The organism is Acidovorax sp. (assembly GCF_046339755.1).
In the GTDB taxonomy this organism is placed as follows: domain Bacteria; phylum Pseudomonadota; class Gammaproteobacteria; order Burkholderiales; family Burkholderiaceae_C; genus Acidovorax.
The window spans coordinates 1-41,637 of the sequence record NZ_JBKDTZ010000247.1 but is presented as its reverse complement, the minus strand read 5'-3'; the positions used below and the strand labels follow the sequence as shown (position 1 = coordinate 41,637).

The following is a 41,637-nucleotide window of genomic DNA, read 5'->3' as shown; positions in this document are numbered from 1 at the left end:
GTGCCGGTGGCCTGCACGCCCTGCTCCCAGGTCCAGAGTTCGTAGTCGAAGCCATGCGGGTTGCTCAGGCCATGCGGCGCGCGCGGGCGGATGGTCATTTCCCAGCGCTCGCCCGCATGCAGGGCCGGGGGCCGGCGCTGCGGCTCCAGCGGCCTCACGGTGGTGGTCGCGCTGGTGGCGCCGAAGAAGAAGCCGCCGTACCAGGAAACATCCATGCGTTCGGGCAACTGCACGGCCTGGCTCGGCTGGCCCGGTTCTGCGGCGGGCAACCAGGCCGACTCGACCTGCAGGCGCAGGCGCACGCCCGCCTCGTTGACCTGGGGCATGGCGGCAATGGTGCCGATGACGCGGATGTTCTGCCCCTCCAGCGCCGGGTCCAGTGCGCCCTGCAGGTAGACCGTGGCGCGCAGGCCGGTGGTGGCAAACAGCAGCCCGGCACCGGCGCAGGCCGTGAGCAGGCGGCAGGCCCAGCGGCCCGGCAAGGCCGCCGAATGCAGCGCCAGACCCGAAAGCCCCCAGGCCACCACGGCGCACGCCAACACCACTGCATAACCATGCCAGTGCCAGAGCGCCGCCTGCTGCAGTTGCAGGGCCGCGCCGCAGAGGCTGCCGACCAGCAGCGCCGGCACGCGCCACAGGGGAGCAGCATGGCGGCCGCGCAGGCCCGCCGCGGGAGCAGCATCAGCGGAGCTGGCTAGGGTGGCTGCGGCAAGTGGCTCGGGCATCCCCGCATGCTAAACCGCGGGTGCATCAGGCCTTCAAGGTCTGCCCGGGCGCGCGGGTGTGTAACACTCATGGGCACATCGGCTTTGGCCCGACCGGAGCCAGTTTCTCCCTTCACCACCCAACCCGAGGACAACGACCATGAGCGTTTACGACAAGCTTTCCGAACTGAACATCACCCTGCCCCCCGTGTCGGTGCCCGCCGCCGCCTATGTTCCCTACGTGCAGACCGGCAACCTGGTGTTCCTCTCCGGCCACATCGCGCGCAAGGATGGCAAGCCCTGGGCGGCCCAGTTCGGCCACAACATCAGCACCGAAGAAGGCAAGACCGCCGCGCGCGCCGTGGCCGTGGACCTGCTGGGCACTCTGCATGCGGCCACCGGCGGCGACCTGAACCGCGTCAAGCGCATCGTCAAGGTCATGAGCCTGGTGAACTCGACCGGCGACTTCACCGAGCAGCACTTGGTGACCAATGGCGCCAGCGAGCTGTTCGGCCAGGTGTTCGGCGACAAGGGCGTGCATGCGCGCAGCGCCTTCGGCGTGGCGCAGATCCCCATGGGTGCCTGCGTGGAAATCGAGCTCATCGCAGAACTCGCGTAACCCCCTGAGCCGCTTCGCGTCATCTCCCTGAAGGGGGACGCTCAGCGCAAGCGCTGGTTACGCCGCCTTCGCGGCGGGGCGGCCCTTGCGCGGGAGCGCTGGCTTGCGGCGCGCCAGTTTCAAAGGCCGCCTGACCGTCAGAACGACTCCCAGTCCTCCTCGGCGCCCTGGGCCAGGGCCGGGGAACGCGCTGGTGCAGCCTTGGCGGGCGCAGCATGTTTCGCGGCCGGCTTGCTGGAGGCCTGCGTGATGCGGGGCGCGGCGGTCTTGGTGGCTGCCGCTGCCGGTCTGGCTGCGGGCGTGTGCGCCGCGCGCATCGGTGGCGCCGTGCCGCCATAGGCGGCGCCATTGACCTTGAACACCGAGACCACCTGCGCCAGGTGTTCGGCCTGCTCGCGCAGGCTTTGCGCGGCGGCGGCACTCTCTTCCCCCAGCGCGGCGTTCTGCTGGGTCATCTGGTCGAGGTTGCCCACGGCCTGGTTGACCTGGGAGATGCCGGCGCTCTGCTCGGACGAGGCCGAAGTGATCTCGCCGATCATGTCGGTCACGCTCTGCACCGAACGCACGATGTCGGTCATGGTGCTGCCTGCGTCGGCCACCAGGCGGCTGCCGGCCTCGACCTTTTCCACCGAGGCACTGATCAGCGCCTTGATCTCCTTGGCGGCCTCGGCGCTGCGCTGGGCCAGGCTGCGCACCTCGCTGGCCACCACGGCAAAGCCGCGGCCCTGCTCGCCGGCACGCGCGGCTTCCACCGCCGCGTTGAGGGCCAGGATGTTGGTCTGGAAGGCGATGCCATCGATGGTGCCGATGATGTCCGAGATCTTCTTGCTGCTGTGGTTGATGTCTTCCATGGTGGAGACCACCTGGGTCACCACCGAGCCGCCGCGCTCGGCCACGCCCGTCGCGCTGGCCGCCAGCGTGCTGGCCTGGCGGGCACTGCTGGCGCTCTGGGCAATGGTGCTGGTGAACTGCTCCATGGCGGCCGCCGTCTGCTGCAGGTTGCTCGAGGTCTGCTCGGTGCGGGCCGAGAGGTCGTGGTTGCCGGTGGCGATCTCGGCGCTGGCGATGGCGATGCTGTCGGTGCTCTGGCGCACCTGGTGCACCATGCGCCCGAGCGAATCGCTCATCGCATACTGCGAGCGCAGCAGGTCGCCGAACTCGTCGCCACGGGTGACCGAGCCCTGCTCGCTGAGATCCCCTGCGGCGATCTTGGCCGCAAGATCGTTGGCCTGCGCCAAGGGGCGCTGGATGTGGCCGATCAGGTAGTAGGCGCCGGCGATGATGGCCGCCAGCAGCACCGCCACCGCCACGGCGGCGATCTTCACGGTGAGCATGCGCGATTCGCCCATCTCGGCCAGGCGGGTTTGCGCGGTCTTTTGCTGCAGCTCCACGAAGTCACGCAGGGTCGTGAGGTAGGCCGCCACTGCCGGGTTGTAGGTCTGCTTGACCAGGGCCACGGCCTCGTCGGCCTTGCCATCGGCCTTGAGCTGACGCGCCTTGCCGCGCAGCTCGATCATGGTCTTGCGCGCGTCGGCGATCTTGGCCATCTGGGCCTTGTCCACATCGGACAGCGCCATGCCTTCGAGCGATTTCTGCACCTCGGTGATCTGGGCCGAGGTGGCGGCGATCACGTCCTTGAATTCGGCCTCGACCGCCGCATCGCTGCTCACGATAAGGGCCTGCGTACGGGCGGCATTGGTCTCGGTCAGGCCCGCCCAGCGGATGGCGGTGTTCACGCGGGTCTGCATTTCGCGCGACACCGCATCGGCCTCGGCCTGCACCTTGGCCGAGCGGTAGGCCGAAAAGCCCACCACGCCGGCCAACATGACCACGATGAAGATGACAGCAAGCCAGAGTTTCTGGGCAATCCGAATGCGCTGGAACATCAGGGTCTCCTGGCGGGTTGGTGATTCCTGGTGCCGATTGACAGGATGCGTGGGCCGGCCGATGCGCCAGAAAACCATGACATCCGCGTGAAATGCCACCATGGGTTTACACATGGTGCTCTCTTTTTTGCCGGTTATCCAATCCGTAGCAACCCGCGTAGTCCCGCGCCAAAAACAAAAAAACCGCCTCGAAAGGCGGTTTGGAGGGAAATGTGGCCGGATCGGGCGATACCGGACTATTCCACCCGCGTCACCGCCGAAGGCTTGAAGCCCAGGTCCGCCGCCTTGCCCTTGCGCCCGCGCGCCGCCCGGGCGTTGTTGAGCGAGCGGATCTCCAGCGTTTCCTCCCGCTCCTTGCCGCCGCGGCCGATGCCGTCGATGCGGATGCTGCGCGTGTAGGCCGCGGCGCCGGCCAGCGTGTCCTTGGGCTCCAGGTCGATCAGCATCAGGCCGCGCCCGCCATTGGCCATGGTCTTGAGTTCGGTGATCTCGAAGGTCAGGATGCGCCCGCCCACCGAGGCGCAGGCCACGTGTGTGGCCGGGGCCAACGGCTGGCCGCCGCTGCTGCCGGCGGCGTGCGAAGGCGGACAGACGGTCTCGCCCTCGCCCAGCGACAGGAAGGCCTTGCCGCCCTTCTGGCGCGAGACCATGTTCTCGACCGAGGCGATGAAGCCATAGCCGCCCGAGTTGGACAGCAGCAGGCTGGCACTGGCCGGCCCGGCGAAGTAGTGCAGCAGCTGCGTGCCCGATTCGAGCTCGATCAGCGTGGTCACGGGCTGGCCGTCGCCGCGCGCACCGGGCAGCACCGACACCGGCACCGAGTACACGCGGCCATTGCTGCCAAAGGCCAGCAAGGTATCGACCGTGCGGCACTCGAAGGTGCGGTACAGCCCGTCGCCGGCCTTGAAGGCGAAGCTTGCGGCCTCATGGCCATGGCCGGTGCGCGCACGCACCCAGCCCTTTTGCGAGACCACCACGGTCACGGGCTCGTCCACCACCTTGACCTCGGCCACGGCCTTCTTTTCGGCCTGGATCAGCGTGCGGCGCGCATCGGCGAAGGTCTTGGCGTCGGCCTCGATCTCCTTGACCATCAGGCGGCGCAGCGAGCCGGGGTTGTTCAGGATGTCTTCGAGCTTGCCCTGGCTGTCGCGCAGGTCCTTGAGATCCTGCTCGATCTTGAGGGCTTCGAGCCGCGCCAGCTGGCGCAGGCGGATTTCCAGGATGTCCTCGGCCTGGCGGTCGCTCAATGCAAAGCGCGCGATCAGCGCCGCCTTGGGGTCCTCGGCCTGGCGGATGATCGCGATCACCTCGTCGATGTTGAGCAGCACCAGCTGCCGCCCTTCGAGGATGTGGATGCGGTCCAGCACCTTGCCCAGGCGGTGCTGGGAGCGGCGGGTGATGGTGGTCTGGCGGAAGGAGATCCACTCCTCCAGCATCTGGCGCAGCGACTTCTGCACCGGCCGGCCGTCCAGGCCCACCATGGTCAGGTTGATGGGCGCCGAGGTCTCCAGGCTGGTGTGGGCCAGCAGTGCGGTGATCAGCTCCTGCTGCGGCGTCTTGCCGGTCTTGGGCTCGAACACCAGGCGCACCGGCGCGTCCTTGCTGGATTCGTCGCGCACCACGTCCAGCACAGCCAGCATGCTGGCCTTGAGCTGGGTCTGGTCCTGGCTCAGCGCCTTCTTGCCGGCCTTGACCTTGGGGTTGGTGATTTCCTCGATCTCTTCGAGCACCTTCTGCGAGCTCACGCCCGGTGGCAGCTCGTTGACCACCAATTGCCACTGGCCGCGCGCGAGTTCCTCGATCTGCCAGCGCGCGCGCACCTTGAGGCTGCCGCGGCCGGTGCGGTAGGCGTCGGCGATGTCGCCGGCACTGCTGATGATCTGCCCGCCGCCAGGGTAGTCGGGGCCGGGCACCAGGGCCAGCAGGTCGTCCTGCGACAGCGCGGGCGTCTTGATCAGCGCCACGCAGGCATCGGCGATCTCGCGCAGGTTGTGGCTCGGGATCTCGGTGGCCAGGCCCACGGCAATGCCACTGGCACCGTTGAGCAGCGCAAACGGCAGGCGCGCAGGCAGCTGGCGCGGCTCTTCGGTGCTGCCGTCGTAGTTGGGCATGAAATCGACCGTGCCCTCGTCGATCTCGTCGAGCAGCAGGCTGGTGATGCGCGACAGGCGCGCCTCGGTGTAGCGCATGGCCGCGGCGCCGTCGCCATCGCGGCTGCCGAAGTTGCCCTGGCCATCGATGAGCGGGTAGCGCTGGGCAAAATCCTGTGCCATGCGCACCAGCGCGTCGTAGGCCGACTGGTCGCCGTGCGGGTGGAAGCGGCCCAGCACATCGCCCACCACGCGGGCGCTCTTGACCGGCTTGGCCGCCGTGTTGCGCGTGGGGCCGCTGTAGCCCAGGCCCATGCGGTCCATGGAGTACAGGATGCGGCGCTGCACGGGCTTGAGGCCATCGCACACGTCGGGCAGGGCTCGGCCCTTGACGACCGAAAGCGCGTACTCCAGGTAGGCGCGCTGGGCGTAGCCGGCCAGGCCCAGGGAATCATCGCCGCCGTCGTCGGAGGCCGGGAAATCGAGAGTGGGTTGGTCGCTCATTCGTTCTTGCGGGATTCAGGTTCAGTCATTGCGGGCGCCTGCACCACCCCGGTGGGTGGCAGGTTGCCCCGGTTCAGGGCGCCGCCCTGCAGTTCCATGCGCACGCGGCCGGACACCGCGCGCTGGCTTTTCACGGGTGCGGGCGGCTTGAGCTGTGCATACAGGCCCAGCACAGTGCGCACGTAGTTCTGCGTTTCCTTGTACGCCGGGATCTGGTTGCCGGCGCGCTGCACCGCGCCCTCGCCCGCGTTGTAGGCGGCCAGGGCCAGGTCCAGGCGCTCGGGAAACAGGTTGAGCAGGTGGCGCAGGTAGCGCGTGCCGGTGGGCACGTTCACGGCCGGATCGGTGAGCTTCTTCTCCACCGAGCGTTTCGCATCAGCGCTCACACCAAAGCGCGTGGCCGTGGCAGGCATCACCTGCATCAGCCCCACGGCGCCCTTGGGCGACACGGCATCGGCATCGAAGCCTGACTCCGTGGCGATCAGCGCCTGCAGCAGCTCGTAGTCCACATCGTGCTTGGCGGCGGCGGCACGCAGATGGTGCTTGACGCGTTTGTAGTCCGGCGCAATGTCGAAGAACGCCAGCAGCCTGGCCCCCGCCGGCGGCAGGGCATGGGGCAGGGCCTGCGCATCGGAGGGACCATCGCGCGTGGAATCGAACTCGTTGCCCTTGAAGAACAGCTGGTAGTTGGCGTCCACCTGCTCGGGCGCGAAGTGCGTCACGCCGCGCGGGTCGACATAGGCCCAGAGGTCGGCGTGGGCGGCTACGTGCGCCAGGCCCAGCAGCAGGCCCACGCACAGCAGTCGCAGGCGCTCAGATGTCGATCTCGACCGCATCGCCATGCAGTTCCATCAGCTCGCGCCGCGAGGCTGCCTCGCCCTTGCCCATGAGCTTGGTGATCAGGCCCTCGGTCGCGGCGAAGTCCATGCCGCCCAGTTGCACGGGCAGCAGGCGGCGCGTGTCGGGGTTGAGCGTGGTCTCCCACAGTTGCTCGGCGTTCATCTCGCCCAGGCCCTTGAAGCGGCTGATCTGGCACTTCTCGCGCGCCACGCCGTCCTTGGCGCATTTGTCGAGAATGGCGGTGAGTTCGCCGTCATCGAGCGCATACATCTTGGCGGCAGGCTTCTTGCCGCGCGCCGGCACGTCCACACGGAACAGCGGCGGGCGGGCCACATAGATGTGGCCGGCCTCGATGAGCTTGGGGAAATGGCGAAAAAACAGCGTGAGCAGCAACACCTGGATGTGCGAGCCGTCGACATCGGCGTCCGACAGGATGCAGACCTTGCCGTAGCGCAGGCCCGAGAGGTCGGGCGTGTCGTTCGGGCCGTGCGGATCCACGCCGATCGCGACCGAAATGTCGTGGATCTCGTTGTTGGCGAACAGGCGGTCGCGCTCCACCTCCCAGGTGTTGAGCACCTTGCCGCGCAGCGGCAGGATGGCCTGGCTTTCCTTGTCGCGGCCCATCTTGGCGCTGCCGCCGGCCGAGTCGCCCTCGACCAGGAAGACTTCGTTGTGGGCGATGTCGCGGCTCTCGCAGTCGGTGAGCTTGCCGGGCAGCACGGCCACGCCCGAGCCCTTGCGCTTTTCGACCTTCTGGCCGGCCTTCTGGCGCGTCTGCGCGGCCTTGATGGCCAGCTCGGCGAGCTTCTTGCCGTAGTCCACGTGCTGGTTGAGCCACAGTTCGAGCGCCGGGCGCACGAAGCCCGACACCAGGCGCACGGCGTCGCGCGAGTTCAGGCGCTCCTTGATCTGGCCCTGGAACTGCGGGTCCAGCACCTTGGCCGAGAGCACGTAGCTGGCGCGGGCGAACACGTCCTCGGGCAGCAGCTTGACGCCCTTGGGCAGCAGGCTGTGCAGCTCGATGAAGCTCTTGACGGCGTTGAACAGGCCGTCGCGCAGGCCGCTTTCATGCGTGCCGCCGGCGCTGGTGGGGATCAGGTTGACGTAGCTCTCGCGCATGGGCTGGCCGTCTTCGGTGAAAGCCACGCACCACGATGCCCCCTCGCCCTCGGCAAAGCTCTCGTTGTTGCGGTCGGCATAGCCCTCGCCCTCAAAGAGCGGGATCACCGGGTCGCCGCTGAGCGTCTGCATCAGGTAGTCGCGCAGGCCGCCCTTGTACTGCCAGGTCTGGGTGTCGCGCGTCTTCTCGTTGGTGAGCGTCACGGTGACGCCGGGCATGAGCACGGCCTTGCTGCGCAGGAGGTGGGTGAGCTCGCCCATGGGCAGCGCGCTCGACTCGAAGTACTTGGCATCGGGCCAGGCGCGCACGGTCGTGCCCTGCTTGCGCTCGCCGGCTTCCAGGGCCCGCGTCACCAGGGGTTCGACCACGTCGCCGGCCGAGAATGCCAGGCGCGCCACCTTGCCCTCGCGGTGGCTGCTCACCTCCAGCCGGGTGGACAGGGCGTTGGTGACGCTCACGCCCACGCCGTGCAGGCCGCCCGAGAAGCTGTAGGCGCCGCCCGAGCCCTTGTCGAACTTGCCGCCGGCATGCAGGCGGGTGTAGACGAGCTCGATCACCGGGGCCTTTTCCTCGGGGTGCATGCCGAAGGGGAGGCCGCGCCCGTCGTCCTCCACGCTCACCGAGCCGTCGGCGTGCAGCGTGACCTTGATCTTCTTGCCATGGCCGGCGAGCGCCTCGTCGGCGGCGTTGTCCAGCACCTCCTGGATGATGTGCAGGGGGTTGTCGGTGCGGGTGTACATGCCCGGGCGCTGCTTGACGGGCTCCAGGCCCTTGAGCACACGGATCGAGCCCTCGGAATATTCACTGGCGGAAACGGACGACGGTTTGGCAGACATGCGGCGGATTGTAGTGCGGCGGCGCAGCAAAAGCTGGATGAAAATACAGGTCCATTGCTGGCAACTGTACTGTTCGGTAGTGTGCGGGCAGATTGTGGCCAATCTGGCTACATTCTGCGCATGTCCTTGAATCCTCCGAAACTGTCCATGTTCCAGGTGCTCGCGTGCGGCGCGGCCATCGTCACCCTGTCCATGGGCACCCGCCACGGCTTCGGCCTGTGGCTGCAGCCCATCACCCAGGAAATGGGCTGGACACGCCAGACATTCGCCCTGGCCATCGCCATCCAGAACCTTTCCTGGGGCCTGATCGGCATCTTCGCGGGCATGGCGGCCGACCGATTCGGCGCCTTCCGCGTGCTGCTGGCCGGCGCCGCCCTGTATGCGGCAGGCCTGGCCGGCATGGCCTTGTCACCCACGCCGCTGCTGTTCGCGCTGACTACCGGCGTGTTGATCGGCGCTGCCCAGGCGGGCACCACCTATGCGGTGATCTATGGTGTGCTGGGCCGCCAGATCGCGCCCGAGAAGCGCTCCTGGGCCATGGGGGTGGCCGCAGCGGCCGGCTCCTTCGGCCAGTTCCTCATGGTACCCCTGGAGGGCTGGCTGATCGCCAGCTTCGGCTGGCAGCAGGCGCTTTTGACGCTGTCGCTGGCAGTGCTGCTCATCGTGCCCCTGGCCTTCGGCCTGCGCGAGCCGGGCTTCAAAGGCACGGCCCCGGTCAAGCGCGACCAGACCATCGCCCAGGCGCTGCTGGAGGCCTTCCGCTATCCCAGCTTCACGCTGCTCATGGCGGGCTACTTCGTCTGCGGATTCCAGGTGGTGTTCATCGGCGTGCACATGCCCAGCTACCTCAAGGACCACGGCCTCTCGCCCCAGGTGGCCAGCTACGCGCTGGCGCTGATCGGCCTGTTCAACGTGTTCGGCACCTATATTGCGGGCACCCTGGGCCAGCGCCTGCAAAAGCGCTACATCCTGGCCTTCATCTACTTTGCGCGGGCGATTGCCATTGCGGTGTTCCTGGTGGTACCGCTGTCGCCGGCCTCGGTGTACATCTTCTCGGCCGTCATGGGCACGCTGTGGCTGTCCACCATTCCGCCCACCAATGCCACCATTGCCCAGATCTTCGGCGTGCAGCACCTGTCCATGCTCGGCGGCTTCGTGTTCTTCAGCCACCAGATCGGCAGCTTCCTGGGCGTGTGGCTGGGCGGCTACCTGTACGACGCCACGGGCAGCTACGACATCGTCTGGTACATCTCCATCGCCCTTGGGGTGTTCGCGGCCCTGGTGAACCTGCCGGTCAAGGAAAGCCCTATCCAGCGCAGGGCCCCGGTGCCGGCATGATGGCGGGCTGAACCACCGCCTTCTGCCATGCCCACCGCCCCCGAGCCCCAGCCCCCCAGCCCGCCGGCCCTGCCGCTGGCGTGGCGGCTGCTGGCGTGGGCGGTCTCCATCGTGGCCTGCCTGGCCGTTTTCGGCCTGTACACGGCCCCCGAATTCATGGTGCTGCTGGCCGACAAGGTGTGGAGCTGCTTTTGAGCCGAACGCCGTCCCAGGGCGCCGGGTGCTCCTTTTTCAATAGCAAACGATGCACGGATCTGACAACCCATCGGACTGGGTGCGCCGCTGGTCCCACCTGATCGCGCCCGGCAGCACGGTGCTCGATGTGGCCTGTGGTGCGGGGCGCCACCTGCGCTGGCTGCACGGCCTGGGCCATGCCGTGGTGGGGGTGGACCGATCCGCCGAGGCGGTGGCGGCCGCCGCACCGCTCGGCGAGATGGTTTGCGCCGATATCGAGAACGGCCCCTGGCCTTTCGCCGGGCGGCAGTTCGGCGCGGTAGTGGTGACCAACTACCTGTGGCGCCCGCTGTTTCCCACCCTGCTGGCGAGCCTGGCGCCGGGTGGTGTACTGCTCTACGAGACCTTTGCACACGGTAACGAAACGGTGGGCCGCCCCGCACGGTCCGAGTTCCTGCTGCAGCCGGGTGAACTGCTGGCAGCCTGCAATGGCCTGCGCACCGTGGCCTACGAGGACGGCTTTGTCGAAGAACCCGCACGTTTCGTGCAGCGCATCACGGCCGTGAGGGAACTTGCGGACGCCGGGGCACCCTCAAGACATCTGCTGGCCAGCCGGCCTAGTTAGAATGCTCTTTTATCCCGTTCACCACTGCGGACATGACATCTTCCTTAGTGCCACTCACCGGCAGCATCGTCGCCCTCGTCACCCCCCTGCATGAGGACGGCAGCGTCGACTACCCTGCGCTGCGCAAACTGATCGACTGGCACATTGCCGAAGGCACCGACTGCATCGGCGTCGTGGGCACTACGGGCGAATCGCCCACGGTGAACGTCGAGGAACACTGCGAGATCATCCGCGTGGCCGTGGAGCAGGCCGCCAAGCGCGTGCCCATCATGGCCGGCTGCGGCGCCAATTCGACGGCCGAGGCCATCGAGCTGGCCCGTTTTGCCAAGAAGGTGGGCGCCGACTCGCAGCTGCAGGTCGTGCCCTACTACAACAAGCCCACGCAAGAGGGCCAGTACCAGCATTTCAAAGCCATCGCCGAGGCCGTGGGCGACCTGCCCACCATCCTGTACAACGTGCCCGGACGCTCGGTTGCGGACATGCAGCACGACACCGTGCTGCGCCTGGCCCAGGTGCCCGGCATCATCGGCATCAAGGAGGCCACGGGCAACATCGAGCGCGCGCAGTGGCTGATCCGCGAAGCCCCCAAGGGCTTCGGCATCTACTCGGGCGACGATCCGACCGCCGTGGCCCTGATGCTGTGCGGCGGCCATGGCAATGTGAGCGTGACGGCCAACGTGGCGCCGCGCCTGATGCACGAGCTGTGCGTGGCGGCGATTGCCGGCAACGTGCGGCGCGCCATGGAAATCCAGTTCCAGCTGATGCCCGTGCACAAGCAGCTCTTCGTCGAAGCCAACCCCATCCCCGTGAAGTGGGCCGTGGCCCGCATGGGCCTGTGCGGTGGCACACTGCGCCTGCCCATGACCCCTCTGAGCCCGGCCAATGAAGCCGTGGTCGAGGCGGCCCTGCGCTCCGCCAGCCTGATCTAACAACCCGGGCTGCGCCCGAACCCTGACACTCCAAGGATATTCGCGTGAACGCTGTTACTACCCGAGTGGGCCTGCTGGCCCTCGCCCTGGCACTGTCCGCCTGCTCCGCCCTCGAAGGCGACAAGATCGATTACAAGAGCGCCGCCAAGGGCTCCACGCTGGAGGTGCCTCCGGACCTGACCCAGCTCTCGCGCGACTCCCGCTACAACGTGCCGGGCGGCGCCGTGTCGGCCGCAGCCCTGCAGGCCAGCCAGGCCGCCCAGCCCTCGGGCACGGCCAACGCGGCCGCCGCGCAACTGGGCGACGTGCGCATCATGCGCGAAGGCAACAAGCGCAGGCTGGTGATCGACCGCCCGGCGGACAAGCTGTGGGAGCCCGTGCGCGACTTCTGGCTGGAGAACGGCTTCACGCTGGACCTGGACCAGGCCAACCTGGGCATCATGGAGACCGACTGGGCCGAGAACCGCGCCAAGTTGCCGCAGGACCTGATCCGCTCCACGCTGGGCAAGGTCATCGACTCGCTGTACTCCACCGGCGAGCGTGACCGCTTCCGCACCCGCCTGGAGCGCAACGCCGCTGGCGGCACCGAGGTCTACATCACGCACCGCGGCATGATCGAGGTCTACAGCAACACCACCAAGGACCAGACCGTCTGGCAGCCCCGTGCAGCCGACCCCGAGCTGGAAACCGAATTCCTGCGCCGCCTGATGGTCCGGCTGGGCGTGAGCCAGGAGCAGTCCAAGGCCGTCGTGGCAGCCTCCGCCGCACCGGTGGCGCAATCGGCCACGGTGGCCAATGTGAACAATGTGCCCGTGGTGCAGATCAACGAGGGCTTCGACCGCGCCTGGCGCCGTGTCGGCGTGGCGCTGGACCGCACCGGCTTCACCGTGGAAGACCGCAACCGCAATGAAGGCGTGTACTTCGTGCGCTACGTCGCACCCAACGCGGACAAGAAGGAGCAGGGCTTCTTCGGCAAGCTGTTCAGCCGCTCGCCAGCCGCCGTGCCGCCGCTCAAGTACCGCATCGTGGTGCGCAGCCAGGCGGAGTCGACCACCGTGTCGGTGCTCAACGAGGGCGGCTCGCCCGAATCCTCGGCCAACGCCGAGCGCATCCTGCGCGTGATTGCAGACGAGCTGAAGTAAACGGACACCCCACCCTGCGGCGCCTGGACGCCATCCCTCGGGGTGGTGCCCAGGCGCTCTTCATTTCTCCATGCTGCGTTTGAAGAACCTCGCCAGCGGCAGCGCTGGCAACGCCACCGTGGTGGAAGCCTGCGACGGCCTGCACACCCGGCGCCTGCTGGTCGATTGCGGCATCGGCCCGCGCCAGCTCGAAACCCGCCTGGCGGCGGCCGGACTGCAGATCGGCCAGATCGACGGCCTGTTCATCACCCACGAACACTCTGACCACATCGGCTGCGCGCACGCGCTCGCGCTGCGCCACCGCATCCCTGTGTGGATGAGCCAGGGCACGCACATGGCCATCGGCGCGCCCGATTTCGATGGGCTGCTGCACCTGGCGCAGGACATGCAAGCCATCGAGCTGGGCCCGCTGTCGTTTCGCCCCTTCACGGTGCCCCACGATGCGCGCGAGCCCCTGCAGCTGCGCTGCACCGATGGCGCCCACGACCTGGCGCTGCTCACCGACCTGGGCCATGCCTCGTCCCACGTACTGCAGCAGGTGGCAGGCTGCCACGCGCTGTTCATCGAGGCCAATCACGACCCGGACCTGCTGGCCGCTTCGGCCTACCCGGCCTTCCTCAAGCGCCGGGTGGGCGGTGCCCACGGCCACCTGGCCAACCAGGCCACGGCCGCCATCGTGCAGGCCGTGCGGCACGATGGCCTGCAATGGGTGGTGGCCGCCCACCTGAGCGCGCGCAACAACACGCCCGAACTGGCCCGGCAGGCGCTTGCGGGTGCACTGCAGTGGGCACCCGAGCTCATCGTGGTGGCCGACCAAGCCCAGGGAACGGGCTGGCTGACCGTGGGTGAACAGCCCACGCCCACAGGGCCACTGACCCCGCCGCCCCTGCCCACCTCCCTGTTCTGAGGGCGAGCGAAAAAAAACCCTGCACTCTTGCGAGGGCAGGGTTTCCGAGCCATGGCCGGCGCCAGGCGCCGGCCGCGGTTCATGCGTGCTTAGTTCGAAGCAGCGCCGGCAGCAGCGGTAGCGGCCGTGGCAGCAGCGTTGGCGGCAGCAGCAGCGTCCGAAGCGGCAGCAGCAGCGTCGGAAGCAGCAGGAGCGGCTTCGGAAGCAGCTGGTGCAGGTGCTGGAGCGGGAGCTTCCACGGGTGCTGGCGCTGGTGCTGGAGCGGGTTCTTCCTTCTTGCCGCAAGCGGCGAGGGCTGCAGCAGCGATCAGGGCGGCCAGAACGAGAGAGTTCTTCATTGCGATTTTCCTATTGTGGACAGACAGAATCTTGAAAAGCCACGGCGCCCGGCCCGAAAAAGCCTTTGCGCATTGGCACAGTGCACTTGAGTAGCACCATTTCGGCGCAGCCGCCGATTATATTGGCATTTAGTCAATACTGACTAACACCGATGCAAGGTTTACCATGCCTTCACATGGTGCAAGGCCTGGAAACGCCAAGTCGGGCGTTTGTCCTACAGGCCCAGGGTGGAGGCGGGGAAGCCCGGTGCACTTTTTCCCTGCAGCCATTCATTGAGCGTTTCGCGCACGAGCACGCGGCGATCAGGCTCGCTGCCCGTGACGCCCACGCAGCGCTCGGGGTCGAGCCGGTGCATCACCCACTGCGGCGACCATAACACACTGGGGATGTCGAGCGGATCGGCCGAGCCGGCACGCCGGCAGGTGATGATGTGGTCCCAGGTGCCGCGCCAGCGCACGAAACGCGCGTGGCGGCGGATCAGGTCGTCGTAGGATCCGGCCAGCATGGTGAAGCGCCGGCCCGTCTTGGCCCAGGCCTGCAGCGATTCGGCCACCGCGCGTTCGCCCAGCGGCCAGTCGTGGAAATTGGCATCGCTGAGCACGATCTCTCCCCAGCCCTCGCGCGCCGCGGTGGCCAGCGCATCACGCACCAGTTGGATGAAGGTCTCGCGGCTGGCGAAACGGCCCGAAGGCAGCTCGCCTGGCGAAGCGGCCAACGGTGGGGTGCTCGGGTCCTGCGTCACGGTCAATCCTCCTGCGGCTCCTGGGCACCGGAGTGGGCCCATCCCGCATCGCACCAGGACGATACCAGTTCGAGCGCATCGTCGCTGGCGCGCGCCAGTTCCCGCGCGGACAGGCGCCGCTGGTCGGCCAGGCGGCGCATCAGCGGGGCATCGCGGCCGCCAGCGCGGTAGCTCTCGCCGTTGATGAATCCAGGGTGCGCGTCGTACATCATGCGCGTGCGCCGGTCCAGCACCACGCTCTCGATCATGGCGCCGGATTCGTCGGGGTCGAACCAGACGTTGGGCTTGGGCTCGGTCAGGTACTCGCCCAGGGCGCGCTCCAGCGCCAGCGGTTCGGCCAGGGCCCTGGCCAGGGCGTCGCGGGCGAAGTCCTGCAGGCTGGCCGGGATGGCGGCGGGCTGCTCCACCGCCTCCTGGCGCGGGTCGCGGTAGAGCACGCGGGTGTCACCCTCCTCGGCCTCCTCGGTCAGGCGCACCAGCAGTTCATTGGCAAGCTCGGCCCGCGCCGGCGCGCGAAAACCGATGGAATAGGTCATGCACTCGCCTTCGGCAATGCCGTCGTGCGCATAGAGCGGGGGCAGGTAGAGCATATCGCCAGGCTCCAGCACGAACTCTTCCTCGGGCTCGAAATTCGCGAGCACCTTGAGGGGGATGCCGTCCTTGAGGGTGAGATCCTTCTGGCGGCCGATGCGCCAGCGCCGCCGGCCATGGGCCTGCAGCAGGAACACGTCGTAGCTGTCGAAGTGCGGGCCCACGCCGCCGCCATCGCTGGCATAGCTGATCATGAGGTCGTCCAGGCGCGCCTCGGGCACGAAGCGGAACTGCTGCATCAGCGCATGCACGCCCTGGTCGTGCAGGTCCACGCCCTGGACCAGCAGGGTCCAGTCGGGTCGCTTGAGCGAGGGCAGCGCGCGGCGCGTGAACGGGCCCTGGCGCAGCTTCCAGGCGCCCTTGACCTGCTGCACCAGGCGCGACTCCACGCCCTCCTGCCCGGCCAGATCGAACAGCCCGGCACGCTGCACCGGCGCCGCGAAGCCGGGTATCGCCTGGCGCACCAGCAGGGGCTTCTTGTGCCAGTGGCGGCGCATGAACTGGGCAGGGGAAAGGCCCCCCAGAAGGGTCAGGGCTTGGTGGGCGTCCATGGGTACTGTGCGGCCCTTTGCGGGGCGGTTGGTCAAACTGCGACAATTCTCCTATGGAAATTACCGAACAATGCGTGGTCGCTCTGACCTGGATCCTCAAGGACACCCTGGGCGAGGAACTCGATGTGCTCGATGAGCCCGTGGAGTTCCTCGTGGGGGGCGACGACCTTTTGCCCCGCATCGATGAGGCCTTGCAGGGCCATGGCGTGGGCGCCTCCGTCGCGCTGCACCTGGAGCCCGAAGACGCCTTTGGCGACTTCAACGACCAAATGCTGTTCCTGGAGCCGCGCTCGCTGTTCCCCGCGGAGCTCGAAGAAGGCATGACCTTCGATGGCGCAGCCCTGCCCGAAGGCGTGAACCCCGACGCCCCGCGCGACGCGCTCTACACCGTGGCCGAGATCTACCCCGAGCATGTGGTGCTGGACGGCAACCACCCGCTTGCCGGTATCGCGCTGCGCATCACGCTGCAGGTGCACGCCGTGCGCGAAGCGACCGAGGACGAGATCGGCCAGGGCACGGCTGGCACCGGTTTCTTCCGTGTGCAGCCGCAGGCGCCTGGCAACGACCTGTTGCACTGACCCTTTCCAGAAAGCCACAATGGAACAGGCCCTCGCGAGGGCCTGTTCCATTTGCGGCGCAGACAGGGCGTCAGATGCGCTGGATCTGGCCTTCGACCATGCGCACGCGGTCGCCGATGCGCAGGTCGCCTGGCGAGGGCACGTCATAGGCGCGGTAGCCGCCCTGGTCCAGCTGGATGGAAACGCGGTAGCCCAGGTATTCGCCGCTGTTGTTGCGGCGCTCCACGGCATTGCCGGCCACGGCGCCGCCGATCAGCCCCACCGCGGTGGCGGCTGCACGGCCCGAACCACCGCCCACGGCATTGCCCAGCACGCCGCCGACCACCGCACCGATCACGGCGCCCGCACCCGAGGTGCGGCCGGAACCTTGCGTGTGCGTGGTCTCGATGTTGGCCACACGGCCGAACTCGGTGACGACCGGCGTGTTGTAGACCGGGGCGGGCGCCACCGTGGTGGTGTAGCCACCGCCGGCATAGTATTCCTCCGAGCGGGGGGGGGCGCCACAGGCGGCCAGGCTGGCAAACAGCACGAGGGAGCCGGTCAGGGTGGCGATGCGGGTGAACTTGGTGGTCATGGCAAATCTCCTGGAATGAATCTCGCCGGGCAGGCCGTTGCGGGGACCGCAGCGTTCGCCGCCAGGCAATGGTGAGATTGAAGCACCGGGGATGCGCCCGCCACGCCATCTGGCAGCCGATGGCTGCGTCAGGCCGCACACCCTGGTGACGTCAGTGCTCACCTACAGGATAGAAAAGCCGGCACCGCGCTCGTAAGCGTTTGTGCGCGCGCTTACAGATCAGCCCTTGCCGGTGGAGCCGTAGCCTCCCTCGCCGCGCTCGGAGGGGGGGAATTCCGTGACCACATTGAACTGTGCCTGCACCACCGGCACGATGACCAGCTGCGCCAGGCGCTCCATGGGTTCGAGCGTGAAGGCGGTGCTGCTGCGGTTACAGGCGCTCACCATGAGCTGGCCTTGGTAGTCGCTGTCGATCAGGCCGACGAGGTTGCCGAGCACGATGCCGTGCTTGTGGCCCAGGCCCGAGCGCGGCAGGATCAGCGCGGCGTAGCCCGGGTCCTTGAGGTAGATGGAGATGCCCGTAGGCACCAGTTGCCAGGCATTGGGTTCGAGGGTGAGCGGCGCATCAAGGCAGGCCCGCAGGTCGAGCCCCGCACTGCCGGGCGTGGCATAGGTGGGCAACCGGTCCGCCATGCGCGGATCGAGAATCTTGACGTCAATCTTCACTTCTTGTTTCCTGTCTTGCGCTGCTGGGCGGCTTGCCGCTGGCGCTCCTTCACGGCCACGGGCTTGGGCACCACCACGGTGCCCGCCGCCGACGCGGCATTGATCACGATGCCCATGAACCACCACAGGCCGGCCATCACTGCCAGCACGAACCATGAGCCCTGCCCTGCCATCAGCAGCGTGAGTGCATGCACCGCCGCAACCACGGCCAGCAGGGTGCGGGCGATGCGCACCATGCCGACGAACGGGGCCACCAGTTGCAGCAGATCTGGGGGCAATGCCACGGCCACGGGCGTGGGACTGGCCGCAGCCCGGCGTGCGGCCGCCTGGGCGGACCCGGGGGCCACGCCGCCAGGGTGCACCACCTGGGCCGAATGCGCGGCCTGCGAGCGCCCCGCCTGCAGGGCCTGCTGGGCGCTCAGGCGCTCCACGTAACTGGCAAAGTCGCCATTGGGCGGGGTATCCCATTCGGGTTTGATCGAGTGCATGCTCACAAGGCCTCCCTCCGGGGATCATGGAATCGGATGCGCGCCCTGCTCAGCCACGCCGTGCCGGCAAGCGTGCCGCCACTTCGGCGACCAGGCCCTGTGCCAGCGAGCGCTTGGACGCCAGGGGCAGTTCGCGGTGGCCGTGCTCGTCCACCAGCAGCAGGGCATTGTCGTCCTGGCCGAAGGTGGCGGGACCGATGTTGCCCACCAGCAGCGGGATTTTCTTGCGCAGGCGCTTGGCCGTGGCATGGGCCAGCAGGTCATGGCTTTCGGCAGCAAACCCTACGCAGTAGAGCTCGCCCGATTGCGCCTCTTGCAGTTGGGCCACCGTGGCCAGGATGTCGGGGTTTTCGGCAAAGGCCAGGGTCGGCGCCTGGCCCGAGCCATCCTTCTTGATCTTTTCGCCCGCCTGGGTGGCCGGCCGCCAGTCGGCCACGGCCGCCGTGGCGACGAACACCGACGAGGTGGGCGCCAGCGCCATCACCGCCGCCAGCATCTGCTGGGCAGACTGCACGTTGACGCGCTGCACGCCGCGCGGCGTGGGCAGGTGCACGGGCCCAGCCACCAGGGTCACCTCGGCCCCCGCCTCGCGCGCGGCGCGGGCGATGGCAAAGCCCATCTTGCCACTGGAGAGGTTGGTGATGCCGCGCACCGGGTCGATGGCCTCGAAGGTCGGGCCGGCGGTGATCAGCACCTTGCGCCCGGCCAGGGGCTTGGGCGCGAAGAAGGCGATCAGCTCGTCCAGCAGCTCCAGGGGCTCCAGCATGCGGCCATCGCCGGTTTCGCCGCAGGCCTGGTCGCCATTGCCCACGCCGAGCACCCGGGCGCCGTCCTTGGCCACCTGGGCCAGATTGCGCTGGGTGGCGGGGTGGGCCCACATTTCGCGGTTCATGGCCGGTGCCAGCAGCAGGGGCACCTTGTCCATGGGGCGGGCCAGGCACAGCAGGCTCAGCAACTCGTCGGAGCGGCCCTGGACCAGGCGGGCGATGAAATCGGCGCTGCAGGGCGCAATCAGGATCGCATCGGCCTCGCGGCTCAGGTTGATGTGGGGCATGTTGTTGGGCTCGCGCGCATCCCACTGCGAGCCGTAGACCGGCCGTCCCGACAGGGCCTGCATGGTCACCGGGGTGATGAACTGCGCGGCGGCCTCGGTCATCACCACCTGCACGGTGGCGCCCTCCTTGATGAGCTGGCGGCACAGGTCGGCCGACTTGTAGCAGGCTACGCCCCCGCTCAGACCCAGAACAATGTGTTTGCCAGCAAGCTCATTCATGGGCGCGAATTTAGCAGACGGCCGGCATGCCGGCAGGCACGCCCGAAAGACCTTGGCCGGCCCGGTGCCGGGCGGCCATCTATAATCCCGATTTCCCACCACCAAAAAAGACATGACCAAATTTGTCTTCGTCACCGGCGGTGTGGTGTCTTCCCTGGGCAAGGGAATCGCCTCAGCCTCCCTTGCCGCGATCCTCGAATCGCGGGGCCTCAAAGTCACCCTCATCAAGCTCGACCCGTACATCAACGTGGACCCGGGCACCATGTCCCCGTTCCAGCACGGCGAAGTGTTCGTCACGGACGACGGCGCCGAAACCGACCTCGACCTCGGCCACTATGAGCGTTTCATCGAAACGCGCATGAAAAAGACCAACAACTTCACCACCGGCCGCATCTACCAGAGCGTGCTGGAGAAGGAGCGCCGCGGCGACTACCTGGGCAAGACGGTGCAGGTGATCCCGCACGTCACCAATGAAATCCAGGAGTACATCAAGCGCGGCGCAGGTGTCGGCACCGACGATGCGGTCGATGTGGCCATCGTCGAAGTCGGCGGCACCGTGGGCGACATCGAGTCCCTGCCCTTCCTGGAGGCCGTGCGCCAGCTGAGCCTCAAGCTCGGCCCGAACAACGCCGCCTTCGTGCACCTGACCTACGTGCCCTGGATCGCCGCGGCCGGCGAGCTCAAGACCAAGCCCACGCAGCACACCGTGCAGGAACTGCGCAAGATCGGTATCCAGCCCGACGCGTTGCTGTGCCGCGCCGACCGCCGCATGCCCGAGGACGAGCGCAGCAAGATCTCGCTGTTCACCAACGTGCCCGAGTGGGGTGTGATCAGCATGTGGGACGTGGACACCATCTACAAGGTGCCGCGCATGCTGCACGAGCAGGGCCTGGATGGCCTGATCTGCGACAAGCTGCGCCTGAACACGCCGCCCACCAGCCTCAAGCGCTGGGACCAGCTGGTGTACGAGACCGAGCACCCGCAAGGTGAAGTGACCATCGCCATGGTCGGCAAGTACGTGGACCTGTCGGACAGCTACAAGTCGGTGAACGAGGCACTGCGCCACGCCGGCATGAAGAACCACGTGCGCGTGAAGATCGAGCATGTGGACTCCGAGACCATCAACGCCGATGACGCGGCCGAGAAGCTGGCCAAGTACGACGCCATCCTGGTGCCCGGCGGCTTTGGCGCGCGTGGCGTGGAAGGCAAGATCAGCACCGCCCGCTTCGCCCGCGAGCAGCATGTGCCCTACCTGGGCATCTGCCTCGGGATGCAGGTCGCCACCATCGAGTACGCGCGCCATGTGGCCGGCCTCAAGGACGCCAACAGCACCGAGTTCGAGCCCGCCACGCCCCACCCCGTGATCGCCCTGATCACCGAGTGGAAGGACGCCGACGGCACCATCAAGCAGCGCGACGAGAACTCCGACCTGGGCGGTACCATGCGCCTGGGCGCGCAGAGCTCGGACGTTTCGGCCGGCACGCTGGCGCACGAGATCTACGGCAACATCGTGACCGAGCGCCACCGCCACCGCTACGAAGCCAATGTGAACTACCTGGACCAGCTGCGCAAGGCGGGCCTGGTGATCTCGGCGCTGACGCAGCGCGAGCAGCTCACCGAGATCGTGGAGCTGCCCAAGAGCGTACACCCCTGGTTCATCGGCGTGCAGTTCCACCCCGAGTTCAAGTCCACGCCCTGGAACGGCCACCCGCTGTTCAACGCCTTCATCAAGGCGGCGGTGGAGCACCAGAAGAGCCTGCAGCAAAAGCCCGCGGTGGCGGCCTGACTGACTGCGCAAAACCCACAGAAGAAAAGAGACCTTGCCATGAAACTCTGCGGCTTCGACGTCGGCCTCGACCAACGCTTCTTCCTCATCGCAGGCCCCTGCGTGATCGAGTCCGAGCAACTGCAGATGGACGTGGCCGGGCAGCTCAAGGAGATCACGGGATCGCTGGGCATCCCGTTCATCTTCAAGAGCAGCTTCGACAAGGCCAACCGCTCCTCGGGCACGAGCTTTCGCGGCCCGGGGCGTGAGAAGGGCCTGGAGATCCTGGCCAAGATCCGCAAGGACCTCAACGTGCCGGTGCTCACCGACGTGCACACCGAGGACGACATCACCGAGGCCGCCAAGGTGGTCGACGTGCTGCAGACGCCTGCCTTCCTGTGCCGCCAGACCGACTTCATCCGCGCCGTGGCGCAGTCGGGCAAGCCGGTGAACATCAAGAAGGGCCAGTTCCTTGCGCCCCACGACATGAAGAACGTGATCGACAAGGCCCGCGCTGCCGCCAAGGAAGCCGGCCTGCCCGAGGACGCCTTCATGGCCTGCGAGCGCGGCGCGAGCTTTGGCTACAACAACCTGGTGTCGGACATGCGCAGCCTGTCCATCATGCGCGAGACGAATGCCCCGGTGGTGTTCGACGCCACGCACTAGGTGCAGCTGCCCCGCGGCACCGGCACCAGCAGCGGCGGCCAGCGCGAAATGGTGCCGGTGCTGGCGCGTGCGGCCGTGGCCGTGGGCGTGGCCGGCCTGTTCATGGAAACCCACCCGGACCCGGCCAAGGCCCTGTCCGACGGCCCCAACGCCGTGCCCCTGAAGCACATGAAGGCGCTGCTGGAGACCCTGGTGGCCCTGGACGGCATCACCAAGAAGAACGGTTTTCTCGAAAACAACTTTGGAGCCTGAGACATCATGAGCAGTGGTTACGTCATCGCATCCGTCACCGTCACCAACCCCACGCAGTACGAGGAGTACCGCAAGTGGAGCACCATCGCCATGCAGGCCCACGGCGCCGAAGTGTGCGTGCGCGGCGGCAAGGTCGAGGTGCTCGAGGGTGACTGGAACCCCGGCCGCACGGTGATCCTCAAGTTCCCGAGCTTCGAGGCGGCCCGCGCCTTCTACGATACGCCCGAGTACCAGAAGGCCAAGGCGGCGCGCGAAGGCGCTGCGATCATGCGCATGGTGTGCGTCGAAGGCGTCTGAGTCCGTACCCGGTTCGTACCCGGACCCCTTAATTACTATCAAATCGGTAGCATAGAATCGCGACCGACGCGCGACAGCATCAGTTCTGGCTGGATTCCACCTGCCCCATGCCTGTCTGGATGAATTTCAAAAACCCTCAAGGAAGATCATGAGTGCCATTGTTGACATCGTAGGCCGCGAAGTGCTGGACAGCCGCGGCAACCCCACCGTCGAGTGCGACGTGCTGCTGGAGTCGGGCGTGATGGGCCGTGCGGCCGTGCCTTCGGGTGCGTCCACCGGCAGCCGCGAGGCCATCGAAATGCGCGATGGCGACAAGAGCCGCTACCTGGGCAAGGGCGTGCTCAAGGCGGTGGAGCACATCAACACCGAGATCTCCGAAGCCGTGCTGGGCCTGGATGCCTCCGAGCAGGCTTTCCTGGACAAGACGCTGATCGACCTCGATGGCACCGACAACAAGAGCCGCCTGGGCGCCAACGCCATGCTGGCCGTGTCCATGGCCGTGGCCCGCGCCGCAGCCGAAGAGTCCGGCCTGCCGCTGTACCGCTACCTGGGCGGCATGGGCAGCATGCAGCTGCCCGTGCCCATGATGAACGTGATCAATGGCGGCGCACACGCCAACAACAGCCTGGATCTGCAGGAGTTCATGATCATCCCCGTGGGCGCCCCCACCTTCCGCGAAGCCCTGCGCTGGGGCGCCGAGGTGTTCCATGCCCTGAAGAAGATCCTGCACGACAAAGGCATCAGCACCGCCGTGGGCGACGAAGGCGGCTTTGCACCGAGCGTCGAGAACCATGAAGCCGCCATCGTGCTGATCCTGCAGGCCATCGAAGCTGCCGGCTACACCGCAGGCGAGCAGATCGCCCTGGGCCTGGATTGTGCGGCCAGCGAGTTCTACAAGGACGGCCACTACGTGCTGGAAGGCGAAGGCGGCCTGAAGCTCACCGCCACGCAGTGGACCGACATGCTGGCCAGCTGGTGCGACAAGTACCCCATCATCAGCATCGAAGACGGCATGCACGAAGGCGACTGGGATGGCTGGAAGATCCTGACCGAGCGCCTGGGCAAGAACGTGCAGCTGGTGGGAGACGACCTGTTCGTGACCAACACCAAGATCCTTAAGGAAGGCATCGACAAGCACATCGGCAACTCGATCCTGATCAAGATCAACCAGATCGGCACGCTGACCGAGACCTTCGCCGCCATCGAGATGGCCAAGCGCGCCGGCTACACCGCCGTGATCTCGCACCGCTCGGGCGAGACCGAGGACAGCACCATCGCCGACATCGCCGTGGGCACCAACGCCGGCCAGATCAAGACCGGCTCGCTGTCGCGCTCGGACCGCATCGCCAAGTACAACCAGCTGCTGCGCATCGAGGAAGACCTGGGCGACATCGCGCACTACCCCGGCCGCGCCGCGTTCTACAACCTGCGCTGAGCCTGCCCGCATGCCGGTCCGGCCGCCTGCCCTGCCGACGGGCTCCGGCCGCGGGCGGCCGTTCCTGCGCGCAATCAGGTAAGCTGGCGCCACCATGGTCAACCGCCTCGTTCCGGTCGTGCTGCTGGCCCTGCTGGCAGCCGTGCACGCCCAGCTCTGGCTGGGGCGCGGCAGCCTGCCGCGCGTGAACGAGATGCAGCGCCAGATCGACGTGCAAAAGGCCGCCAATGCCCAGGCACAGCAGGCCAACGAGCGCCTGAGCTCCGAGGTGCACGACCTCAAGGAAGGCCTGGACATGGTCGAGGAAAAGGCGCGCAGCGAGCTGGGCATGGTGCGGCCCAACGAGATCTACGTGCAGTTCACGCCGCGCTGAGCGCGGTGGACACCCTTCCCGTGACCTCCACCATCGTGCTGCTGGGTGCCCCCGGCACCGGCACCCATGCGCTGGCCGAGGCCCTCGCGCCGCACCTGGGCGCAGCGCCCGCCCCTCTGACGCTCACCCACTCCCTGCTGGCACAGGCCGTTGCCGCCGGCGATGCCGTACACGTGGCTGCCGCACTGCAGGCGCACCAGGGCGCGCAAATCACCCTGCTGATGGGACTGGACCTGCCCTGCCCGGCGGCGGAGCAAGAGCCCCGGCAGGCCCTGGATGCCCAGTTGCGCGCCACGCTCGGCGCCCAAGCCATCGCCTACCGCGTGGTGTACGGCCAGGGGCCGGCACGCCTGGCCAGTGCGCTGCGTGCGCTGGGCCCGCTGCTGGGGAACCAGGCCATCGGGGAGCAGGCTTCTTCGGCGCACAGCGAAGCCCGCGCGGCCCGGCTGCGCGCCTATGGGTGCGAGAAATGCAGCGACCCGGTGTGCGAGCACCGGCTGTTCACTGCGCTGACGCGGCCTCCTGCGCAAGGCTGCGCTTGAGCTCCTTGAGCAGCAGCACCACCTGGCTGGAGCCGTGGCGGTAGCCGCCATTGAGCACCTGCACCACGCGCGGCCATTCGCCCTGCTGCGCCAGCTCAACGATGGTGGCGGCCTGTTCGTGGAAGTACTGGTGGCGCGCCACCAGCAGCGTGAAGGCCGGGCGGTCGCCCAGCAGCTCGGCGCCCACGCCGTGCAGCCAACGGCCCAGGGCGTCCTGGTCGGTACGGCGCACCATGGCCGGGTCCAGCCCCTTGGCCGAGCGGCCTTCGAGGTAGTCCATCAGCCGCTCTTTCCAGCGCTCATGGGCGTTGATGGCGGCATCGAGGTCGAGCACGGCGAGCACCGTGTCGGCACGCCGGGAGTCCTGCGCGAGCGAACTCTCGTACAGCGCCAGCGGCGGCACTGCCCTGTTGCGGGCCGAGAAGCCCATGACGCGACTGATAAACCCCATGACACACCTTTGGTACAGGCCTTCATGGTAGACCTGCCACGGCCCGCGCGGCGGCCGCGATTGTCAACGATGGTCACACGAGCAACCACACCCCGCGTGGCGGCGCCCCCGGCTACTGCATGCCCGTGGGTCCCTGGGGCTGGATGATGGCCGGCTCCACGAAGATCTGCGCCGCGTCCACCGCGTCGAAGCGGTACTGCTGGCCGCAGAATTCGCAGCCCACCTCGATCTCGCCGCGCTCGGCCAGGATGCTCTCGGACTCGGCCGCGCCCAGGTTGCGCAGCATGTTGCCCACGCGCTCGCGGCTGCAGGTGCAGGCAAAGCGCGGGCCCGTATCGCCCTGCTGGGGGGTAAAGCGCACCAGCTTTTCCTCCCAGAACAGGCGGCGCAGGATGGTGTCCACATCCAGGCTCAGCAAGTCTTCGCGCGTCAGGCTGGCAGCCAGGTGGGCAATGCGGTTGTAGTCCTCGTTGTGGCCGATCTGGTCTTCGTTCTCGCGGTGCGAGAGGCCCTCGGCCAGGTTGCCCTCGCCCTTGATGGGCATGCGCTGGATCAGCTGGCCGGCCGCCACCTGCTCGTTGGCGCCCAGCACCAGCACGGTGTCGAGCTGCTCGGACTGCAGCATGTAGTGCTGCAGCACGTCCGACAGGCGTTCGAGCTTTTCGTGGTGGTCGCCGTGCAGCGGCACCACGCCCTGGTAGGGCTGCTGGCCGGGGTGGCGGTTCTTGGGATCGAGCGTGATGGCGCAGCGCCCACTGCCGCCCACGTTGACCATCTGGCTCAGGCGCGCGTCGGCCGGCACTTCGCTGGTGACCGTGGCAGTGGCGCGCAGGGAGAGGTCGGACTGCACCTCGGCCACGTCCAGCTTCACCGGGCCATCGCCGAACACCTGCAGGATCAGCGCGCCATTGAACTTGATGTTCGACTGCATCAGCACGCCGGCCGCCGCCATCTCGCCGAGCAGCTCGGTGACGGGGGCGGCATAGGCGCCGGTGGCCGTGTTGCCGGCACGCCGGCGCAGGATGTCGGTCCAGGCGTCGGTCAGGCGCACCAGCATGCCGCGCACGGGCAGGCCATCGAAAAGGAATTTGTGAAGTTCAGACACGCGAAAGGGTTCCAGTCAAATACGGGGATCGGCCGAGAAAAGTGCTCAGGCGATCCGGTGCAGACCGCTGTGAAAGCGGCGCGCATTGTCGATGTCGTGCTGCGCGCTCTGGCGCAGGCCTTCGATCTGCTCGGGAGACAGTTCGCGCACCGCCTTGGCGGGACTGCCGATGATCATGGAGCCATCGGGAAACTCCTTGCCCTCGGTCACCAGCGCGCCGGCCCCCACCAGGCAGTGCTTGCCGATCTTGGCGCCATTGAGCACGATGGCACCGATGCCGATCAGCGACTCGTCGCCGATGGTGCAGCCGTGCAGCATGACCTGGTGGCCCACGGTCACGCGCTCGCCCACCACCAGCGGCTTGCCGATGTCGGCGTGCAGCACGCTGGCGTCCTGGATGTTGGAGCCGGCGCCGATGGTGATGCTTTCCGTGTCGCCGCGCACCACGGTGCCGAACCAGACGCTCGCGTCCTCGCCCAGCACCACGTTGCCCATGACCTGGGCGCTGTCGGCCACCCAGGCCGAAGCGGCCACCTGGGGAATCGCACCATCGAGTTCGTAAATCGCCATACCGCAGTCTCCAGACAAGGGAAGTATTGTTCGCACCGGGGGCCTGCCAATGGTTACAAAGCGTTTGCAGCGTTACGCAAAGGCAGGGCCTAGAATTGTAAGGATGGAGCTTCGCCAACGTGCACTGCAGGTCTTGTGCCTTGCAGACCCCGAACAAAAAGCGGCGCAGTCGCTGAGCCTGCATGCGCAGGCAGCTCATTTTTCGATAGCAGAAAAAGCCCCTGCCGGCCCCGCGGATGCCGGCGTGCTGCCCGGCCGCCCCGAGCGCCCCCTGCTGCTGCGCCACACCGAGGTGGCGCGCCGCTCGCCCGCCACGCCCGAAGGCCGGGCCGTCCTGCTGCACGCCATCGCCCACATCGAGTTCAATGCCATCAACCTGGCGCTCGATGCCATCTGGCGCTTCGACGGCATGCCCGGCGCCTACTACCTGGACTGGCTGCGCGTGGCTGCCGAGGAGGCCACCCACTTCGGCCTGCTGCGCGCGCACCTGCGCGCCCAGGGCCACGACTATGGCGACTTCCCGGCCCACCAGGGCCTGTGGACCATGTGCGAGAAGACCCAGCACGACATCGTGGCGCGCATGGCCCTGGTGCCGCGCACGCTGGAGGCGCGCGGGCTCGACGCCACGCCCCTGATCCAGCGCAAGCTGCGCCAGGTGGGCACGCCCGATGCGCTGGCTGCCGTGGACATCCTCGATACCATCCTGCGCGACGAGGTCGGCCACGTGGCCATCGGCAACCACTGGTACCGCTGGCTGTGCACGCGCGAAGGCCTGGAGCCCGAAGCCCACTACGGCGTGCTGGTGCGCCAGTACGAGGCACCACGCCTGAAGCCCCCTTTCAACGACAGCGCGCGCCGTGCGGCGGGATTCACCGACGCCGAACTGGCATGGCTGCAGCAGGGCTGAACGTGCCCACGATCTTCCCTACAATGCTTCGCGCCCTTTCATCCCCCATGTCCAGCCAACGCATCCACGATCCATGCCCACCCATCCTGCCCATGGAAGAACCTACCCTGCCAGCACTGCGCCTGGCCAGTCGTCCGTGGCAATGATCGCGCGCCAGGCCATCGTCAATGGCCAGCAGGTCGTGGTCGGCTACGAGCTGTTCAACCGCTCGCGCACCGAAGCTGCGCACACGGCGGCCAGCGACGTGATCCTGATCTTCAATGCCCTCTCGCATGCGGGCACCGAAGAACTCGTCGGCAAGAAACTGATCTTCGTGAACTGCACGCACGAAAGCCTCTCGGGCGGCCACCTGGAGCTGCTGGACCCCGACAAGGTGGTGCTGGAGATCCCCCCCCTGGGCCACGCGGCGAGCGAAGAGGTGGCGGCGCGCCTGCCGATTCTCACCGGCCTGCGCGACCGCGGTTTTCACCTGGCGTTCAACCACACGGTGCTGCAGTCGACCTATGCTCCCTGGCTGCCGCTGGCCGACTACATCAAGCTCGACCTGTCGGTACTGGCGGCTGACCAACTGGCGGTGCTGATCAGCTATGCCGGGCGCCACTCCCAGGCCGAACTCATTGCCGAGAAGGTGGAAACCGCCCAGCAGTACGACATGGTGTCCACCCAGGGCGTGCAGCTGTTCCAGGGTTACTGGTTCGCCCGCCCGGCACTGGTCGAGGCCAAGCTGCTCACGCCGTCGCAAAGCGCCATCATCCAGCTGATCAACCTGGTGCGCCAGCAGGCCAGCACCGACGAGATCGAGGAAGTGCTCAAGAAGGATGCTGGCCTGGCCTTCAACCTCATGCGCCTGATCAATTCGGCCGGTTTCGGCATGAACCGCGAGATCACCTCCTTCCGCCAGGCGGTGATGCTCATGGGCCTGAAAAAGCTGTTCCGCTGGGCCGCGCTGCTGCTCACCGCATCGCGCACCCGCGGCGCGCCCTCTTCCGTGGGCCAGACGGCCGTGGTGCGCGGGCGCCTGATGGAGCTGCTGGCCCTGGAGACCCTGCCCCCCGACGAGGCCGACCAGGCTTTCGTGGTGGGCATCTTCTCGCTGCTGGACGTGATGCTTTCCATCCCCATGGAATCGGCCATCGGCCTGCTCAACGTGCCCGAGGCCTCCGCCGCCGCGCTGCTGCGCCGCGAGGGTTTCCTCGGGGACCTGCTGAACCTGGCCGAGGCCTGCGAATCCAGCGACGACGCCGTCTTCCATCGCGCTGCCGGCACCCTGCACCTGACCAGCCAGCAGATCAACCTGGCCCACCTGCAGGCCCTGGCCTGGGCCGACCAGTTGACCGAGGATTGACCTTGCGGCACGGGGGCGTGCTTTTTGCATACAGAAGGATTGCGGGAGCGGGTCTAGAATCCCCTCAGCAACCCCTTTCGCCCCATCTACCGCAAGCGCCCCATGTCGACCACACCTGAACACGCCGCACCCGAAGTCGACCCGACCCAGGAAAACGTCGAAGACAGCAACCTGGCCATCATTGCGCGCCAGCCCATCGTGGACCAGCACCGTGCCGTGTACGGCTACGAGTTGTTCGACCGTTCCACTGCCAGCGCCTCGCACACGGCCGCCAGCGATGCGGCGCTGCTGTTCAACGCCCTGTCCTATGCGGGTACCGAAGCCCTGGTGGGCAAGAAGACCGTCTTCATCAACTGCACGCACGACAGCCTGGCCGGCGGCCACCTGGAGCTGATCCACCCCGAAAAGGTGGTGCTCGAAGTGCCGCCCCTGGCCGACAGCGCCACCCAGGAAGAGATCGACGGCCGCGTGCCCGTGCTCGAGTCGCTGCGCACGCGCGGCTTTCGCCTGGCGTTCAACCAGCATGCCCTGCGCCGTGCCTATGCCAACTGGATGCCGCTGGCGTCCTACATCAAGCTCGACATGCAGGCCTTCAAGCCCGAGCTGGCCGCGCCCCTGGTCAAGTTTGCCGGCAATTACGCCAAGGCCACGCTGGTGGCCGAAAAGGTGGAAACGCCCGAGCAGTTCAAGATGATGTCCGACCTGGGCGTGAAGCTGTTCCAGGGCTTCTGGTTCGCCAAGCCCTCGCTGGTCAAGGCCACGACCATCCGGCCCTCGCAGGCCACCATCATCCAGCTGATCAACCTGGTGCGCAAACAGGCCAGCACGGCCGAGATCGAAGACCTGCTCAAGAAGGACCCCACGCTGTCCTTCAACCTGCTGCGCTTCATCAACTCCTCGGGCTTCGGACTGTCGTGCGAGATCACCTCGTTCCGCCACGCGGTGATGATCCTGGGCCTGAAAAAGCTGTTCCGCTGGGCCGCCCTGCTCATGACCACCTCGCGTGCCGATGGTTCGCCACCGGCCGTGGGCCAGACCGCCGTGGTGCGTGGCCGCCTGATGGAGCTGCTGGCCACCGAACTGCTGCCCCCCGAGGATTGCGACAACGCTTTCGTGGTGGGCGTGTTCTCGCTGCTGGACACCATGCTCAACGTGCCCATCGAGAAGGCCCTCGAATCCGTGGCCCTGCCCCAGCCCGTGACCGATGCGCTGCTGCACAACACGGGCGTGTTCGCCCCGTTCCTGGAACTCACCAAGGCCTGCGAGAGCGGCGACGAGGTGGTGTTCGCGCGCATGGCCGAGGCCCTGCACCTGTCCAACCGCCAGGTCAACTGGGCCCACCTGCAGGCCCTGACCTGGGCCGAAAGCCTCAACGCTGATTGAGCCTGCGCGGCGCATAAAAAGGGGAGCCTCGGCTCCCCTTTGTCATTTTCGCGTGGTCAAAACCCGTCACTGCCCCTTGATGCCCGCCGCGCGGATGATGCGCAGGTTGGCCTCGGAGTCCATGGCGATGCGCTGGCCGAAGTCGGCCGCCGTGCCGCCCAGGGGCACGTTGTCGGAGGCGTCGAGCTTGGCGCGCACGTCGGGCAGGGCCAGCACCTTGGTGATCTCGGCGTTCAGGCGCGCCACCACGGCGGCCGGCATGCCGGCCGGCGCGAACACACCGAACAGCGAGGACAGGTTGGCCGCGCCCTGGCCCAGCTCGGCCAGTGTGGGCACGTCGGGCAGGGTGTCGAGCCGATCCGGCGCCCCCACGGCCAGGGCTTTGAGCTTGCCGGCCTAGATGTGCTGCAGCACGGCCGGCCCGGCGTTGGTGGAGAGGATCTCGAACTGGCCGCTGAGCGCGTCGTTCATCTGCTGGCCGCCGCCCTTGTAGGGGAGGTGCGTCATCTGCACGCTGGCGGTGTGCATCACCTGCTCCAGCATGATGTGGCCCAGCGACGCCTGGCCCGAAGTGGCCCAGCGGATGGCGCCCGGCTTGGCCTTGGCCTGCGCCAGCAGATCACGGAAGTCGCGCGCGCTGCTGGCCGGCGTGCCCAGCAGCAGCACGGGCGAGTACATCACGCTGGCCACGGGCACGATGTCCTTGGCGGGATCGAAGGGCGATGTGCCCAGGTGGGGGTTCAGCGCCAGGGGGCTGATGGCGGCAAAGCCCAGCGTGTGGCCGTCGGTGGCCTTGGCGACCGCATCCAGGCCGATGCTGCCGCTGGCGCCGGCCTTGTTCTCGATCACCACGGGCTGGCCAAGCACGGGCGAGAGCTTGTCGGCCAGCAGGCGCGCGACCACATCGCTGACCCCGCCGGCCGGGTAGGCCACGACGATGCGCACCGGGCGCGCGGGCCAGACGGGTGCCTGGGCATGCAGCAGGCCGGGCGCCAGCAGGGCCGCAGCGCCGCTGGCCATGGCCGCGAGCGCAGTGCGCCGGCCCGTGTTGACGGCGTGGTGGTTGTCTTGGATTGCCATGTTGGTTCTTTCCTGGTGATGGGATGTGTTCAGCCGCGCGGGTGGTGCTGCGCGTGCAGCGCCTTGAGCCGCTCGCGCGCCACATGGGTGTAGATGGTGGTGGTGGAAATGTCGGCGTGCCCCAGCAGCAGTTGCACCACGCGCAGGTCGGCGCCGTGGTTGAGCAGGTGGGTGGCGAAGGCATGGCGCAGCGTGTGCGGCGACAGCGGCGTGGTGATGCCGGCCACGGCCGCCCACTTCTTCACGATGACCCAGAACATCACCCGCGTCATGCCGGCGCCGCGCTGGGTCACGAACAGGTCGTCGGTCTGCTGCCCGCCGAGGATGGCGCCGCGCGCCTCGGCCAGGTAGCGCTGCAGCCAGGCCCGTGCCTCCTCACCAAAGGGCACGAGCCGCTCCTTGCTGCCCTTGCCGGTAACGCGCAGCACGCCTTCATTGAGCCCCAGCTGGAAGGTCTTGAGCGTGACCAGCTCGGTCACGCGCAGGCCGCTGGCGTACATCAGCTCCAGCATGGTGCGGTCGCGCAGGCCCAGCGGGTTGCCCAGGTCGGGTGCGGTGAGCAATGCCTCCACCTGGGCCTGCGCCAGGGTCTGGGGCACGCGCAGGGGCTGGCGCGCTGCCTGCAGGCGCACGGTGGGGTCGGCGCTGATGCGGCGCTCGCGCAGCGCCCAGTGGAAGTAGCGCCTGAGCACCGTGAGGCGCCGGTTGGCCGAGGTGGCGCGGGTCTCGCCATGGCGCGCCGCGAAGTAGCCCTGCAGGTGCTGCTCGGCGGTGCCGTCGAGCGCCATTTCAGGGTGGTGCTTGGCCAGCCACTGCGCGTACAACGTGAGGTCGCGCCGGTAGGCCGCCAGGGTGTTGCGCGACAGGCCGTCCTCCAGCCAGAGGGCATCCACGAAGGTATCGATCGCATTCAGGCTGGCGGTGAGCATGCCAAAACCATAGCACGTAAAAAAGCCGCCCGTGGGCGGCCCGGGGATGCAGTGGCCTGCGCTTGGCTTATTTATTCCAGCGCCAGCTTCTGCTTGGCCACCACGTCCTTGTAGACACCGAACTCGGCCTTGATCTGCTCGGCGAACTGCTCGGGCGTGTTGCCGATCACGATGGAGCCGGTTTCCTCGATGCGCTTCTTCACGGCCGGGTCTTCCAGGGCCTTGCGCACGGCGGCGTTGACCTTGTCGACCACGTCCTTGGGCAGGCCCTTGGGGCCGACGATGCCGTAGTAGGCCATGCGGTTCACGGGCTCCAGGCCCAGTTCCTTGAACGTCGGCACATTGGGCAGGCCGGCCACGCGCTGGGGTGCCGCGACCACGATGGGCACCAGCCGGTTTTCCTTGATGAAAGGCAGTGCCGAGGGCAGGTTGTCGAAGATCATCGGCACCTGGCCGGCCACCGTGTCGTTGAGCGCCGGGCCGGCGCCACGGTAGGGGATGTGCGTGACGAAGGTGCCCGACAGGCTCTTGTACAGCTCCATCTGCAGGTGGCCGATGCCGCCCGTTCCCGACGAGGAGTACGAGTACTTGCCCGGCGACTTCTTGAGCTCGGCCACATAGGCCTTGTAGTCTTTGGCCGGAAAGCTCGGGTGCACGGCGATGACGTTGGGCGTGGCCGCGATGTTGGTGATGGGCGTGAAGTCCGTGATCGGGTTGTACGGCGTCTTGGGGTTGATGGCCGGGTTGGCCGCGGTGGTGGACACCGTGGCCACGCCCAGGGTGTAGCCGTCCGGCGCCGAACGCGCGGTTTCGGCCGCACCCACGATGCCGCCGCCACCGGCCTTGTTCTCGACGATCACGCTTTGGCCGAGGGCCTTGCCCAGCGGGTCGGCGATCACACGCGCGATGATGTCGGTGGTGCCACCGGGGGCAAAGGGCACCTGCAGTTGGATGACCTTGTTGGGATAGCCCTGGGCTGCGGCAGATCCTGCGGCAGCCACCAGCGTCAGCGCGAGCCATTGGCGACGTTGCATTGATTTCTCCTTTTGGGGTTTACTTGGCGGTAGGCAATGTTATGCGCAATGCGGACCCTGGCTCCCTATGGATTCCACATAGGGGCTTACCCGCAGGTCACCAGAGCTTGGTTTATCCTCGAATGGTGAACTATGCCCAGCTCCTGCTCCCCGATTTCTCCTTGATCCTGTGCGGTTATCTGGTGTGCCGCTTCACCCCGCTGAACCGCTCGGTGTGGCAGCCGGTCGAAAGCCTGGTGTACTACCTGCTGTTTCCGGTGCTGCTGTTCCAGTCCATCGTCAAGAGCCCGGTGGACATCGGCGCCGCCTCGGGCCTGATCGCGGCCGGCATGCTCACCGGCGTGGCGGGCATCGCACTGGCCTACAGCCTGCCGCACTGGCCCTGGCTGGGCAAACGCCTGGACCTGCGCGACCATGCGGCCAGCGCGCAGATCGCGTTCCGCTTCAACTCCTTCATCGGCCTGGCGATTGCCGAGCGGCTCGCGGGCGCCCAGGGCCTCTTGATGATTGCCGTGCTGATCGGCGTGTGCGTGCCCTTGTTCAACGTGGCCGCCGTGTGGCCCATGGCGCGGCAGGGCGAGCACGGCTTTTTGCGCGAGCTGGTGCGCAACCCGTTGATCGTGGCCACCGTTACCGGCCTGGTGGCCAACCTGCTGGGCTCTCGCATCCCGGGCTGGATCGAGCCCACCGTCACACGCATCAGCGCCGCCTCGCTGGCCCTGGGGCTGATGGCCGCGGGCGCGGGCATGCAGTTCGGCCTGCTCACGCGCGGCAAGGCGCTGAGCGTGGCGGTGCTGTCCATCCGCCACCTGGTGCTGCCCGTGATCGCGTTCGGCCTGGCGAAGCTGTTCGCACTCAACCCGGTGCAGACCACGGTGCTGCTGGCCTTCTCGGCCCTGCCCACGGCCAGCACCTGCTATGTGCTGGCCGCGCGCATGGGCTACAACGGGCCTTACGTGGCCGGGCTGGTGACGCTGTCCACCGTGCTCGGCGTGGTGAGCCTGCCTTTTGCCCTGGGAGTACTGCGGTGAATACCACCACGCTCGCTCGCCGGCACCTCCTGGCCATCGGCCTGCTGGCGGCCGCCATGGCTCCGCTGGCGGGCTGCGGGCGCAAGCCGCCGCGTGCCCAGGCCATCCCGTCCGGGGCCACCGTGCTCGCGCTGGGCGACTCGCTCACCTCGGGCGTGGGCGCGTCTGCCGACAGCGCCTACCCCGCCGTGCTGCAGCGCCTGACCGGGTGGAAGGTGGTCAACGGCGGCATCTCGGGCGACACCTCGGCCCAGGCACTGCAGCGGCTGCCGGACCTGCTGCAACAGCACCAGCCCGCGCTGGTGATCGTGGGCATCGGCGGCAACGACTTCCTGCGCCGCCAGAGCGCCAGCGCCACGCGCGCCAATGTGCGCCAGATCTGCGAGCTGGCACGCGCCGCCGGCGCCCAGGTGCTGCTGGTCGCCGTGCCCGAATTCACGGTCATGGCCACGCTGGGCCAGTTGAGCGACCATGCCATGTACGCAGAGATCGCCAGCGAACTCAGGATTCCCCTGCACCGCAAGGGATGGTCCGGTGTGCTGGCCGACGCCACGCTGCGCTCCGACCAGATCCACGCGAATGCGGCAGGGTACGAGCGCTTCGCTCAGGGGCTGGTGGAGACGCTCAGGGCAACCGGGCTGCTGGCCGGTGCCTGAGCCAGGCCCCAGTCCACGTGCTCGCGCACCAGGGGGCTGGCATCGCCAGCGCGCGATTGCAGCGCCGCGCGAAGAGCCTCGTCGCCCGTCGCCCGCAGCGCATTGCCCAGGGCCACGGCCACGTTGCGCAGCCAGCGCTCATGGCCGATGCGGCGGATGGGGCCGCCCTCGGTCATGCGCAGGAAGGTGGCCTCGTCCCAGGCGAACAGGTGCACCAGTTGCTGGCCCGACAGGCCGTTGCGCTCGTCGAAGTCGGGCAGGCGGCTGACCTGCGCGAACTTGTTCCAGGGGCAGGCCAGCTGGCAGTCGTCGCAGCCGTAGATGCGGTTGCCCATGGCCGCACGGAACTCCAGAGGGATGGCGCCGCCATGCTCGATGGTCAGGTAGGAGATGCAGCGGCGCGCATCGATGCGGTGCGGCGCAATGATGGCCTGCGTGGGGCAGATGGCGATGCAGGCGCTGCAGCTGCCGCAGTGCGCGCTGACGGGTGCGCTCTCGGGCAGCGGCATGTCCACGTAGATCTCGCCCAAAAAGAACATCGAGCCCGCCTCGCGGTTGAGCACCAGCGTGTGCTTGCCGCGCCAGCCCTGGCCGCTGCGCGCGGACAGCTCGGCCTCCAGCAACGGGGCCGAGTCGGTGAACACCCGGTGGCCGAACGGGCCGACGGCCTCGGCGATGCGGTCGCTGAGCTTTTGCAGCCGCGCGCGCAGCACCTTGTGGTAGTCGCGGCCCCGGGCATAGACCGAGACGATCCCCTCGCCCGGGCGCGCCAGGCGCGACAGCTCCGCCTCCTGCCAGCCTTCCATGGCCTTGCCGCGCGGCAGATAATCCATGCGTGCGGTGATCACGCTCACGGTGCCGGGCACGAGCTCGGCAGGGCGCGCGCGGCGCGTGCCGTGGCTGGCCATGTAATGCATCTCGCCATGGAACCCCTGGGCCAGCCACTGCATCAACCCGTCTTCGGCGGCCGACAAATCCACCCCGGCCACGCCGATTTGGGAAAATCCCAGCTCGCGGGCCCACTCCTGCATTTGAGGAACGAGTTGACTGTTGCACCACATACCGGCCAGATTGTAGAAAGCCCCGCGGTCCCGGCCGCCGGGCAAAGCCCTCGGACCTGGCTCTGGCACAGTGAGGACGACACCGCCGCCTTCGCGCAGGCGCTGTCCGCCCAGCCGCAGCTGCTGGCCCAGGCCTTCCTCACCCTGCACGGCGACCTGGGCGCGGGCAAGACCACCCTGGTACGCCACCTGCTGCGCGCCCTGGGCGTGCAGGGCCGCATCAAGAGCCCCACCTACGCCGTGGTGGAGCCGCACGAGGCCCCGGGCCTGGCACCGCACGCCACCACCGTCTGGCACTTCGACTTCTATCGCTTCGACGATCCGCGCGAGTGGGAAGACGCCGGATTCAGGGACATTTTTGCCAACCCGGGCCTCAAGGTGGCAGAATGGCCGGAAAAGGCCGCAGCGCTCACCCCGCCTGCCGACCTTGCTATACACATTGAAGCAATTGACGACACCGAAAGGCAAGTGACCGTGCACGCCCATACCGCCGCCGGCCAACGGCTGCTGCAAGGACTCTGAACGAATGACGCTGCCCCTCCACCCGGCGCCGCGCCCACCGTCCCGCCGCAGCCTGCTGCAGGCGGGCAGCCTGGTGCTGTTGCTGGGTACGCAGGAAATTGCCCGCGGGGCCACCATCCTGGCGGTGCGCGTCTGGCCCGCACCCGAATACACGCGCGTGACCATCGAATCCGATGGCAAGCTCACGGCCAAGCAGTTCTTCGTGACCACGCCGCCACGCCTGGCGGTGGACATCGAAGGCATCGACCTGAGCCCCGAGCTGCGCGAGCTGGTCGCCAAAGTCAAGCCCGACGACCCCAACATCGCCGGCATCCGCGTGGGGCAGAACGCGCCCAACGTGGTGCGCCTGGTGGTGGACCTGAAACAGCCGGCCATGCCCCAGGTGTTCACCCTGCCCCCGGTGGCCGCCTACCAGCACCGCCTGGTGTTCGACCTGTACCCGGCTGCGCCGGTGGACCCGCTGGAGGCCCTGATCGCCGAGCGCTTGCGCGAGACCTCGGGTGGCCGCGCTCCCGCCGCCGCGGTTGCAGCCGCCCCCACGCGCCCACCGGTCCCCGCGCCAGCGCCCCCCTCGGCCGAGAGCGACCCGCTGGGCGACCTGATTGCCCAGCACGCCAACCGGCCGCCCCCCCAGGCGCCGGTCGCGACGCCCGACCCGGCGCCTGCACCACCCGCCGTCGCGGCCGCACCGCCGGCCCGGGGCGGGGGCAACAACAAGGCCACGGCGACGCAGACCGACCGCATCATCATCGTCGCGCTGGACCCCGGCCACGGCGGCGAGGACCCCGGAGCCATCGGCCCCGGCGGCACGCGCGAGAAGGACGTGGTGCTGCGTGTGGCTCACCTGCTGCGCGACCGCATCAACGCCACCACCGTGGGCGGCAACCCGATGCGCGCATTCCTCACGCGCGATGGCGACTTCTTCGTGCCTCTGGGCACGCGCGTCGAGAAGGCACGCCGCGTGCAGGCCGACCTGTTCGTGAGCATCCACGCCGATGCCTTCACCACGCCGGCGGCGCGCGGCGCCAGCGTTTTTGCGCTGAGCCAGAGCGGCGCTTCGAGCACGGCCGCGCGCTGGCTGGCCAACAAGGAGAACCAGGCCGACCTGGTGGGCGGCCTGAACGTGCAGAGCCAGGACCGCCACGTGCAGCGCATGCTGCTGGACATGAGCACCACGGCGCAGATCAACGACAGCCTGAAGCTCGGCAGTGTGCTGCTGGGCGAGATCGGCAACATGGCCAAGCTGCACAAGCCGCGCGTGGAACAGGCCGGTTTTGCCGTGCTCAAGGCGCCCGACATCCCGAGCGTGCTGGTGGAGACCGCCTTCATCAGCAACCCCGAGGAAGAGGCCAAGCTGCGCAGCCCCGCCTACCAGGTGCAGCTGGCCGATGCGCTGATGCGCGGCATCACGCGCTACTTTGCCAAGAACCCGCCGCTGGCACGCAGCCGCTCGGTATAGCCGGTGTAGGCCGGCACGCCCTCCACAGGGGTGTGGCTTGCTTCCTCGGCCCTTCACAGGCACAGTGGAAGCCAACGATCCACGACCCCGGTGAAGGAGAAGAACCATGGCACTGCCCCACGCACAATCCGGAGAAGTGGCCAGCGTGCGCCCCCTGGGCGCGCAACTGGCCGGCGCCACCACCTCGGCCATCCTCAAGGCCGGCCAGTTGGAAGTGATGCGCGTGGTGCTGCCCGCAGGCAAGGTCATGCGCGAACACCAGACCCCGGGCGAAGCCACTGTGCAATGCCTGGAGGGCGCGGTGGAGTTCCATGCCGGCGAATCGGTGCAACTGCTGCAGCCCGGTGACTTCGTGCACCTGGCACCGCGCTCGCCGCACGCGCTCAAGGCCGTCAAGGATTCGTCGCTGCTCCTGACGATCTGCCTGCTGCCGGGATGATCCCAGGGACTACGCCAGGCGAAATACGCTGACGATCTCCGCCAGGCGCGCGGCCTGGTGCTTGAGGCTGTCGGCCGCGGCGGCGCTCTGCTCTACCAGCGCGGCATTCTGCTGTGTCACCTGGTCGAGCTGGGTCACGGCCTCGCCGACCTGGCCGATGCCGATGGTCTGCTCGCCCGTGGCGCTGGAGATCTCGGCGATCAGTTCGTTCACGCGCTTGACCTGGTTGACGATGTCTTCCATGCTGGAGCCCGCATCGGCCACGAGCCGGGTGCCGTTGTCCACGCGTTCGGCGCTGGCACCGATCAAGCCCTTGATCTCCTTGGCCGCCTCGGCGCTGCGGCCGGCCAGGCTGCGCACCTCGCTGGCCACCACGGCAAAGCCCCGGCCCTGCTCGCCGGCGCGGGCTGCTTCCACGGCTGCATTCAGCGCCAGGATGTTGGTCTGGAAGGCGATGCCATCGATCACGCCGATGATGTCGGTGATCTTCTTCGACGCGGCCGAGATGTCCTGCATGGTGGCCACGACCTGGCCCACCACCTCGCCCCCCTTGACCGCCGCCTGCGACGCGGTGCCGGCCAGCGCGGCCGCCTTGCGCGCAGTGTCGGCATTGTTCTTCACGGTGCTGGTGATCTCTTCCATCGAGGCGGCCGTTTCCTCCAGGTTGCTCGCCTGCTCCTCAGTGCGCTGGCTCAGGTCGGCGTTGCCCATGGCGATCTCGCTGGAGCCCGTGGCGATGGAGTCGCTGCTCTGGCGCACCGCACCCACGATGCGCACCAGCGAGGTCTTCATGTGCTGCATGGCCTGCATCATCTCGGCCACCTCGCCACGGCCCTGCACGGCGATGTGCTGCGACAGGTCGCCCTCGCCGATGTTGCGCGCCACCACCGCCACCCCATGCAACGAAGCGCGGATGCGCCGCACCACCACCCAGGACAGCAGCATCCGCAGCGCCAGACCCGCCCCGCCAGCCACCAGCACCGTGGTCCGGTACGAGCGGATCAGCCCCGCCGCTTCGGCAGCCTGATCGGCCGAGCGCTGGACCTGGTAGGCCACCATCTTGTCGGCCACCGCGTTGTACTGGTTGACCACCGGGACGAAGGTGGACAGGGCGAACGCCTTGGCGGCCGCCATGTCGCCCGCCTTCTTGAGGGCCAGGGCCTTGTCGCGTGTTTCCAGGTAGGGCTTGCGCACCGTGGCCAGTTCTTCCTGGATGCGCAGCCCCTCGGGGCTGCTCTCCAGTTCGGTGTAGCGCTTTTGCACCTGCGAGGTATCGGCCGTGGTCGCCGCGATCAGGTCCTTGAAGAAGTTCTGCAGGTCGTCGCCCTCGGACTGCACGACCGAGAACACGCGCGTGGAATTGACCGCGATGTTGCTGCGCCAGCGCAGCGCCAGTTGCAGGCGCTCCACCTGCTCGCTGGCCAGGTGGTCCACCGTGGCGCCCAGGTGCTGCACGCGCACCAGGCTGAGCGCCAGCACGACGATGAGCACGGCAGCCGCCAGGGCCACCACCAGGCCGATCTGCTGGGCCACGGTCAGTTGGCCCCCCGAGGTGCTGTTGTCGCTGCGGGGTGATGGAAGTGCAAGGGTGGTCATGGTGTGTCTCCGTGTCATTTTTATTGCCCCGCCTGCGGCGCAGGCTGCGGCTGGAATGAACACAGCATAACCCTCCCAAGGCACCGTTCACCATCAGCAAGTGCTTCGCACCACGATTTGCCGGGACAGGGCGCCCGGACAGGGTCCTACAGCCGCTGCCCCCGCGTACCTACACCGCAAAAACGGCTGGCGGGGGACAGTAGAGGCACAGGTCGAAACCCTGCTGCCTCCGGGCTTCAGAGCCTCAAGGCCTGATCCACCAACCGCAAAGGACTCTTGCCATGACCACCACGCTCCGTACACTTCTTGTCGCCGCATCCGCCACCGCCGCACTGGCCATGGGTGGTTGCGCCTCCAACCCCACCAACGCTCAAGTCGGTACCGGTGTCGGTGCCGTGGTCGGCGGTGCCGCCGGTAACGCCATCTTCGGCGGCCCCGTGGGTACCATCGGCGGCGCTGCGGCCGGTGCCTTGGTGGGCCACGAAATCGGCGAGGACCGCGACCAACGCCGCTATCGCCGTTAAGCCGCACTCATCGCCGCCTCACCGCGGCCATGAAAAAAAGCGCCGCCATCTCGCGATGGGCGGCGCTTTGCCATTCGGGCCCGCGGGGTCAGGCCAGGGCCTTGGCCTTGCGCCCGGCGCGCCAGGCACCGAAAATGGCGATGAGGCCAGGGATGAAGATCATGGCCCAGATGATCTTGTCCAGGTTCTCCTTGACCCAGGCGAAGTTGCCGAAGAAGTAGCCTGCCGTGGCGATGCCCAGCACCCACAGCAGCGCGCCGCCCACGTTGTAGGCGGTGAACTTGGCGCGCGACATCTCAGCCACGCCGGCCACGAAGGGGGCGAAGGTGCGGATGAAGGGCATGAAGCGCGCGATCACGATGGTGATGCCGCCATAGCGCTCGTAGAAGGCATGCGCCTGGTCGAAGGCGCGGCGGTTGAACCAGCGTGAGTTCTCCCACTGGAACACCTTGGGCCCGAAGTAGCGGCCGATGGAGTAGTTGCACTGGTCGCCCAGGATGGCCGCCACGATGAGCACCGTGCAGGCCAGGGGAAAGTTCATGAGCCCCGCACCGCACAGCGAGCCGACGATGAACATCAGCGAATCCCCGGGCAGGACGGGCATGACGACCACGCCGGTCTCGACGAAGACGCTGACGAACCGCAGTGCATAGACCACGGGCCCGTAGTTCGGCACGCACATCTCGAGGTACTTGTCCA

Annotated in this window: 42 protein-coding genes and 2 pseudogenes; 23 read left to right on the top strand and 21 right to left on the bottom strand. The window is 67.7% G+C overall.

Annotated elements, in window-relative coordinates:
- A partial coding sequence (locus ACK59X_RS21910) for a ComEC/Rec2 family competence protein (RefSeq protein WP_409960494.1) occupies positions 1-725 on the bottom strand: 725 nt, incomplete at its 3' end.
- A gap of 139 nt (positions 726-864) precedes the next feature.
- Here ACK59X_RS21910 and ACK59X_RS21905 point away from each other — a divergent pair.
- Positions 865-1,323 carry a RidA family protein gene (locus ACK59X_RS21905; RefSeq protein ID WP_409960493.1) on the top strand — a complete coding sequence of 153 codons (459 nt, stop codon included), beginning with the start codon at positions 865-867 and terminating at the stop codon, positions 1,321-1,323.
- Between the two features lie 137 nt (positions 1,324-1,460).
- On the opposite strand, the gene ACK59X_RS21900 is transcribed toward ACK59X_RS21905, so the two are convergent.
- The 4 genes from ACK59X_RS21900 to ACK59X_RS21885 form a co-directional block, all read right to left on the bottom strand.
- On the bottom strand, positions 1,461-3,209 hold the full coding sequence (locus ACK59X_RS21900; RefSeq protein WP_409960492.1) for a methyl-accepting chemotaxis protein: 1,749 nt from the start codon (positions 3,207-3,209) through the stop codon (positions 1,461-1,463).
- Between the two features lie 236 nt (positions 3,210-3,445).
- The gene (gene parC, locus ACK59X_RS21895; protein ID WP_409960491.1) at positions 3,446-5,803 is read right to left on the bottom strand and encodes a DNA topoisomerase IV subunit A; all 2,358 of its coding nucleotides are present in this window, start codon (positions 5,801-5,803) and stop codon (positions 3,446-3,448) included.
- A complete protein-coding gene (locus ACK59X_RS21890) occupies positions 5,800-6,645 on the bottom strand; it encodes a lytic transglycosylase domain-containing protein (RefSeq protein WP_409960490.1) in 846 nt (281 codons plus the stop codon). The genes parC and ACK59X_RS21890 overlap by 4 nt, the downstream gene beginning before the upstream one ends.
- Positions 6,617-8,599, bottom strand: a complete 1,983-nt coding sequence (locus tag ACK59X_RS21885; RefSeq protein ID WP_409960489.1) for a DNA topoisomerase IV subunit B — start codon at positions 8,597-8,599, stop codon at positions 6,617-6,619. Before ACK59X_RS21885 ends, ACK59X_RS21890 begins: the two co-directional genes overlap by 29 nt.
- A gap of 120 nt (positions 8,600-8,719) precedes the next feature.
- On the opposite strand from ACK59X_RS21885, the gene ACK59X_RS21880 reads away from it, so the two are divergent.
- The 6 genes from ACK59X_RS21880 (at position 8,720) to ACK59X_RS21855 (ending at position 13,714) form a co-directional block, all read left to right on the top strand.
- Positions 8,720-9,937, top strand: a complete 1,218-nt coding sequence (locus ACK59X_RS21880; protein WP_409960488.1) for an MFS transporter — start codon at positions 8,720-8,722, stop codon at positions 9,935-9,937.
- A gap of 27 nt (positions 9,938-9,964) precedes the next feature.
- Positions 9,965-10,132 carry a hypothetical protein gene (locus ACK59X_RS21875; protein ID WP_409960487.1) on the top strand — a complete coding sequence of 56 codons (168 nt, stop codon included), beginning with the start codon at positions 9,965-9,967 and terminating at the stop codon, positions 10,130-10,132.
- 49 nt (positions 10,133-10,181) lie between these two features.
- Positions 10,182-10,736 (top strand): class I SAM-dependent methyltransferase, encoded by a 555-nt coding sequence (locus ACK59X_RS21870; RefSeq protein WP_409960486.1) that lies wholly within the window; start codon positions 10,182-10,184, stop codon positions 10,734-10,736.
- Between the two features lie 32 nt (positions 10,737-10,768).
- Positions 10,769-11,665, top strand: a complete 897-nt coding sequence (gene dapA, locus ACK59X_RS21865) for a 4-hydroxy-tetrahydrodipicolinate synthase (RefSeq protein ID WP_409960485.1) — start codon at positions 10,769-10,771, stop codon at positions 11,663-11,665.
- Between the two features lie 44 nt (positions 11,666-11,709).
- Positions 11,710-12,807 (top strand): outer membrane protein assembly factor BamC, encoded by a 1,098-nt coding sequence (gene bamC / locus ACK59X_RS21860; RefSeq protein WP_409960484.1) that lies wholly within the window; start codon positions 11,710-11,712, stop codon positions 12,805-12,807.
- A gap of 70 nt (positions 12,808-12,877) precedes the next feature.
- Positions 12,878-13,714, top strand: coding sequence for an MBL fold metallo-hydrolase (locus tag ACK59X_RS21855; RefSeq protein WP_409960483.1), 837 nt, complete (start codon positions 12,878-12,880; stop codon positions 13,712-13,714).
- Positions 13,715-13,803: 89 nt separating this feature from the next.
- Here the strand turns inward: ACK59X_RS21855 and ACK59X_RS21850 are convergent, their stop codons facing one another.
- From ACK59X_RS21850 to ACK59X_RS21840, 3 genes are all read right to left on the bottom strand, one after another.
- Positions 13,804-14,052 carry a hypothetical protein gene (locus ACK59X_RS21850; protein WP_409960482.1) on the bottom strand — a complete coding sequence of 83 codons (249 nt, stop codon included), beginning with the start codon at positions 14,050-14,052 and terminating at the stop codon, positions 13,804-13,806.
- 215 nt (positions 14,053-14,267) lie between these two features.
- Entirely contained in the window at positions 14,268-14,795 is a 528-nt protein-coding gene (locus tag ACK59X_RS21845) for a hypothetical protein (protein WP_409960481.1), read from the bottom strand.
- A gap of 2 nt (positions 14,796-14,797) precedes the next feature.
- The gene (locus ACK59X_RS21840; protein ID WP_409960480.1) at positions 14,798-15,937 is read right to left on the bottom strand and encodes a JmjC domain-containing protein; all 1,140 of its coding nucleotides are present in this window, start codon (positions 15,935-15,937) and stop codon (positions 14,798-14,800) included.
- A 53-nt stretch (positions 15,938-15,990) separates the two neighbouring features.
- Between ACK59X_RS21840 and ACK59X_RS21835 the strand changes: the two genes are divergently transcribed.
- On the top strand, positions 15,991-16,515 hold the full coding sequence (locus ACK59X_RS21835; RefSeq protein ID WP_409960479.1) for a peptidylprolyl isomerase: 525 nt from the start codon (positions 15,991-15,993) through the stop codon (positions 16,513-16,515).
- A gap of 70 nt (positions 16,516-16,585) precedes the next feature.
- Here the strand turns inward: ACK59X_RS21835 and ACK59X_RS21830 are convergent, their stop codons facing one another.
- The 4 genes from ACK59X_RS21830 to coaBC all read right to left on the bottom strand — a co-directional run bounded on the left by ACK59X_RS21830 (position 16,586) and on the right by coaBC (position 19,516).
- On the bottom strand, positions 16,586-17,089 hold the full coding sequence (locus ACK59X_RS21830; RefSeq protein ID WP_409960478.1) for a glycine zipper 2TM domain-containing protein: 504 nt from the start codon (positions 17,087-17,089) through the stop codon (positions 16,586-16,588).
- Between the two features lie 219 nt (positions 17,090-17,308).
- Positions 17,309-17,755, bottom strand: a complete 447-nt coding sequence (gene dut, locus ACK59X_RS21825; protein ID WP_409960477.1) for a dUTP diphosphatase — start codon at positions 17,753-17,755, stop codon at positions 17,309-17,311.
- Positions 17,752-18,243 carry a hypothetical protein gene (locus ACK59X_RS21820; RefSeq protein ID WP_409960476.1) on the bottom strand — a complete coding sequence of 164 codons (492 nt, stop codon included), beginning with the start codon at positions 18,241-18,243 and terminating at the stop codon, positions 17,752-17,754. The genes dut and ACK59X_RS21820 overlap by 4 nt, the downstream gene beginning before the upstream one ends.
- Positions 18,244-18,292: 49 nt before the next feature.
- Entirely contained in the window at positions 18,293-19,516 is a 1,224-nt protein-coding gene (coaBC, locus tag ACK59X_RS21815) for a bifunctional phosphopantothenoylcysteine decarboxylase/phosphopantothenate--cysteine ligase CoaBC (protein ID WP_409960475.1), read from the bottom strand.
- A 112-nt stretch (positions 19,517-19,628) separates the two neighbouring features.
- Here coaBC and ACK59X_RS21810 point away from each other — a divergent pair, with 112 nt between their 5' ends.
- The 6 genes and pseudogenes from ACK59X_RS21810 to ACK59X_RS21785 all read left to right on the top strand — a co-directional run bounded on the left by ACK59X_RS21810 (position 19,629) and on the right by ACK59X_RS21785 (position 24,846).
- Positions 19,629-21,302 carry a CTP synthase gene (locus ACK59X_RS21810; RefSeq protein ID WP_409960474.1) on the top strand — a complete coding sequence of 558 codons (1,674 nt, stop codon included), beginning with the start codon at positions 19,629-19,631 and terminating at the stop codon, positions 21,300-21,302.
- A gap of 39 nt (positions 21,303-21,341) precedes the next feature.
- Positions 21,342-22,199, top strand: a pseudogene (kdsA, locus tag ACK59X_RS21805) (3-deoxy-8-phosphooctulonate synthase).
- A gap of 6 nt (positions 22,200-22,205) precedes the next feature.
- On the top strand, positions 22,206-22,496 hold the full coding sequence (locus ACK59X_RS21800; RefSeq protein WP_007859228.1) for a DUF1330 domain-containing protein: 291 nt from the start codon (positions 22,206-22,208) through the stop codon (positions 22,494-22,496).
- A 148-nt stretch (positions 22,497-22,644) separates the two neighbouring features.
- The gene (gene eno, locus ACK59X_RS21795; protein WP_409960473.1) at positions 22,645-23,931 is read left to right on the top strand and encodes a phosphopyruvate hydratase; all 1,287 of its coding nucleotides are present in this window, start codon (positions 22,645-22,647) and stop codon (positions 23,929-23,931) included.
- A 94-nt stretch (positions 23,932-24,025) separates the two neighbouring features.
- Entirely contained in the window at positions 24,026-24,304 is a 279-nt protein-coding gene (locus ACK59X_RS21790; RefSeq protein ID WP_409960472.1) for a septum formation initiator family protein, read from the top strand.
- 20 nt (positions 24,305-24,324) lie between these two features.
- Entirely contained in the window at positions 24,325-24,846 is a 522-nt protein-coding gene (locus tag ACK59X_RS21785; RefSeq protein WP_409960471.1) for a hypothetical protein, read from the top strand.
- Here ACK59X_RS21785 and ACK59X_RS21780 read toward each other — a convergent pair.
- The 3 genes from ACK59X_RS21780 to ACK59X_RS21770 all read right to left on the bottom strand — a co-directional run bounded on the left by ACK59X_RS21780 (position 24,806) and on the right by ACK59X_RS21770 (position 26,972).
- Complete coding sequence (locus ACK59X_RS21780; RefSeq protein ID WP_409960470.1) at positions 24,806-25,297, bottom strand: CZB domain-containing protein; 492 nt, start codon at positions 25,295-25,297, stop codon at positions 24,806-24,808. The genes ACK59X_RS21785 and ACK59X_RS21780 overlap by 41 nt on opposite strands.
- A gap of 112 nt (positions 25,298-25,409) precedes the next feature.
- Positions 25,410-26,402: an Hsp33 family molecular chaperone HslO gene (locus tag ACK59X_RS21775; protein ID WP_409960469.1), complete on the bottom strand. Its 993-nt coding sequence runs from the start codon at positions 26,400-26,402 to the stop codon at positions 25,410-25,412.
- Positions 26,403-26,447: 45 nt separating this feature from the next.
- Positions 26,448-26,972, bottom strand: coding sequence for a gamma carbonic anhydrase family protein (locus ACK59X_RS21770; RefSeq protein ID WP_409960468.1), 525 nt, complete (start codon positions 26,970-26,972; stop codon positions 26,448-26,450).
- Positions 26,973-27,075: 103 nt separating this feature from the next.
- Here ACK59X_RS21770 and ACK59X_RS21765 point away from each other — a divergent pair, with 103 nt between their 5' ends.
- From ACK59X_RS21765 to ACK59X_RS21755, 3 genes are all read left to right on the top strand, one after another.
- Positions 27,076-27,879, top strand: a complete 804-nt coding sequence (locus ACK59X_RS21765) for a ferritin-like domain-containing protein (protein WP_409960467.1) — start codon at positions 27,076-27,078, stop codon at positions 27,877-27,879.
- 73 nt (positions 27,880-27,952) lie between these two features.
- The gene (locus ACK59X_RS21760; RefSeq protein ID WP_409960466.1) at positions 27,953-29,224 is read left to right on the top strand and encodes an EAL and HDOD domain-containing protein; all 1,272 of its coding nucleotides are present in this window, start codon (positions 27,953-27,955) and stop codon (positions 29,222-29,224) included.
- 102 nt (positions 29,225-29,326) lie between these two features.
- Positions 29,327-30,607 carry an EAL and HDOD domain-containing protein gene (locus ACK59X_RS21755; protein WP_409960465.1) on the top strand — a complete coding sequence of 427 codons (1,281 nt, stop codon included), beginning with the start codon at positions 29,327-29,329 and terminating at the stop codon, positions 30,605-30,607.
- A 66-nt stretch (positions 30,608-30,673) separates the two neighbouring features.
- On the opposite strand, the pseudogene ACK59X_RS21750 reads toward ACK59X_RS21755, so the two are convergent.
- The 3 genes and pseudogenes from ACK59X_RS21750 to ACK59X_RS21740 all read right to left on the bottom strand — a co-directional run bounded on the left by ACK59X_RS21750 (position 30,674) and on the right by ACK59X_RS21740 (position 33,650).
- Positions 30,674-31,627: pseudogene (locus tag ACK59X_RS21750) on the bottom strand (Bug family tripartite tricarboxylate transporter substrate binding protein).
- Between the two features lie 89 nt (positions 31,628-31,716).
- On the bottom strand, positions 31,717-32,616 hold the full coding sequence (gene xerD / locus ACK59X_RS21745; RefSeq protein WP_409960464.1) for a site-specific tyrosine recombinase XerD: 900 nt from the start codon (positions 32,614-32,616) through the stop codon (positions 31,717-31,719).
- A 71-nt stretch (positions 32,617-32,687) separates the two neighbouring features.
- Positions 32,688-33,650 (bottom strand): tripartite tricarboxylate transporter substrate binding protein BugE, encoded by a 963-nt coding sequence (locus ACK59X_RS21740; RefSeq protein ID WP_409960463.1) that lies wholly within the window; start codon positions 33,648-33,650, stop codon positions 32,688-32,690.
- A 122-nt stretch (positions 33,651-33,772) separates the two neighbouring features.
- Here ACK59X_RS21740 and ACK59X_RS21735 point away from each other — a divergent pair, with 122 nt between their 5' ends.
- Both ACK59X_RS21735 and ACK59X_RS21730 read left to right on the top strand, forming a co-directional pair.
- Positions 33,773-34,681 carry an AEC family transporter gene (locus ACK59X_RS21735; RefSeq protein ID WP_409960462.1) on the top strand — a complete coding sequence of 303 codons (909 nt, stop codon included), beginning with the start codon at positions 33,773-33,775 and terminating at the stop codon, positions 34,679-34,681.
- A gap of 56 nt (positions 34,682-34,737) precedes the next feature.
- On the top strand, positions 34,738-35,337 hold the full coding sequence (locus ACK59X_RS21730; protein WP_409960495.1) for an arylesterase: 600 nt from the start codon (positions 34,738-34,740) through the stop codon (positions 35,335-35,337).
- Here the strand turns inward: ACK59X_RS21730 and queG are convergent.
- Positions 35,286-36,368, bottom strand: coding sequence for a tRNA epoxyqueuosine(34) reductase QueG (gene queG / locus ACK59X_RS21725; protein WP_409960461.1), 1,083 nt, complete (start codon positions 36,366-36,368; stop codon positions 35,286-35,288). The genes ACK59X_RS21730 and queG overlap by 52 nt on opposite strands.
- Positions 36,369-36,380: 12 nt before the next feature.
- On the opposite strand from queG, the gene tsaE reads away from it, so the two are divergent.
- The 3 genes from tsaE (at position 36,381) to ACK59X_RS21710 (ending at position 38,818) form a co-directional block, all read left to right on the top strand.
- Positions 36,381-36,920: a tRNA (adenosine(37)-N6)-threonylcarbamoyltransferase complex ATPase subunit type 1 TsaE gene (gene tsaE / locus ACK59X_RS21720; RefSeq protein ID WP_409960460.1), complete on the top strand. Its 540-nt coding sequence runs from the start codon at positions 36,381-36,383 to the stop codon at positions 36,918-36,920.
- A 4-nt stretch (positions 36,921-36,924) separates the two neighbouring features.
- Positions 36,925-38,379 carry an N-acetylmuramoyl-L-alanine amidase gene (locus ACK59X_RS21715; RefSeq protein WP_409960459.1) on the top strand — a complete coding sequence of 485 codons (1,455 nt, stop codon included), beginning with the start codon at positions 36,925-36,927 and terminating at the stop codon, positions 38,377-38,379.
- 106 nt (positions 38,380-38,485) lie between these two features.
- Positions 38,486-38,818, top strand: a complete 333-nt coding sequence (locus tag ACK59X_RS21710) for a cupin domain-containing protein (RefSeq protein WP_409960458.1) — start codon at positions 38,486-38,488, stop codon at positions 38,816-38,818.
- Between the two features lie 9 nt (positions 38,819-38,827).
- On the opposite strand, the gene ACK59X_RS21705 is transcribed toward ACK59X_RS21710, so the two are convergent.
- The gene (locus tag ACK59X_RS21705; protein WP_409960457.1) at positions 38,828-40,414 is read right to left on the bottom strand and encodes a methyl-accepting chemotaxis protein; all 1,587 of its coding nucleotides are present in this window, start codon (positions 40,412-40,414) and stop codon (positions 38,828-38,830) included.
- 281 nt (positions 40,415-40,695) lie between these two features.
- Between ACK59X_RS21705 and ACK59X_RS21700 the strand changes: the two genes are divergently transcribed.
- Complete coding sequence (locus ACK59X_RS21700) at positions 40,696-40,938, top strand: glycine zipper 2TM domain-containing protein (protein ID WP_007856567.1); 243 nt, start codon at positions 40,696-40,698, stop codon at positions 40,936-40,938.
- 88 nt (positions 40,939-41,026) lie between these two features.
- Here ACK59X_RS21700 and ACK59X_RS21695 read toward each other — a convergent pair.
- A partial coding sequence (locus ACK59X_RS21695; RefSeq protein WP_409960456.1) for a VTT domain-containing protein occupies positions 41,027-41,637 on the bottom strand: 611 nt, incomplete at its 5' end.

What these genes read in the sequence shown, in the direction of transcription:
- ACK59X_RS21790 (WP_409960472.1), top strand. Translation starts at nt 24,026, where the DNA reads ATGGTCAACCGCCTCGTTCCGGTCGTGCTGCTGGCCCTGCTGGCAGCC.
- ACK59X_RS21770 (WP_409960468.1), bottom strand. Translation starts at nt 26,972, where the DNA reads ATGGCGATTTACGAACTCGATGGTGCGATTCCCCAGGTGGCCGCTTCG.
- ACK59X_RS21800 (WP_007859228.1), top strand. Translation starts at nt 22,206, where the DNA reads ATGAGCAGTGGTTACGTCATCGCATCCGTCACCGTCACCAACCCCACG.
- ACK59X_RS21820 (WP_409960476.1), bottom strand. Translation starts at nt 18,243, where the DNA reads ATGCACTCGATCAAACCCGAATGGGATACCCCGCCCAATGGCGACTTT.
- ACK59X_RS21735 (WP_409960462.1), top strand. Translation starts at nt 33,773, where the DNA reads ATGGTGAACTATGCCCAGCTCCTGCTCCCCGATTTCTCCTTGATCCTG.
- ACK59X_RS21755 (WP_409960465.1), top strand. Translation starts at nt 29,327, where the DNA reads ATGTCGACCACACCTGAACACGCCGCACCCGAAGTCGACCCGACCCAG.
- ACK59X_RS21710 (WP_409960458.1), top strand. Translation starts at nt 38,486, where the DNA reads ATGGCACTGCCCCACGCACAATCCGGAGAAGTGGCCAGCGTGCGCCCC.
- queG (WP_409960461.1), bottom strand. Translation starts at nt 36,368, where the DNA reads ATGCAGGAGTGGGCCCGCGAGCTGGGATTTTCCCAAATCGGCGTGGCC.
- ACK59X_RS21870 (WP_409960486.1), top strand. Translation starts at nt 10,182, where the DNA reads ATGCACGGATCTGACAACCCATCGGACTGGGTGCGCCGCTGGTCCCAC.
- xerD (WP_409960464.1), bottom strand. Translation starts at nt 32,616, where the DNA reads ATGCTCACCGCCAGCCTGAATGCGATCGATACCTTCGTGGATGCCCTC.
- coaBC (WP_409960475.1), bottom strand. Translation starts at nt 19,516, where the DNA reads ATGAATGAGCTTGCTGGCAAACACATTGTTCTGGGTCTGAGCGGGGGC.
- ACK59X_RS21830 (WP_409960478.1), bottom strand. Translation starts at nt 17,089, where the DNA reads ATGACCACCAAGTTCACCCGCATCGCCACCCTGACCGGCTCCCTCGTG.
- eno (WP_409960473.1), top strand. Translation starts at nt 22,645, where the DNA reads ATGAGTGCCATTGTTGACATCGTAGGCCGCGAAGTGCTGGACAGCCGC.
- ACK59X_RS21705 (WP_409960457.1), bottom strand. Translation starts at nt 40,414, where the DNA reads ATGACCACCCTTGCACTTCCATCACCCCGCAGCGACAACAGCACCTCG.
- ACK59X_RS21780 (WP_409960470.1), bottom strand. Translation starts at nt 25,297, where the DNA reads ATGGGGTTTATCAGTCGCGTCATGGGCTTCTCGGCCCGCAACAGGGCA.
- parC (WP_409960491.1), bottom strand. Translation starts at nt 5,803, where the DNA reads ATGAGCGACCAACCCACTCTCGATTTCCCGGCCTCCGACGACGGCGGC.
- ACK59X_RS21700 (WP_007856567.1), top strand. Translation starts at nt 40,696, where the DNA reads ATGACCACCACGCTCCGTACACTTCTTGTCGCCGCATCCGCCACCGCC.
- dapA (WP_409960485.1), top strand. Translation starts at nt 10,769, where the DNA reads ATGACATCTTCCTTAGTGCCACTCACCGGCAGCATCGTCGCCCTCGTC.
- ACK59X_RS21760 (WP_409960466.1), top strand. Translation starts at nt 27,953, where the DNA reads ATGCCCACCCATCCTGCCCATGGAAGAACCTACCCTGCCAGCACTGCG.
- ACK59X_RS21885 (WP_409960489.1), bottom strand. Translation starts at nt 8,599, where the DNA reads ATGTCTGCCAAACCGTCGTCCGTTTCCGCCAGTGAATATTCCGAGGGC.
- ACK59X_RS21875 (WP_409960487.1), top strand. Translation starts at nt 9,965, where the DNA reads ATGCCCACCGCCCCCGAGCCCCAGCCCCCCAGCCCGCCGGCCCTGCCG.
- ACK59X_RS21890 (WP_409960490.1), bottom strand. Translation starts at nt 6,645, where the DNA reads ATGGCGATGCGGTCGAGATCGACATCTGAGCGCCTGCGACTGCTGTGC.
- ACK59X_RS21855 (WP_409960483.1), top strand. Translation starts at nt 12,878, where the DNA reads ATGCTGCGTTTGAAGAACCTCGCCAGCGGCAGCGCTGGCAACGCCACC.
- ACK59X_RS21835 (WP_409960479.1), top strand. Translation starts at nt 15,991, where the DNA reads ATGGAAATTACCGAACAATGCGTGGTCGCTCTGACCTGGATCCTCAAG.
- ACK59X_RS21850 (WP_409960482.1), bottom strand. Translation starts at nt 14,052, where the DNA reads ATGAAGAACTCTCTCGTTCTGGCCGCCCTGATCGCTGCTGCAGCCCTC.
- ACK59X_RS21900 (WP_409960492.1), bottom strand. Translation starts at nt 3,209, where the DNA reads ATGTTCCAGCGCATTCGGATTGCCCAGAAACTCTGGCTTGCTGTCATC.
- ACK59X_RS21715 (WP_409960459.1), top strand. Translation starts at nt 36,925, where the DNA reads ATGACGCTGCCCCTCCACCCGGCGCCGCGCCCACCGTCCCGCCGCAGC.
- ACK59X_RS21810 (WP_409960474.1), top strand. Translation starts at nt 19,629, where the DNA reads ATGACCAAATTTGTCTTCGTCACCGGCGGTGTGGTGTCTTCCCTGGGC.
- ACK59X_RS21905 (WP_409960493.1), top strand. Translation starts at nt 865, where the DNA reads ATGAGCGTTTACGACAAGCTTTCCGAACTGAACATCACCCTGCCCCCC.
- ACK59X_RS21740 (WP_409960463.1), bottom strand. Translation starts at nt 33,650, where the DNA reads ATGCAACGTCGCCAATGGCTCGCGCTGACGCTGGTGGCTGCCGCAGGA.
- ACK59X_RS21840 (WP_409960480.1), bottom strand. Translation starts at nt 15,937, where the DNA reads ATGGACGCCCACCAAGCCCTGACCCTTCTGGGGGGCCTTTCCCCTGCC.
- ACK59X_RS21880 (WP_409960488.1), top strand. Translation starts at nt 8,720, where the DNA reads ATGTCCTTGAATCCTCCGAAACTGTCCATGTTCCAGGTGCTCGCGTGC.
- ACK59X_RS21730 (WP_409960495.1), top strand. Translation starts at nt 34,738, where the DNA reads ATGGCTCCGCTGGCGGGCTGCGGGCGCAAGCCGCCGCGTGCCCAGGCC.
- ACK59X_RS21765 (WP_409960467.1), top strand. Translation starts at nt 27,076, where the DNA reads ATGGAGCTTCGCCAACGTGCACTGCAGGTCTTGTGCCTTGCAGACCCC.